A 54,246-nucleotide genomic window follows, 5' to 3' on the forward strand; every position below is an offset into this window, starting at 1 on the left:
CCCGTACGGGGCCCAGGGGGGCGGGGGCGGGTTCCCGGGTGTGCTCGGGCGGCACGGCGGCGGTGGAGGCCGGGTCCGGTGGGGCGGTCGCCGGGTGGGGGGTCGGGTGGTCCCGTACGGGAGGTCGGGGCGCCCCGTCCCGTACCGGGTGCGGTCCTTCGTCCCGTACGGCCTCGGGGGCGTCCCGTACGGGAGTGCCGTACGCGCCCGTCTTCCGGTGGGCGCGGACCGCGCGCCAGCGGACCACGGTGCCCAGGGCGAAGACCGCGAGGACCGCGAGGACCATCGCCTCGCCGATCAGGAGGCCCCAGAAGAGGCCGTACCCCGACAGCTGGTCCGGCGGGGTGGCCGGCCAGGCCGCCGGGAGGTCGGTCGGGGCCGTCGCCAGGGAGCGCAGGGCCGACGGCGTACCCGTGAGGGCGACGCCGTCCGGCCAGGCTCCGCGGGCGAACAGGCCCGCGAGGCCGGTCGCCGTCCACACCAGGGCCGTGAGACAGAGGAGGAGGGCGAACAGGCCGAGCAGCAGCCCGTCCGAGACCCCTCCCCCTCCCTTCCGTGCCGTGTCCATCTGCCCCACCTGTCCTGCCTGCCTGCCTGCCTGTCCTGTCCCGCCTACGCCACCGTCGACTGCGAGGAGCCGTTCAGCTGCTGCTCGACGAGGATCGCCCGCTGCTCCGTCTCCCACTCCAGCTCCGGGTCGGTGACCGAGGCCTCGGTCATGGCGCGGTCGGTGTAGACGAGCGGGCGTTCCTTCTCGGTGATGAGGTGCTTGACCACCTGCACGTTGCCGTTGACGTCCCAGACCGCGATGCCGGGGGTGAGGGTCGGGATGATCTCGACCGCCCAGCGGGGCAGGCCGAGGACCCGGCCGGTGTTGCGCGCCTCGTCGGCCTTCTGGGCGTAGATGGTCCTGGTCGAGGCCATCTTGAGGATCGCCGCGGCCTCCTTGGCCGCCGCTCCGTCGACGACGTCGGAGAGGTGGTGGACGACGGCGACGAAGGACAGGCCGAGGCGTCGGCCGAACTTCAGCAGGCGCTGGAACAGCTGGGCCACGAACGGGCTGTTGATGATGTGCCAGGCCTCCTCGACCAGGAAGATGCGCTTCTTCCGGTCGGGGCGGATCCAGGTGTGCTCCAGCCAGACGCCGACGATCGCCATGAGGATCGGCATGGCGATGGAGTTGCGGTCGATGTGGGAGAGGTCGAAGACGATCAGGGGCGCGTCGAGGTCGATGCCGACGGTCGTCGGGCCGTCGAACATGCCGCGCAGGTCGCCGTCGACCAGGCGGTCCAGGACGAGGGCGACGTCCAGGCCCCAGGCCCGTACGTCCTCTATGGCGACGTTCATCGCCTCGGCGGACTCGGCCTTGGGGTGGCGCAGTTGCTCGACGATGTCGGTGAGGATCGGCTGGCGGTCGGTGACGTGGTGGGTCACGTACGCGTGGGCGACCTTGAGGGCGAAGCCGGAGCGCTCGTCGAGGCCGTGGCCCATCGCCACCTCGATGATGGTGCGGAGCAGCGCGAGCTGGCCCGTGGTGGTGATCGACGGGTCGAGCGGGTTGAGGCGGATCCCGGCGTCGTTGGCGACCATCGGGTCCAGGCGGATGGGGGTTATCCCCAGCTCCTGGGCGATGAGGTTCCACTCGCCGACGCCGTCCTCGCCCTGGGCGTCGAGGACGACGACCTGCCGGTCGCGGAAGCGGAGCTGGCGGAGCACGTACGTCTTCTCCAGGGCCGACTTGCCGTTGCCGGACTCGCCGAGGACCAGCCAGTGGGGGGCGGGGAGCTGCTGCCCGTACAGCTGGAAGGGGTCGTAGATGTAGCCCTTGCCGCTGTAGACCTCGCGGCCGATGATGACGCCGGAGTCGCCGAGGCCGGGGGCCGCGGTCGGCAGGTAGACGGCCTGGGCCTGTCCGGTGGAGGTGCGGACGGGCAGGCGGGTCGTCTCCACCTTCCCGAAGAGGAAGGAGGTGAAGGCGTCGGTGAGGACGGACAGCGGATCTCGCATGGGTCTGTGCCCCTTCGGCCCTAGCGGCGGATGCCGGTCGCGAACGGCAAGGTGTTCACAAAGGCCCGGTGGTGCTCGCGGTCGCACCACTCCAGCTTGAGGTACGACTTGCCGGCGGAGGCCCTGATCGTGCGCTTGTCCCGGGCGAGGGCCTCGGGGGAACGCGACGACACCGTGATGTACCCGACGAGGTTCACCCCGGCAGCGCCGCTGGCGAGATCTTCACCCCGCTGGTCGAGCCGGCCGTGGGCGGCGATGTCGCGCGGGTCGACCGTGCGGTTCATCTTGGCGGCGCGGCTGGCGTCGGCCTCGTCGTTGGTCTTCTCGGTGAGCATGCGCTCGATGGCGACCTCGGTGGGCTCCAGGTCCATGGTGACGGCGACCGTGCGGATGACGTCGGGGGTGTGGACGAGGAGGGGGGCGAGGAAGTTGACGCCGACGGGGGTCATCGGCCACTCCTTGACCCAGGCGGTGGCGTGGCACCAGGGGGCGCGGGTGGAGGACTCGCGGGTCTTGGCCTGGAGGTACGTCGGTTCCATCGCGTCGAGCTCGGCGGGCCAGGCGTTGCGCTTGGTCATGGCCTGGATGTGGTCGATGGGGTGGTCCGGGTCGTACATGGAGTGGACGAGGGACGCGAGCCGGGACTGGCCGAGGGGCTGGCGGACGCGGATGTCGGCCTCGGCGAGGCGGGCGCAGATGTCGGTGAGCTCGCGGGCCATGACGACGGCGAGGCCGGCGTCGCGGTCGAGGCGGCGGGCGCCGGAGGCGTGGCGGGCGGCGCGGGCCATGGCGTTGGCCTCGGCGGCGAGTTCGCGGGTGTAGTGCATGCAGGCGACGAGGTAGGCGCGGTGCTGCTCGCTGGAGGTGGAGACCATGGACTGGAGCTGGTCGTAGGACTCCATGAGCCATACGGGCGCGTGCGGGTCGCCGCGCTGGCCGACGTCCTTGGCGTGGGCGTCGGGGTCGGCGGGGAGGGTGCGGGCCAGCATCTGGAGGCGGGTGACGAAGCCGTCGCCGTTGGCGACGTGCTTGAGGAGGGTGCCGAAGCGGTCGACGAGGGCTTCCTGGTCCTCGCTGTCGCGCAGGCCGACGCCGGGGCCCTCGATCTCGATGGCGGCGGTGACGGTGCGGCGGTCGGCGTGGAGCAGGACGGCGATCTCGTCGGGGCCGAAGGGGGCGGCGAGCCAGCCGACGCGGCCGATGCCGGGGGGCGGGCCGACCTCGACCTCGCGGCCGTCGAGGCGGGTGCCGGCCTCGGTGGCGACGGAGCGGTAGGCGGTGCCGCGCTTGAGCATGCGCTTGTAGCTGCGGTTGATCTCGAACCACTTGTAGAACGTGCGGCCCTTGTACGGGAGGTACACGGCGGCGATCGCGAGCATGGGCAGGCCCGCGAGGAGGGCGATCCGCAGGGGGAGGAGGGGGACGAGGAGTCCGCTCATCATGCCGAGGAAGGCGCCGACGATGATCAGGGCGATCTCGCCGGTCTCGCGGTTCTTGCCGACGATCGCGTTCGGCCGGGCGCGGCCGACGAGATACGTGCGGCGGGGCGCGACCGGCTGGGACTGGGTCGTCAACGCCCTGCACCTCCAGAGTTCTTGCGGTTGCTGTGCGGGGTTCCGGCGGTGGGGCTGCTGCTGCGGGGGGCGGGCGGGGGCGTCGCGCCGCCGCCGGCGCCGCCGCGGCCGCTGTGGGCGGCCATGCCGCCGGAGAGCTGGTTGGCGGGGCGGGGGGCCGCGGAGGCCTGACCGCCGCCGCCGTCGCCGCGGGAGCTGTGGGTCTTGATGCCCTGGGAGACGAGGGAGGCGGGGGAGGAGATGACGGCGGCCGCGGTGTTCTCGCCCGCGCGGTGGAGGCGGTTGTTGCGGGAGGCGGCGATCTCGTCGCCGAAGCCGGGGACGAAGCGGTAGATCATCGCGGAGGCGAAGATGGCGAGCAGGATGATCGCGAGGCCGGAGACGACGGCGGAGAAGGAGTCCGGGCCGGTGCCGGAGGAGAGGGCGCCGGCGAGGCCGAGGACGATGACGATGACCGGCTTGACCATGATGATCGCGATCATGATGCCGGCCCAGCGGCGGACGTGGCCCCACATGTTCTTGTCGACGAGGCCGGAGTAGACGACGACGCCGAGGAGGGCGCCGACGTACAGCATGACGGCGCGGAGGAACAGCTCCAGGTAGAGGACGCCGGCGGCGATCACGGTCACCAGGGACACGATGATCAGCATGATGGGGCCGCCGCCGATGCTGTCGCCCTTCTGGAGGGCCTCCTTGAAGCTGCCGAAGAAGACGTCGGTCTGCTGTCCGGTGCCGGAGGCGATGACCTCGGTGACGGCGTCGGTGGCGTTGACGACGGTGTAGAGGATCAGGGGGGTGAAGGCGGAGGCGAGGACCGTCAGCCAGAGGAAGCCGATGGCTTCGGAGAGGGCGGTGGTGAGGGGGACGCCGCGGATGGCGCGCTTGGCGACGGCGAGGAGCCAGAGGAGGAGGGTGAGGACGGTGGAGGCGGCGAAGACGACTGCGTAGCGGCCGAGGAACTCCATGTTGGTGAAGTCCACGTCGGCGGTCTCTTTGACGGCCTTGGAGAGGTAGTCGACGGTGGTTACGGCGGCGTCGGCGAAGCCGCGGGAGAGGGAGGCCAGGGGGTCCAGGGCGGAGCCGGGATCGGTCACTGACGGTGTGGAACCACCGCCTCCGCCCCCGCTGTCGCCTCCGCCCTCGCAGTAGTCCCGTGCGGAGTCGCGGAGGAGTTCGCAGGGGTTGGCGCTCGCGCTCGGGGAGGGCGTGGGCGTGGCCGGCGGTGTGGGGTCCGCGAAGGCCCGGCCGGCGAACAGCACGGCGGCCGTCTGGACCGCGCCGAACGCGGTGATGATTCCGGCGCTGCGGGCGAGGGGCCTACCGGGCATAAGTGAAGCCTCCGAACTGACCGACGGCGTCCGCCATGTCCTGGGCGCCGGAGGCCCGCTGGTCGCGGGCGACGGGCACGGGTCCGTCCTTCTGCGTGGTCGTGGTGACCTTCCAGTCGCCGTCGGCCCACCGCAGTTCGAACGTGTCGGTGTACCAGGCCTCGGAGACGGGGTTCTCGGAGGCCTCGCCCGCGAGGCCGAACAGGGTCGAGTACCAGACCGACACCGTCGCCCGGTCGGTGCCGTAGCTCTCCACCTTGGAGCCCACGGGGATGACCCGGGAGATGAACGTCATGCCCTGCGGGGCCGTGCCGTCGGTCCGCAGGCCGATGCGGGTCAGGAGTTCTTTGGAGCCGTAGGCCTTGTCGAGGTCGGCCCTGCGGGCGGCCGCGGCGTCCGGGGTGTAGACCGTGGTGACGATCTCGTCGCGTCCGGCGGTGGTGAACATCGCGGCGGACCCCAGCGCCACCGCGTAGTTCGTCGCCGCGCTCTGGGCCCCCTGTTCGTCCCGGGCGTAGCCCGTGGGGATCGGGCCGTTCCTGCTCGTGACCGGGGGGACGCCCGTCGCCGTCGTGGGGGCCGTCTTGCCCGGGGTGCCGGCGCGGGGGGCGGACGGGTCCGCCGGGTCGCCGCCGCCGCGGTTGGCGAGGGCGATGGCGCCGACGAGGAGGACCACCACGCCCACGACCGTGACGAGGGAGCGGGAGCCGCGGGCGGGGCGGCGGCCGGCGCCGTACACGTCGCCGCTGTTGCCCTCGGGCAGGCGGGTCCGGGTCTGGCCCGAGCCGCCCACGCCGCCGAAGCTGTCGTGCTCGTCGCCGGGACTCATGCCGGGTACGCCCCCTCACTCGTTCGCGGGTACGGCAGTGCTTCAACAGGACTGGGCATCAGGTAGGGCAATCTCGGAGTGGTCGGGTCCGACGGGACGTCAGACGGCCATCCCGTACACGATGGTGAAGAGCGTCCCCAGCGAGCCGATGATGAAGACGCCGGTCAGGCCGGCCACGATCAGCCCCTTGCCCTGTTCCGCGCTGAACGTGTCGCGGAGGGCGGTCGCGCCGATGCGCTGCTTGGCCGCGCCCCAGATGGCGATGCCCAGGCAGAGCAGGATGGCCACGGCCATCACGACCTCGATCATCACCTTGGCCTCGTTGCCCAGGCTCCCGAAGGGCCCCCAGTTCGGGGCGATTCCACCGATAATGGTGGTGATGTCGCCCTTTTCGGCCGCCAGGTACATGTAACTCACCGCCCCTGTATGGGTTGTTGGCCGCCCCTCCCGGACGGCACGGGTCATCGCCCTATCTTCGCTGATGAAACCGCTCGCGTGTGACTGCTTGACGGCTCTCTTTACCCGATCCCCGCACACTTGACCGGTCTGACCGTCTTGACCTGCGGTGGTGTGGCCGGTTTCCGCGTGAAGAAGCGTATGGTCACTCTGTGTATCACGGAGGGTGACTCCGGGCAATGATCGTCGTTGTTCCACTCTTGGGGCGGCGCGCGGACGGCGCCCGGGCGGTCCGCGGGCGGCCCCCCCTGGGGACGGTCCGTGTGACGAGGTCGTCGCGCACCGTCCCCAGGGGGGCCCGCGCCGCCTAGACTGACTCCCGGGCGTACTGCCATGGGCCGAGGGGTGGTTGACGGTGCGTAGGGCGGGCAAGGCGTGGCTGGTGGCCGGCGGGGCCTTCGGGGTCTGTCTCGCCTTCGTGGCCATGCTCGTCGTCGGCACGTACTCTGCCGCCTCGGGTCTCGCCGCCGGCGCCGGCAGCGGCAAGAACGGCACCGTGGCGCTCGCCAAGGGCGCCGTCCCGGCCCTCTACCAGGGGCTCGTGCAGCGCTGGGGGAACCTCTGCCCCGCCATCAACCCGGCCCTGCTCGCCGCGCAGCTCTACCAGGAGAGCGGCTGGAACCCGCGGGCTGTCTCCCCGGCCGACGCCCGGGGCATCGCCCAGTTCATCCCCGGCACCTGGGCCGGTCACGGCATCGACGGGGACGGGGACGGGGACCGGGACATCTGGGACCCGAAGGACGCGATCCCGTCGGCCGCCTCGTACGACTGCGAACTCGCCAAGTACGTCCGGAACGTGCCCGGCGATCCGGCGAGCAACATGCTGGCCGCGTACAACGCGGGCGCGTACCGGGTGATCCGGCACAGGGGGGTGCCGCCCATCAGCGAGACCCAGAACTACGTCCGCATCATCAAGTCCCTGGAGAAGAGCTTCGCCCGGCCCCTCGGCCGCGTCGACCCGTCCCGGCAGGCCGCGGGGGCGATCCACTACGCGCAGCGGAAGCTCGGCACCCCCTACCTCTGGGGCGGTACGGGCACGGCCGCGCAGAACGGCCGGTTCGACTGCTCCGGGCTCACCCAGGCCGCGTACGACAGCGTCGGCGTCCGGCTGCCGCGCGTCGCCAACGACCAGTACAACGCCGGTCCGCACCCCTCGCGCGAGGAGCTGCTCCCCGGGGACCTGGTCTTCTTCTCGGACGACCTGACCGACTCGCGGGCCATCCGGCACGTCGGCGTCTACGTCGGCGGCGGCTACATGATCAACGCGCCGCGGACCGGGGCGGTGATCCGCTTCGACCGGATCGACACCCCGGACTACTTCGGCGCCACCCGGGTCACCCCGGAGGGAGCCGCCGCCCTGCCCACGCACCCGCCGCAGGCCTAGGGGGTGTTCGGGGCGTACGGGACATGGCCGGAACTCTCCGTCATGCACAGGCCCTGAGCTGCGGCGGGCCGTCACTCTTCGATAACGTCGGCATGATCCACCGGAGAGAGCGGAACGCACGCCTCAGGCGGTTCGTTCCCTGATCCGACCGCTCTGACCACGGGGGTTGGAAACACAGACACGAGAGCAAGGGGCCGCAGCAGATGGCTGTACTCGCATCGGACGGTTCGAACCCCGATGTCAGCCTGCTCTACGACATCAACGGGCTGGCCAGGTCGGCCCCGCCGTGGTTCGACCGCGGCATGGCGTACGTGGGCGAGTACGGGATCGTCCTCGCGATCGTCCTCACCGTGCTCGGGTGCTGGTGGACCGTCCGCCGGCGCGGCACCCCCGCCGACTCCGTCTCGGCCGTCGCCGGGCTCGTCTGGGCCCCGCTGGCCGCCGGGGCCGCCCTCCTGGTGAACATCCCCATCCGGGGCTTCGTCGAGCGCCCCCGCCCCTTCGTGGACCACCGGGGCCTGGAGGTCCTCGTCGGGGGGAAGACCGACTTCTCCTTCGTCAGCGACCACGCCACCCTGGCGATGGCCCTCGGCGTCGGCGTCTTCGTCGCCCACCGGGGCTTCGGCCTCGCCGCGATCGGCCTCGCCCTCGCCGAGGGCTTCGCGCGGGTCTACATGGGCGTCCACTACCCGACCGACGTCATCGGCGGCCTCGCCCTCGGCACGGCGGTGGCGCTGCTCCTCGCCCCGCTCGCGCTCGCCCTGCTGACCCCGGTCGTCTCCGCCGTCGCCCGCTCGGGCCGCGGCGCGCGCCTCGTCCGCTCCCGGCGGGCCGGGGGGACGCGGCGCCCGGAGACGGTCGACATCCACGGGTCCCGCGTCGGCGGCCCGTCCGCCGGGACCGGCAGCAAGGACCGCAAGGACCTGGCCGCCTGACGGCGGGTGAGGAAGAAGGACCCCAGGGTCCGAAGAGGCCCCAGGGTCCGAAGAGGCCTCAGGGCCTCTCCGGGCCCCAGGGCCTCTCCGACCCCTAGGGCCTCTCCGGGCCTCAGGGCCTCTCCGGGCCCCAAGGCCTCTCCGACCCCTAGGGCCTCTCCGGTTCCGTCGCCGTACGGGAGTGGTCCGCCGCGTCCGTGCGGGCCCGGTCCCTCGATCTGCGGGCCGGTCCCGACCAGCCGCAGCTGCAGCGGGCCAGCGCGAACGAGCCGCGCTCCGTCGTGGTGGTCGTGTGGGGGGAAGCCTGCGCGTACACGCGACCACCGTACTGCGCGTGACGGCTCGCCCGGGCCGTCGTTATGCGGAACGGACGTCCCCGGGCCGGGGGCGAGGCGGTCCCGGGCGGACAGCGGCGAGGCGTGGGGGGTTGGCAGGCGATGGTGGCGCAGGAGTACGGACGTCCGCACGGCCGGGGGAGCGGGGCGTTGGCCGTCACCGTCGTCCTGGTCGGCTCCCTCGTCGGGTCCGCCGCCTCCGGGTGCGCCGCGCCCCCGGACCCCAAGCCCGCGGCCGATCCCGCGCTCGCCGTGCGGGGCGCCGCCGACGCGCTGACCCGGGCCGGCACCGCCAAGGCCAGCACCGCCATGGAGATGGCCTCGGGCGGGACCCGGATCACCATCCGGGGCGAGGGCGGCTACGACTTCCGGCGCCGGACCGGCCACCTCCAGGTGGTGCTGCCCAAGGACCCGGCCGGCACCAGCGGCCACCGGCCGATCACCGAACTCCTCACTCCCGGCGCCCTCTACATGAAGAACCGGGGGGCGGGGGTGCCCGCCGACAAGTGGGTCCGCGTCGACACCACCGCCCTCGACGACGGGAACCTCGTCACGGGCGGCGCCACCGACCCGGCCGCCGCGGCCGAACTGCTGCGGGGCGTCCGGGAGGTCGCGTACCTCGGCGAGATCGACCTCGCGGGGGTGCGGGTCGGGCACTACCGGGGGGTCGCCGACATCGCGCACGCGGCCCGGCTGGCGTCGCCGCAGCTGCGCGGGCCGCTCGCCGCGGCGGCGAAAGGGTTCTCCGACGACGCGGTGCCGTTCGACGCGTACCTGGACGGGGAGGGGCGGCTGCGGAAGGTCCGCCACCGGTTCAGCTTCAGCAACCAGGGCCGCACGGTCGCCGTCGCGTCGACCACGCTGCTGTACGGCTTCGGGGTCCCCGTCCGGGTCGCGCTGCCGGACCGCCGGGACCTCTACGACGGGAAGGTCGAGACCTGACCCGCCCCGCCTCCCCGACCTCGGGCGACGGTGGCACGGGCCATCGGCAAATGGTCCGGACGTGTCATGCGCGGTGCGTGGCCCCGTCCCTACGCTGGGAGACCGCTGGGAGACCGACGCCGGCAGGAAGAGGTGGATGCGCGTGGCCCCGCCCGGTACCGCGACCGTGCCCGCAGACCAGGAGCGCGTCGCCCTCGCAGAGATAGAGCTGTGCGGCGAGCTCATCATCGCCGCCTCCGCCGCCGACGGGGAGCGGCTCAGCGCCGACCGGATAGACGAGGTGCTGAGGGTGGCGGCCGAGCGGGCCGTGCGCGGCCGCTGAGCGTGCGGGGCCCGGGGCCCGTGTGCGCGATCAGGTGCGCATCATGCGGGCGATGGCCTTCGTGGCCTCCTCGACCTTGGCGTCGATGCCGTCGCCGCCCCTGGCCGCCGCGTCCGCGACGCAGTGCCGCAGGTGCTCCTCCAGGAGCTGGAGCGCGAAGGACTGGAGCGCCTTCGTGGAGGCGGAGACCTGCGTGAGTATGTCGATGCAGTAGACGTCCTCGTCGACCATCCGCTGGAGGCCCCTGATCTGGCCCTCGATCCTGCGGAGGCGCTTGAGGTGCTCGTCCTTCTGCTTGTGGTAGCCGTGCACGCCGTGCTCGTGGCCGGCCGCCGCGGCGGTCTCGACGTCCTCGACGGGCTCGGGGGTGACCTGGTCCGTCTCGGTGGTCGTCATCGCGTCCTCCCGTTGTCCAGAAAGGGGGTGTATACCCCTCGTGGGTATATGGTACCGATCCCCGCCGAACCGGGCGGGGGCCCGTGCAGATCACTGTGCCTGATGGGCGACACTGAGAGGACGCCGGTTAGCCGTGGCCGGATGATGCGCCTAGCATCAGCCTGACCCAACCCAGCACCCCGAGGACCTCACGTGCGATTTCGTCTGACCCCCAGGGAGACGAGCTTCTACGACATGTTCGCCGCGTCCGCGGACAACATCGTCACGGGCTCGAAGCTCCTGATGGAACTGCTCGGAGCGGAGCCTTCCGCCCGGGCCGAGATCGCGGAGCGGATGCGGGCAGCGGAACACGCCGGTGACGACGCCACCCACGCGATCTTCCACCAGCTGAACTCCTCCTTCATCACGCCGTTCGACCGCGAGGACATCTACAACCTCGCGTCGTCCCTCGACGACATCATGGACTTCATGGAGGAGGCCGTCGACCTGGTCGTCCTCTACAACGTCGAGGAGCTCCCCAAGGGCGTCGAGCAGCAGATCGAGGTCCTGGCCCGGGCGGCCGAGCTGACCGCCGAGGCCATGCCGAACCTGCGGACGATGTCCAACCTCACCGAGTACTGGATCGAGGTCAACCGGCTGGAGAACCAGGCCGACCAGATCCACCGCAAGCTGCTCGCGACGCTCTTCAACGGCAAGTACGACGCCATCGAGGTGCTGAAGCTCAAGCAGATCGTCGACGTGCTGGAAGAGGCGGCCGACGCGTTCGAGCACGTGGCCAACACGGTGGAGACCATCGCGGTCAAGGAGTCCTGAGGCTTCGTGGACACCTTCGCTCTGATCGTGACCATCGGTGTCGCGCTCGGTTTCACTTACACGAACGGATTCCACGACTCCGCCAACGCCATCGCCACCTCGGTGTCGACCCGGGCGCTGACGCCCCGGGCGGCCCTGGCGATGGCGGCGGTGATGAACCTCGCGGGCGCCTTCATGGGCCAGGGGGTCGCCAAGACCGTCAGTGAGGGGCTCATCGAGACCCCCACCGGCGACAAGGGGATGGGCATCCTCTTCGCCGCGCTCGTGGGCGCGATCATCTGGAACCTGGTCACCTGGTACTTCGGCCTGCCGTCCTCCTCCTCGCACGCCCTGTTCGGCGGCATGGTGGGCGCGGCGCTCGCCGGCGGTACGGAGGTCATCTGGGGCGGCGTTCTCGACAAGGTCGTCATCCCGATGTTCATCTCGCCGGTGGTCGGCCTCGTGGCCGGTTACCTGGTGATGTGCGCGATCATGTGGATCTTCCGCAAGGCCAACCCGCACAAGGCGAAGCGCGGCTTCCGCATCGCGCAGACGGTGTCGGCGGCCGGCATGGCCCTCGGCCACGGCCTCCAGGACGCCCAGAAGACGATGGGCATCGTGGTGATGGCCCTGGTCATCGCCGACGTGCAGGAGGCGGGCGACGACATCCCGGTGTGGGTGAAGATCGCCTGTGCGGTGATGCTGTCGCTCGGTACGTACGCGGGCGGCTGGCGCATCATGCGGACCCTCGGCCGCAAGATCATCGAGCTGGACCCGCCGCAGGGCTTCGCGGCGGAGACCACGGGCGCGTCGATCATGTTCGGCTCGGCGTTCCTGTTCCACGCGCCGATCTCGACCACGCACGTCATCACCTCCGCGATCATGGGCGTGGGCGCGACGAAGCGCGTCAACGCGGTCCGGTGGGGCGTCGCCAAGAACATCATCCTGGGGTGGTTCATCACCATGCCGGCGGCGGCGCTGGTCGCCGCCACGAGCTTCTACGTGGTGCGGCTCTTCTTCGGCTGACGCCGATCGATGGCTTGAAATGGTCGGGCCCGGCTCCCCTGTGGGGGAGCCGGGCCCGTCGTCTTACGGTGGCACCGCCATGCAGCACCGTAGGACGAGTCTTTACCCGAAGCGGCCGGAGATGTAGTCCTCGGTCGCCTGGACGCTCGGGTTGGAGAAGATGCGCTCCGTGTCGTCCAGCTCGATCAGCTTGCCGGGCTGGCCGACGGCCGCCAGGTTGAAGAAGGCGGTGCGGTCGGAGACGCGGGCGGCCTGCTGCATGTTGTGCGTCACGATGACGATCGTGAAGCGCTCCTTCAGCTCGCCGATCAGGTCCTCGATGGCGAGGGTGGAGATCGGGTCGAGGGCCGAGCAGGGCTCGTCCATCAGCAGGACGTCGGGCTCGACCGCGATGGCGCGGGCGATGCACAGGCGCTGCTGCTGGCCGCCGGAGAGGCCGGAGCCCGGCTTGTTGAGGCGGTCCTTGACCTCGTTCCAGAGGTTCGCGCCCTTGAGGGACTTCTCGACGACGTCGCTGAGCTGGGCCTTCTTGTAGCTGCCGTTGAGCCGCAGGCCCGCCGCCACGTTGTCGAAGATCGACATGGTGGGGAAGGGGTTCGGGCGCTGGAAGACCATGCCGACCGTGCGGCGCACGGCGACCGGGTCGACGTTCGTGCCGTACAGGTTCTCGTCGTCCAGCATCACCTTGCCCTCGACGCGGCCGCCGGGGGTGACCTCGTGCATGCGGTTCAGGGTGCGCAGGAAGGTGGACTTGCCGCAGCCGGACGGGCCGATGAAGGCCGTCACGGAGCGGGGCTCGACGGTCATCGAGATGTCGTCGATCGCCTTGTGGGCGCCGTAGTAGGCGGAGAGGCCGCTGACGTCGATTCGCTTGGCCATGGGGATCACTTCCAATTGCCGCGGTCAGCGGCCGGTCTTCGGGGCCTTCCAGCGGGCGATGCCGCGGGCCACCAGGTTGAGGATCATGACGAAGGCGATCAGGACGAGCGCGGCGGCCCAGGCGCGGGCCACGGCGGAGTCGGTGCCGACCGCGTACTGCTCGTACACGTAGAGCGGCAGGGAGGACTGGGCGCCTTCGAAGGGGTTCGGGTTGATGAGCTTCGTACCGAACACGAGGAGCAGGACGGGGGCCGTCTCGCCGGTGATGCGGGCGACCGCGAGCATGACGCCCGTGGTGATGCCGCCGATCGCGGTGGGCAGGACCACCTTCAGGATGGTGCGCCACTTGGGGATGCCGAGGGCGAGGGAGGCCTCGCGGAGCTCGTTGGGGACGAGCTTGAGCATCTCCTCGGTGGAGCGGACCACGACCGGCATCATCAGGATGGCGAGGGCCATCGCGCCGGCGAAACCGGAGGGGCCGAAGTCGAAGATCTGGTTCCAGGTGGCGAGGACGAAGAGGCCGGCGACGATCGACGGGATGCCGGTCATGACGTCGACGAAGAAGGTGACGGCCTGGGCGAGCCTCCCGCCGCCGTACTCGACGAGGTAGACCGCGGTCAGCAGGCCGATCGGGGCGGCGATCAGGGTCGCGATGCCGACCTGCTCGATGGTGCCGAGCAGCGCGTGGTAGACGCCGCCGCCGGCCTCGGCGTCGAGGACGCCGTTCATCGAGTGGGTCAGGAAGTAGCCGTCGAGGACGGCCGCGCCCTTGCTGATCGTGACCCAGGCGAGGGAGACCAGCGGGACGACGGCGAGGACGAAGCAGACCCAGACGAGGCTGGTGGCGACGCGGTCCTTGGCCTGGCGGCTGCCCTCGACCTTGCTGGTCAGGGCGTACGTGACGAGGACGAAGAGCAGGGCCGAGACCAGGCCCCACTGGATCTTGCTGTGCCAGCCGGCGGCGAGGCCGGTGCCGACGCCCGCGAGGACCGAGCCGACGGCGACGGCCGCCGGGGTCCAGCGGGGGAGGCGGGCGTGGGAGAGGGACCCGCGGCGCGGGGCCACCGAGAGCGGACGGTCCTGAATGGCGTGGCTCATGCCGCTGCCCCCGAGTACTCCTTGCGGCGGCCGATGATCCAGCGGGCCGCGCCGTTGACGAGCAGGGTGATGGCGAAGAGGACGAGACCGGACGCGATGAGGGCGTCCCGGCCGAACTCGTTGGCCTCGTTGAACTTGGCGGCGATGTTCTGGGCGAAGGTGCCGCCGCCCGGGTCGAGCAGGTGGCCCGAGATGAGGAAGCTGGGGGAGAGGACCACGGCGACGGCCATGGTCTCGCCGAGCGCGCGGCCGAGGCCCAGCATGGAGGCGGAGATGATGCCGGAGCGGCCGAAGGGCAGCACCGACATGCGGATGACCTCCCAGCGCGTGGCGCCGAGGGCGAGGGCGGCCTCCTCGTGCATCTTCGGGACCTGGAGGAAGACCTCGCGGGTCACGTTGGTGATGATCGGGAGGATCATGATCGCCAGGAGGATGCCCACGGTGAAGAGGTTGCGGGCGACGCCGTCCTGCGACTTGTCGAAGACGTACGTCCAGCCGAGGTACTGGTCGAGCCACTCGTTGAGGCCGGCCAGGTACGGGACGAGGAAGATCGCGCCCCAGAGGCCGTAGATGATGCTGGGCACGGCGGCGAGCAGGTCGACGACGTACGCGAGGGGCTTGGCGAGCCGGCGCGGGGCGTAGTGCGAGATGAACAGCGCGATGCCGATCGCGACCGGTACGGCGATGACCATCGCGACGACCGACGAGACGACGGTGCCGAAGGCGAGGACGGCGATGCCGAAGACCGGCGGGTCGCCGGCCGGGTTCCACTCGAAGGTGGTGAAGAAGTTGGTGCTGTCCTTCGAGATGGCGAGGACGGCGCGGTAGCTGAGGAAGACCGCGATCGCGGCCATGATGACGAGGAGGGTGATGCCGGAGCCTCGGGAGAGCCCGCTGAAGACGCGGTCCCCGGGGCGGGAGGCGCTCTTGGCGCTCCGGCTCCTCTTGAGCTCTGGTGTGGTGGTGGCCATCTGCTTCTCCGGTCTGCGGGGCCGGTACGGGGTGTACGGGCTCCTGGCGGCGGTGCACCGGATGCCGGGCCGGCCCCTCCACGGGAGGCGGGGGGCCGGCCCGGCCGGGGGGTCAGGACAGGGTGGGGACGATCGTGCGGACCTTGGCGGCGATCTCGGCCGGGAGCGGGGCGTAGCCGGCGTCGGTGAGGACCTTCTGGCCCTCCTCACTCACGGTGTAGTTGAGGAAGGCCTTCAGGGTCGGCAGGGTCTCCGCCTTGTTGCCCTTGTCGCAGGCGATCTCGTACGTGACGAGGACGATCGGGTAGGCGCCCTCGGCCTTGGTGGCGTAGTCGAGGGAGAGGGCCAGGTCGCTGCCGGTGCCCTTGACCTTGGCGGCGGCGATGGCCTTGGAGGCGTTCTCCGAGGTGGCGGTGACCGGGGCGGCGGCGCCGGTGTTGATGCTGACCGTGGAGATCTTGTTCGCGGTGGCGTACGAGAGCTCGAAGTAGCCGATGGAGCCCTCGGCGTCCTTGACCGCGGTGGCGACGCCGGAGGAGCCGTTGGCGGCCTGGCCGCCCTGGGCGGGCCACGACTTCGACTTCGGGTCGTGCTTCCAGTCGGCCGCGGCGGCGGTCGAGAGGTACTTGCCCAGGTTCTGGGTGGTGCCCGACTCGTCGGAGCGGTGGAAGGCCTGGATGGTGGAGTCGGGGAGCTTGGCGCCCGGGTTCAGCTTGGCGATCGCCGGGTCGTTCCACTTGGTGATCTTGTTGTCGAAGATCTTGGCGATGGCGGAGGCGTCCAGGACCAGGTTGTCCACGCCCTCCAGCTTGTAGCCGATGGCGATGGGGCCGCCGACCATGGGCAGGTTGACGCCCTTGCCGGTCTTGCAGATCTTCTGGGACTCGGCGACCTCTTCGTCCTTCAGGGCGGAGTCGGAGCCCGCGAAGGCGACCTGGCCCTGGTTGAACTTGGTGATGCCGCCGCCGGAACCGATGGCCTGGTAGTTGATCTCGACGCCGGAGCAGGCGGCCTGGAAGTTCTTCACCCACAGGTCCATCGCGTTCTTCTGCGCGCTGGAGCCGGCGGCGAGAAGCTGACCCTTGGCGCCCTCGCAGGCGATGTTCGAAGCGGCGGCCGAGGTGCTGGCGCCGTCCTTCTTGTCCGGGGTCGCCGTGTTGTTGTCCGAGCCACACGCCGAGAGGACCAGGGCGCCGGAGACGACGAGGGCACCGATCGCGGAGGCGCGAAGCCCGTTCTTGCGCGAAAGCTTCACTTTCGGGTGTTCCTTCCAGAAGCCGCCTTGTCGCGGACCGAGTGTCCTGAACGTTCTACGGCGGCGTGTGTCGGTTTGGCGGGTGCTTCGCTGTGCTCCGAGCACCTCGTAAGGCCGAAATTAGGCAGAACAGGTGAAGCGGTCGACGGGGGAGGGTGAACGGGAAGTGAACCGTGCCGGAAGCCCGGGTGCGGGCCCCTCGGGGTGGGGGCGGTCGGGGGTGGGGGGTGCCGTGCGTGGCGGGGTGAGGGTTTTTCCGGCCTTCGGCCGGGGGCGTCTCAGTGGCGGGTCGTCTTCAGCGCCGTGTCCAGGAGTTCGCGGTCCCTCGCCCGGGTGAGGCGGGGGCGGGCCTCGGCCGGGGGGAGCCAGAGGAGGGCGTCGACCTCCCGGGACGGGGTGAAGGAGCCGCCGAGGGCGCGGGCCGACCAGTAGGCGACCTCCTTGGGGCGGCCCGCCACCGCGTAGTGGACCGTGGGCAGGCGGGGGCCGAGCGCGCAGTGGCGGCCCGTCTCCTCCAGGACCTCGCGCCGTGCGCACTCCTCCGCCGTCTCGCCGCGCTTCAGCTTCCCCTTCGGGTGCGACCAGTCGCCGTACTTGGGCCGGTGGACCAGCGCGATCTCGATCCCCCGCCCCGAGGGCGACGGGCGCCACAGGACGCAGCCCGCCGCCAGGATCGGGTCCCGGGCGGTGGTCATGGGACCGGGGCCGTCGTTCTGCGCCAGGCGCGCTGGAAGGCGAAGCGGGCGGCCTCGACCTCGTGGCGCTGGTCGGCGTGGAGGACGCCGAGGGCGTAGGCCGTCGCCGGGGCGATCCGGGGGGTGCGGGCGGCCGCGGCGGCCGCCGACGCGGCCTCGGCGGCGTCGCGGTGCCGGTCCAGGGCGCGGGCCGCCTCGTACAGGACGGGGTCCGGCTCGCCCCCGGTGTACAGGGCCTCGGTGGCGTACCGGTGCAGCCGCAGCAGGAGCCGGGTCTGGTGCCAGGGCGCGTCCTGGGTCTCGCCGGCGAGGGCGTCGGCGTTGTACGGGTGGGCCGCCCGGGTCAGCGGGAGGGCGGCGACCGCGTCCAGGAGGCGTCTTTCGGCCACCCCGGCGGAGGCGTCCAGGACCTCGGCGGCGGGCGCGGCGGAGGCGGGCCCGAGCGGCACCTCGGAGGCGAGGAGGGCGACGGCGTCCGCGACCGCGTGGAAGCGGGCGGAGCCGAGCGCCTGGAGGGCCGCCGAGTGGGCGCGCGTACGGGCCAGGGTCAGCTGGCGCTCCAGGAGGGCGCCGGCCCGGGCCGCGCCGACCGAGAGCCCGGCGGACTCGCTGCCGCGGGCGGCGGGGACGGGCCCGCCGCCGCTCGACAGGCGGGACAGCGCGTCCACCAGGCGGACCAGGCGCGAGGTGCAGGCCTGCTCCACGGCCAGGGTGCCCGAGAGCCAGGCCAGCTCGGTGCGCAGCTCGTCGGCCCAGGCGCCGTCGAGCAGCGGCCGGAAGGTGTGGAGGGTGGCGCCGATCCGGCGGGCGGCGGCCCGCAGGGTGCGGGCCGCCTCCTCCGCGCCGGCCGTGTCGGAGCCGCTCTCGCCGTGCAGGCGCAGGCCGCGGAGGAAGTCCGCGGCCCGGGCGTGCAGGTAGGGGGCCAGGGCCTCGCCCGCCGTGACGTCCTGCGACTGGTCAGGGTTGTGCACGCCTGCGCCTCCGCGCGTCGATGAGCATCTCCTGGACGTGCCGCAGGGGCCGTCCCTCGGGGTCGGTCGCGTGCCGCGTCCAGTTCCCGTCCGGGCCGAGGTGCCAGGAGGTGGTGGTGTCGGACATCCCGGTCTCCAGGAGCCGGGTGAGGGCCGCCCGGTGCCCCGGGTCGGAGACCCGTACGAGGGCCTCGATCCGGCGGTCCAGGTTGCGGTGCATCATGTCGGCGCTGCCGAACCACACCTCGGGCTCGCCGCCGTTGCAGAAGGCGAAGATCCGGGAGTGCTCCAGGAAGCGGCCGAGGACGGAGCGGACCCGGATGTTCTCGGAGAGGCCGGCGACCCCGGGCCGTACGGCGCAGATGCCGCGGACCCAGATGTCGACGGGGACTCCGGCCCGCGAGGCCTGGTAGCAGGCGTCGATGACGGCCTCGTCGACCATCGAGTTGACCTTGATCCGCACGTACGCGGGCCGGCCGGCGCGGTGGTGGGCGATCTCCTTGGTGATCCGGGAGACCAGGCCGTCCCGCAGCGACTTCGGGGCGGTCAGCAGGCGCCGGTAGGTCTCGCGCCGGGAGTAGCCGGAGAGCCGGTTGAACAGGTCGGAGAGGTCCGCGCCGACCTGCGGGTCGGCGGTGAGCAGGCCGAGGTCCTCGTAGAGCCGGGCCGTCTTGGGGTGGTAGTTGCCGGTGCCGACGTGCGAGTACCGGCGCAGCAGCTCGCCCTCCTGCCGTACGACGAGCGACAGCTTGCAGTGGGTCTTGAGGCCGACGAGGCCGTAGACGACGTGGCAGCCGGCCTCCTCCAGCTTGCGCGCCCACTTGATGTTGGCCTGTTCGTCGAAGCGGGCCTTGATCTCGACCAGGACGAGGACCTGCTTGCCGGACTCGGCGGCGTCGATGAGGGCGTCCACTATCGGGGAGTCGCCGGAGGTCCGGTACAGCGTCTGCTTGATCGCCAGGACGTCCGGGTCGGCCGCCGCCTGCTCCAGGAAGGCCTGGACGGAGGTGGAGAACGAGTCGTACGGGTGGTGCAGGAGCACGTCCCGCTCGCGCAGCGCGGCGAAGACGTCCGGCGCGGACGCGGACTCGACCTCGGCGAGGTCCCGGTGGGTGCCGGCGACGAACGTCGGGTACTTCAGCTCGGGCCGGTCCTGGCCGGAGATCCCGAAGAGGCCGGTCAGGTCGAGCGGGCCGGGCAGCGGGTAGACCTCGGCGTCGGAGACCTTCAGCTCGCGCACCAGCAGGTCGAGGACGTACGGGTCGATGGACTCCTCGACCTCCAGGCGGACCGGCGGGCCGAAGCGGCGCCGCATGAGCTCCTTCTCCAGGGCCTGGAGCAGGTTCTCGGCGTCGTCCTCCTCGACCTCCAGGTCCTCGTTCCTGGTCACCCGGAACATGTGGTGCGCCAGCACCTCCATGCCGGGGAACAGCTCCTCCAGGTGCGCGGCGATGACGTCCTCCAGGGGGACGTACCGCTGCGGGGAGGCCTCCAGGAAGCGGGAGAGCAGCGGGGGCACCTTCACGCGCGCGAAGTGGCGGTGGCCGCTGACCGGATTGCGCACGACCACGGCGAGGTTGAGCGAGAGCCCCGAGATGTACGGGAAGGGGTGGGCCGGGTCGACGGCGAGCGGGGTGAGGACGGGGAAGACCTGCTGGCGGAAGAGGGTGAAGAGGCGGGCCTGCTCCTTCTCCGTGAGCTCGGGCCAGCGGATCAGGTGGATGCCCTCGTCGGCCAGGGCCGGGGCCACGTCCTGCTGGTAGCAGGCGGCGTGCCGGGCCATGAGCTCGCGCGAGCGGGTCCAGATCAGGTCGAGGACCTCGCGGGGCTGGAGGCCGGAGGCGGAGCGGGTGGCGACGCCGGTGGCGATGCGGCGCTTGAGGCCGGCGACCCGGACCATGAAGAACTCGTCCAGGTTCGAGGCGAAGATCGCGAGGAAGTTCGCCCGTTCGAGGAGGGGGGTCGTGGGGTCCTCGGCGAGTTCGAGGACGCGCTCGTTGAACGCGAGCCAGCTGCGCTCCCGGTCGAGGAACCGTCCCTGCGGCAGCTCGTCGCCGAGCGCGCCGTCGCTCTCGTACGTGTCCGGATCGGTGTCCAGACCGGAGTCGAGGTCGGTGGCCGCCCGGGTTCGGTGCGCGGCTATGGAACCGAGGGGGGAGGAGGGCGGCGTGGCGGACGACGGCGTGGCGGAGGACTGGACCGGGACCTCGGCGGGCTGCTGGCTCATGACCCCATTCTTCCGCGCGAGGGGCTGCTCGGGCGCGTCGGAGCGGGCCGTGGGGGAGGGAAGCCTCCCTTTGGGAAGGCCGGACACGGAGCGCTTCATTGCGTGAGCGTCGCAAGCGCTTCTGAATGGCCGGTAACGACGACATGTCGTACGGGAATCGGGGGCGGGGCCGTGTGCGGGCCCCGCCCCCGATTCTTCTCCCGTTTCTTCTTGCGGAGGGTTACGGGTGCCGGGCGCGCAGGACGCGGAAGGCGACGTAGGCCGCGAGGGCGGCGAGGGCGAGGAGGATGCCGGTCTCGACGAGCTGGAGCGGCCAGTAGTGCGAGGCGGGGTGGATGTCGGCGAACTCGACGACCCCGCCGCGGTCGGTCATGCACTGTCGGACGTTTTCCGGCCGTGCCACCTGGCAGTCTTCCCAGAGGAGACGTTCGCCGGACGAGGTGAGCATCCCGCTGTCCAGACGCCACACCTCCCCGTCGAGGGAGAGTCCGGAGCCGGTCAGGGTCCTGAGGGGCCAGAGGCCGTCGCGTAGGCGGGAGAGGAGGGCCACGGCCGCGCCGGTGAACAGGACGGTGACGCCCATGGCGATGACGGTGCGCCGGACGAGGACCCCGACGGCCGTTCCCAGACCGAGGCCCAACAGGGCGTGTGCCGTCGGCACGATGCCGAACGAGACGAACATGGTCGGTTCGTGCCAGTGGGTGGGGAAGGTGTGGCTGGGGCCGGTCGACCACGACCAGTAGAAGACCAGGCTCAGCAGTGGGACCACCGTGAGGACGAGGGCGGCGGGCACCGCGATCTTCGCCGCGAGCCAGCGCGCCGGACTGACGGATTGCGTCCACGCCAGCCTGTACGTCCCGGTCTCCAGTTCACGAGCGAGCACCGGGCCCGCGACGAACGCCCCGAGGAGCACGGGCAGGACGAGCATCCCCAGGGCGGCGTACTCGACGAGGTGCCGGGCCAGCCATTGGCTGTCGGCGTAGTCGCGGGCGGGCTGGAAGCAGGACCGCTCCAAGCTGCCGTAGGTGCAGCCCGTCGCGCGCAGTGCCTCCGTCGCGCTGTCGGACCACAGCCGTGAAGTGATCAGGACCGCCACTGCCGTCCCGGCCAGAGCGAGGGCGGTCCACAACGCCCATCGGTGTTGCCGGCACGTCACCCAGTAGGGGCCCTTGAGGGCGAGGGCGGTCATGTAGGGACTCCCTCGGGGGTGCGGAGGTGGGCGAGGAGGAGTTCTTCCAGGGAGGGTTCGGAGGCCTCCCAGGGGCCCTCGACCGGGCCCTCGCGGCGGATCAGGGCGGTGAGCTGGCGGCCGGTGGTGCGGGCGTCGACCACCGTGTGCGGGGCGAGGTCGGCGACCGGGCCGGTGAGCAGGGTGTGTGCGGCGACCAGTTCGTCGATCGCGCCGTCGAGGCGGATCCGGCCGTCCTGTACGAGCAACAGGTGGTCGCAGGCGTCCTCCAACTCGGTGAGGATGTGGGACGACATGACGACAGTGGTGCCGCGCTCGGCGGCGTCGGCCATGAGGGCACCCATGAGTTCGTGACGGGCGAGCGGGTCGAGGTCGGCCATCGGCTCGTCGAGGAGGAGGACTTCGGGACGCTTGCCGAGTGCGAGGGCGAGCGCGAGACGGGTGCGCTGGCCGCCGGAGAGGGAGCGGACCCGCGCCTTCGACGGCAAGGAGCCCGTGGCGACGATGTTCTCGGCGATGGTCGCGTCCCAGCGGCCCGGATTGAGCTCACGGCCCATTCGCAGTGTTTCCGCGACGGTGAACTGGTCGTACAGGGGCTTGCCCTGGGCCACGTACGCGAGGCGGTCCCGCGAAGGCGCCTCGATCCGTCCCTCCGAGGGGCGCAGCAGGCCGGCGGCCAGCGCGAGGAGGGACGACTTGCCCGCTCCGTTGGGCCCGACGACGGCGGCGATCCGGCCGGCGGGTAGGGCGAAGGTGCAGTCCCTCAACGCCCAGGTCCTGCCGCGCCGGCGGTAGTGCAGGCCGAGTCCTTCGGCCTCGATGACCGGATCGGTCATTCCTCCCCCTTGGATGGTGCGTCCGTGAAGTGCTGGTCCAGTACGGATGTGAAGAGCGCGGCCACGTCGTCCCGTTCGAGTCCCGCGGCCCGGGCCCGGCGTGTCCAGTCGGCGAGTTCGCCGCGCAGGGGCGAGTCGGCGGGGCCGGTGCCGAGGGTGGCGCGGACGAAGGTGCCGAGGCCGCGGCGGGCCTCGACGAGGCCTTCGCGTTCGAGTTCGCGGTAGGCCTTGAGGACCGTGTTGGGGTTGATGGCCGTCGCCTCGACGACCTCGCGTGCGGTGGGCAGTCGGTCGCCGGGCTCCAGGAGGCCCATCCGGAGGGCCTGTTTCGTCTGCTGGACGATCTGGAGGTAGGTGGCGACGCCACTGCGCCGGTCGATGCGGTACTCGACCACGATCCCTTTCACCACCCTTTCACTAATCAAGTAGTGAAAGGGTGGTGGAAAGAAGGGGGCGGTGTCAACCGCCCCCGGAAAGAGGGTGCTCACGACTCCGTGCGTACGGGTCTACGACTCCGTGCGTACGGGTCTACGACTCCGTGCGGTACATCAGGTCCACCTCGTGCGTGGTGAAGCCGAGCCCCTCGTACACCCGCACCGCCGTCGAGTTGTCCCCGTCCACGTACAGCATCGCCGTCGGCAGCCCCTGCGCCGCCAGGTGCCGCAGGCCGGTCGCGGTGAGCGCCTTGCCGAGGCCGCCGCCCTGGGCCTCGGGCAGGATCCCGACCACGTACACCTCGCCGAGCTGCTCCTCGGCGTGCGTCTTCGTCCAGTGGAAGCCGACGAGCCGTCCGTCCTCCTCCGCGAGGAAGAAGCCCTTCGGGTCGAACCACGGCTCGGCGGTCCGGTCGTCCAGGTCCCGCTGGGTGAGGGAGCCCTGCTCGGGGTGGTGGGCGAAGGCGGCGGCGTTGACGGCGAGCCAGGCCGCGTCGTCCTGCCCGGGGACGAAGGTGCGGACGGTGACGCCCTCGGGCAGCACCGGCTCCGGGAGGTCGAGCGGCACCAGGGACCGCCGCAGCTGGCGCAGTTCGCGGAAGAGGGTCAGGCCGAGGACCTGGGCCAGGTGCCGGGCGGCCGGCTTGCCGCCGTGCGCCCAGACGCGCAGCCGCTTGCCGGAGGCGTCGAGCAGGGCGGTGCCGAGGGCCCGGCCGTGTCCGCGTCCGCGCCGGTCGGGGTGGACGACCAGCTCGGCGGCCGGGGCCTCGATCGGGTCGGTCTCCTCCAGCTGGGCGTAGCCGTAGAGCCGGGGGCCGACGGTCAGCAGGAAGTGCCGCACGCCCTCGCGCCGGCCGTTGCGCAGGTAGAGCCGCCCCTGTTCGGACACGGCGTGCATGCCGTCGGCCCGGTCGGCGGCCTCCAGGAGCTCCGATACGTCCCGGACCTGCTCGGGCGTGAGCTCGTCGTACGTGTGGATCTGCCGTCCGGGTTCGAGGGCCGGTGCCGCGTCGGAAGTCATGGCACGAGCCTACGGCGGCCCGCCGCCGCCCGGCGGAAAGCGGGCGGCAACCGTCTTGTAATCCACACCCCCCTGTTGCGCTACGCGCGTTGACCCTAGGCTGCACCGGCATACGGGAAGTGCGTCCCGTAGAGGCGCAAGGGGAACAGAGGACAGATGGCAGCGACACCGAGGAAGAACAGGACGGCGCGGCGGATCCTCGCCGCGGGGGCCGGGCTCGTGACGGTCGGGGCGCTCGTCGCCGCGATGCCGTCGGCCGGTGCGGCCGGTGACCGGTTCGGCGGCGGACACGGCCACGGGCACGGCAAGGGGCAGGGCCGTCTGGTCGACGTCCAGCTGCTCTCCTTCAACGACCTGCACGGCAACCTGGAGCCGCCGACCGGTTCGGCGGGCCGGCTCACCCGCCTGAAGCCGGACGGCACCTCCGAGACCGTCGAGGGCGTCGGCGGCGTCGAGTACCTCGCCACGCACCTGCGGCAGGCCCGCAAGGGCAACCGGTACTCCGTCACCGCCGCCGCGGGTGACATGATCGGCGCCTCGCCGCTGGTCTCCGGGCTCTTCCACGACGAGCCGACCATCGAGGCGCTCAACAAGCTGGAGCTCGACGTGACCTCGGTGGGCAACCACGAGTTCGACGAGGGCGCGCGCGAGCTGGCCCGCATCCAGAACGGCGGCTGTCACCCGGTCGAGGGCTGCTTCGTCAAGGGCAAGAAGTTCAAGGGCGCCGACTTCCCCTACCTCGCGGCCAACGTGACGAACGAGAAGAGCGGCAGGCCGCTGCTCGACCCGTACTTCGTCTGGGAGCGCGACGGCGTCAGGATCGGCTTCATCGGCGTCACCCTCGAAGGCACGGCGAACATCGTGTCCGCCGAGGGCATCAAGGGCCTGAAGTTCGGCGACGAGGTCGAGACGATCAACAAGTACGCCAAGGTGCTGGAGCGCAAGGGCGTGAAGTCGATCGTCGCCCTGCTCCACGAGGGCGGCCTGCCCGCCTCGGGCGCGTACAACTACGACTGCGACAGCCCGGGTCCCGGCAACGGCGTCTCCGGCCCGATCGTCGACATCGCCAAGAACGTCAGCCCGCAGGTCGACGCCCTGGTCACCGGCCACACCCACCAGGCGTACGCGTGCACGATCCCGGACCCGGCGGGCAAGCCGCGCACGGTCACCTCGGCGGCCTCCTTCGGCCGGCTGTACACCGACACGACGCTCACCTACGACCGCCGCACGGACGACATCGTCCGCACCGCCGTCGCCTCCGCGAACCACGTCGTCACCCGTGACGTGAAGCCGGCCAAGGACATGAGCAAGCTGATCGACCGGTGGAAGACCCTGGCCGCGCCGATCGCCAACCGCCCCGTCGGCCACATCTCCGCCGACATCGAGAACCCCCTCGACGCCCAGGTGTACGAGAAGCCGCTGGGCGACCTGATCGCGGACGCGCAGCTGGAGGGCATGGCCCCGGCCGACAAGGGCGGCGCCCAGCTCGCCCTGATGAACCCGGGCGGCATCCGCGCGCCCCTGACCCGCAAGGCGTCCGGGTCCGAGGGCGACGGGGTGGTGACCTACGGCGAGGCGTACACCGTCCAGCCGTTCACCAACATGATGACGGCGGTCGACCTGACCGGCGCCCAGCTCGTCACCACGCTCCAGCAGCAGGTCAGCGGCGCCAACCTGGCGTCCCCGAAGATCCTCCAGGTGTCGAGGGGCTTCACCTACACCCTGGACATGACGAAGACCGGCGCCGACCGGATCGTGGTCGGCTCGGTGCGGCTGAACGGTGAGCCGATCGACCCGGCGAAGACCTACCGGGTCGCGATGAACGAGTTCCTGTCCGGCGGCGGCGACGGCTTCGCGGTCCTGAAGGAGCACAGGAACAAGCTGGTCGGCGCGTCCGACCTGGACATGTTCACCGCCTACCTGACGGCCCACTCCTCGGCCTCCGCACCGCTCCCGGTGCCGGCCGCGGACCGCATCACCGTCATCAAGTAACCCCCGAGGGAGGGGCGGCGGACCGTTTCGGCGGGCCGCCGCCCCTTTTTCGTCCCTTGCCGCGCCTCGGCGATTTCCTCCGTGCCGCACCCTGGCAAGGGTTGAAGTGGACCTGTCATAGTGCGGTGCCATGGACCGACGACGATTCCTCGTGGGAGCCCTGGCCGCCGGAGCCGGAGTGATGCTCGGGGCGCCCCCCGCCTCGGCCGTGGACGTACGGGCGTGGATGGCCGCGCACGGGGACGGGACCGCGCTGGCCCGGCTCACCATCCCCGGCACGCACGACTCCGGCGCCCGTTTCGGCGGGCCCTGGAGCGAGTGCCAGAACACCACGATCGCCCAGCAGCTGGACAGCGGCATCCGCTTCCTGGACGTGCGGTGCCGGGTGACCGGCGGGTCGTTCGCGATCCACCACGGCGCCTCGTACCAGAACGCGATGTTCGGCGACGTGCTGATCGCCTGCCGGGACTTCCTCGCCGCCCACCCCTCCGAGACCGTCCTCATGCGGGTCAAGCAGGAGTACTCCGAGGAGTCCGACGCCACCTTCCGGGCCGTCTTCGACGACTACCTCGACCGGCGCGGCTGGCGCTCCCTCTTCCGGATCGGCGACCGGCTGCCGCTCCTCGGCGAGGCCCGCGGGAAGGTCGTCCTCGTCGCCGACAACGGCGGCCTGCCCGGACTGAAGTGGTGGGACGGCTCGCAGATCGCCCTCCAGGACGACTGGAACGCGCTGCCCGACGCCAAGTACCCGAAGGTCCAGGCCCACTTCCGCGCCGCCGTCGCCCAGCCGGGCCGCCTCTACGTCAACTTCGTCAGCACCTCCGCGTACCTCCCGCCCCGCTGGAACTCCGACCGGCTCAACCCCCGCGTCCACGGCTTCCTCGACGGCGCCGAACTGGCCGGCCGGACCGGGCTCGGGATCGTCCCCCTGGACTTCCCCCACACCCGGTCAGGGCTTGTCGAGGCCCTCCTCCGGCACAACTGAGGCCCCGCCCGGCGGCGGTGTCGGCGCCCCCGGCAGCCGCACCGTCGCCACCGTCCCGCCGCCCTCCGCCGGGGCCAGCGCGACCGTGCCGCCCGCCTGCCGCACCGTCCGCGCCACGATCGACAGGCCCAGGCCCGAGCCCGGCAGGCTGCGGGCCGAGGGCGAGCGCCAGAAGCGGTCGAAGACGTGCGGCAGCTCGTCCGCCGGAATGCCCGGACCGTGGTCCCGGACCGTCAGCTCGCCCCGCATCAGGGTCACCTCGACCGTCCCCCGGGGCGGCGAGAACTTCACCGCGTTGTCCAGGACGTTCACCAGGGCCCGTTCGAGCGCCGCCGTCTCCGCCCGTACGTACCAGGGCGCCAGGTCCGTCACGAAGGCCAGCTCCGGGCCGCGCAGCCGCGCCCGGTCCAGGGCCGCCCGCAGGACCGTGTGCAGCGGCACCACCCCCAGGGGCCCCGACCGCCCCGCGTCCGGCCTGGCCAGCTCCTGGAGGTCCCCGATCAGCGACGCCAGCTCCGTCATCTGCGCCTTCACCGAGGCCATCAGGGCCCGCCGGTCCTCCGGCGGGATCGCCCGGCCGGTCTCCTCGCTCCGCGCGAGGAGCTCCACGTTCGTGCGGAGCGAGGTCAGCGGCGTCCGCAGCTCGTGCCCCGCGTCCGCGATCAGCCGCGCCTGGAGGTCCCGGGAGGTCGCGAGCGCCGCCGTCATCGCGTTGAACGAGCGCGACAGACGGGCGATCTCGTCCTCGCCCTCCACCGGGATGCGGACCGTCAGGTCCTCGGTCGCCGCCACGTGCTCGACGGCCCCGGTCAGCCGGTTCACCGGCTCCAGGCCCGTCCGCGCCACCCACAGCCCCGCCGCGCCCGCGCCGACGACCCCGATCCCGGAGACCAGGAGCAGCACCCAGCGCAGCGTGGACATCGAGTTGTCGATCTCGGCGAGCGGCCGGGCGAGGGAGACGGCGAGGCCGGGCGTCCGCTCCTGCGGATAGGTGTAGACGCGCATCTCGCGTCCGCCGGCGTCCTTCACCGTGTGCAGGACGTCCTCCAGGCGCCCCTGCGCCACCGCGAGGTCGGCGCTCCCGACGGGGATCGCGGCCTCCCCCGAGGTGCACACGCTCCCGTCGGCGAGGATCACCTGCACCGTGTACGAGCCCGCCACCGACGGCGGCGTGGTGCCCTGGCGGCAGAACGACAGGAGGTTCTGCGCCCCGCCCGGGTCGAGCCGGGTGGAGCGCAGCGCGGAGTCCAGCTCGGCCTCCAGCTGCTCCCGGGTCACGAACCAGCACGCGAGGGACACCCCCGCCACCGCGAGCGCCACCGCGACGGCGGTGAGCAGGGCGAGCCGGGAGCGCAGCGGCCGGGAGCGGAACCAGGCCAGGGGGCGGAAGCGGCGGCCGGGCCGGTCGGCGGACGGGTCGGCGGGCGCGGGCCGGTCGGCGGGCGCGGGCGGGAACGGGGGCGCCGTCACTCCCCGCCCCCTCCGCGCAGCGCGTACCCCACGCCCCGCACCGTGTGGACCAGGCGCGGCTCGCCGCCCGCCTCCGTCTTGCGCCGCAGGTACATCACGTACACGTCGAGCGAGTTCGAGCTCGGCTCGAAGTCGAAGCCCCACACCGCCTTGAGGATCTGCTCGCGGGTCAGCACCTGGCGCGGGTGCGCCAGGAACATCTCCAGGAGCGTGAACTCGGTCCGCGTCAGCTCCACGGGCCGTCCGCCCCGGGTCACCTCGCGGGTGGCGAGGTTCATCCGCAGGTCCTCGAAGGACAGCACGTCGTCCCCGGCCGGGGCGCCGGCCGTCGCCGCCGCGTACGAGCTGCGGCGCAGCAGGGCCCGGATGCGGGCGAACAGCTCGTCCAGCTCGAAGGGCTTCACCAGGTAGTCGTCCGCGCCCGCGTCGAGCCCGGTGACCCGGTCGCCGACGGTGTCGCGGGCGGTGAGCATCAGGATCGGCACGGTCGAGCCGGACGCCCGGATCCGCCGGGCCGCCGTCAGGCCGTCCATGCGGGGCATCTGCACGTCGAGGACGACGAGGTCGGGCGCGTACGACTCCATGGCGGCGAGCGCGTCCAGGCCGTCGACGGCGTCCCGCGTCCCGTACCCCTCGAAGGCGAGGCTGCGGCGCAGGGCCTCCCGGACGGCGGGCTCGTCGTCGACGATGAGGATGCGCTCGGCTTCGTTCTGCTGTCCCGTCATGGGGGCAGCGTCCCATGCGTTCAGTTGTCGCCGCCCGAGCGGAGTCCGTCCAGGTCGGCCTTCACCGTGTCGACCGGGATCGCGAATCCGAGGCCGACGCTCCCGGCGGTGGAACCGTTCGAAGAACTGGGCGAATACATGGCCGAATTGATTCCGATGATCTCACCGTTCATATTGATCAGCGCGCCGCCGGAATTCCCCGGATTGAGCGAGGCGTCGGTCTGGAGCGCCTTGTACGTGGTCTTCGACGAGCCCGTGTCGCCGTTGAACTGCTGTCCGCCGAACTCGAACGGCCACCCCTGCCGGGGGTCGTACTGCTGCTGGCCCTGCCCCTGGTCCTGCCCCTGGTCCTCGTCCTTGGCCACGGTCACGTCCCGGTCGAGGGCGGAGACGATGCCGCTGGTGACGGTCCCGGTCAGCCCCTCGGGGGAGCCGATCGCCACGACCTCGTCACCGACCTTCACGTCCTTCGAGTTCCCGAGCGCGGCGGCCTTCAGGCCGGAGGCGCCCTTCAGCTTGATCAGCGCCAGGTCCTTGTCGGGGTCCGTGCCGACGACCTCGGCCGGGTGGGTCCTGCCGTCGTTCAGCCGCACGGTGATCTCGGAGGCGCCGGAGACCACGTGGTTGTTGGTGACGATCTCGCCGTCGGAGGTGATGATCACGCCCGAGCCGGTCGACTTGCCGGAGCCCGAGGCGGCGGAGATCTCCACGATCGAGGGGGAGACGGCCTCGGCGACCCCGGCGACGGTGCCGGCGCCGCGCGCGGCCACGTTCGTGCCGGGCACGGGGGCGGCGGCGGAGACCGTCGCCGGGTCGGCGGTGAGCCGCTGGACCAGCGTTGCCGTGCCGCCGCCGATCGCGGCGGCCGCGATGGCCACGGCCGCCATGAGCCCGACCCCGCGCTTCGCGCGGCGGCGGGGGCCCGGGACGGCATCCGTGGCGGCGGGCGCCGGGTCCGCCGACGGGACGTGCCCGCCGTGCCCGCCGTGTCCGCCGGACGGCCAGATCGTGGTGCCGTGCTCGGTGGTGAACGGCCCGGCGGCGGAGGGCGGGGTGGCGATCGGCTCCGTGAACGGCCCGTACGGCGGCCGTGCCGGCTCGTACGGCGGCCTCGGCGGGTAGTACGGCTGCTGCGGCTGCTCCTGGTGATCCGTCATGGGAAGACTCTCGGAGCCGTACATGAGAGCCGCCTGAGGAGCGGCTGAGAAGCCCGACAGAAGCCTGTATGCCCGATATAAAACTCTGCGGGGCCGGGGCCGGGGGCGTCAGCGCAGGGTCGAGACCGGCGCCAGGGCCGGGCCGCCGCCGTCGCAGCCGCAGGAGCGGCGCACGATCAGGGCCGACGGGAAGAGCCGCACCCGCTCGCGGCGCGAGCCCGCGACCCGCAGCGAGTCGTCGAGGACCAGGTCCACCGCCGCCCGGGCCATCGCCGGGCGGTCCGAGAAGACCGTGGTCAGCGGCGGATCGGTGAGCGCCGCCTCCTTCACGTCGTCGAAGCCCGCGACCGCCAGCTCGGTCGGCACCTCGATCCGCAGCTCGCGCGCCGCCCGCAGCACGCCGAAGGCCTGGTCGTCGGTGGAGCAGAAGATGGCCGGCGGCCTGTCCGGGCCCGCGAGCAGCTTCAGGGCCACCTGGTAGGCGTCGTAGCGGTTGTACGGGGCCTCGAAGAGCCGGCCCTCGGTGGAGCGGCCCGCCTCGACCATGGCCCGCCGCCAGCCCTCGACGTGGTCCGCGACCGGGTCGCCGACGGCCGGGGTGTTCGGGACGCCGCCGAGGCACGCCACGTACGGGTGGCCGTGCTCCAGGAGGTGCCGGGTGACGAGCTGGGCGCCGCCGATGTCGTCGGTGACGACGGCCACGTCGTCGATCGCCTCGGGCCGCTCGTGCAGCAGCACCACGCGCGCGTCCCAGGCCTCGATCTCGCTCGCGGCCTGCTCGCTCATGCCCTGGCTGACCAGGATCAGACCGGAGACCCGCATCCCGAGGAAGGCGCGCAGGTAGTGGATCTCGCGCTCGGTCCGGTAGTCGGAGTTCCCGACGAGGACCATCTTGCCGCGCTCGGCGGCGGCCTGCTCGACCGCGTGCGCCATCTCCGCGAAGAACGGCTGGCGCGCGTCCGGGACGATCATGCCTATGAGGTCGGTGCGCCGGGACGCCATCGCCTGGGCCACCCGGTCGGGTCGGTAGCCCAGCTCCTTGATGGCGGCGAGGACACGCTCGCGCGTGGCCGGGGCGACCGGCCTGGGTCCGTTGTTGATGACGTAGCTCACGACCGCGGTCGAAGTACCCGCCAGTCGAGCTACGTCATCCCGCGTCACCTTGGCCACGCGCGGCAGTCTACGCGGGGGGACCTACCTGCCGGCAGGCCGCACTGTGGCGTCTGCCACGTTCCTGTCCTCCGAGGGGGTGACGTCGTCCGTGGCGCCCTTGACGCGGGCGGCGCCCTCCTTGGCGCGCGCGCCCTCCTTGGCCCGGGCCTCCTCGGCCGCCCGCTCCACCTTCTCGGGGGTCACGAAGCGGTAGCCGACGTTGCGGACGGTGCCGATGAGCGACTCGTGCTCGGGTCCGAGCTTCGCCCGCAGCCGCCGTACGTGGACGTCGACCGTGCGGGTGCCGCCGAAGTAGTCGTACCCCCACACCTCCTGGAGGAGCTGTGCGCGCGTGAAGACCCGGCCCGGGTGCTGGGCGAGGTACTTGAGCAGCTCGAACTCCTTGAAGGTCAGGTCCAGGACCCGGCCCTTGAGCTTCGCGCTGTACGTCGCCTCGTCGACCGACAGGTCGCCGTTGCGGATCTCCATCGGGGAGTCGTCGGAGACGATCTGCTGGCGGCCCATGGCGAGCCGCAGCCGCGCCTCGACCTCGGCCGGTCCGGCCGTGTCGAGGAGGACGTCGTCGATGCCCCAGTCGGCGGTGACGGCCGCGAGGCCGCCCTCGGTGACGACGAGGATCAGCGGACAGCCGGGCCCGGTGGACCGCAGCAGTTGGCAGAGCGAGCGGACCTGCGGGAGGTCGCGCCGGCCGTCGACGAGGATCACGTCCGCGCCGGGGGTGTCCACGAGGGCCGGGCCCTCGGCCGGGGCCACCCGGACGTTGTGCAGCAGCAGGCCGAGTGCGGGCAGCACCTCGGTCGACGGCTGGAGAGCGTTGGTCAGCAGGAGCAGTGAACTCATCGCCCACCACCTGCTCCGGTCGTGGTCATGCGATCGTGCTCGGTTCGCTCGCCCATAAGGTCGGTTCCTCCTCGGTCCCTGCGAGGACGTGCACTGCTTCGTACGGATCACTGCCTGCTCTCGCGCCCTGAGAGCTTTTGTTCATCCGTCCGTAACAACGGTCGGAAAACGCAAAAGGACCCGGTGGCTGCGTCGCCCGGATCCTCTGCTCAGCAGAATAGCCCACATGCGTTCCTGGCGAGAGGGCGGATTTCACATCGTGGATGTCTCTTCGCTCACTTCCCGCACCCGGAACGCAATGTTGCGCACGGGTGAGGTGTCCGTATCGCGGCGGTTCACGAACCCTCTCCCGTACGGATCACCGGGGCGGCGGTCACCGGTCCGGCCCGCGCGCGCATGGCCCATCATGGGGAGCGGCGCGCACACGAACGAAGGGAGCGCCGCTATGGCAGCGGGAACCATCCGCTACTGGGCCGCGGCCAAGGCGGCCGCCGGTGTCGCCGAGGAGCCGTACGCCGCCGAGCACCTGGCCGAGGCCCTGGACACCGTCCGCGCGAAGCACCCGGGCGAGCTCGCCCAGGTGCTCCGGCGGTGCTCGTTCCTGGTCGACGGCGACCCCGTCGGCACCCGGAGCCATGAGACCGTACGGCTTGCCGAGGGCGGCACGGTCGAGGTGCTCCCCCCGTTCGCAGGAGGGTGAACCCCAGAGCAATGAGCAACGACCAGCACTACGGCGGGCAGCCGTACGACCCGTACGCGGGCGGGCAGCAGGACCCCGACGTCACGCAGACGTGGGAGGGCCAGACCTGGGACACCCAGTACCAGCCGGCCGTCCGGCCCCGGCCGCAGGCTCCCGGCCCGTACGAGCAGTCCCACGGAGAGCAGTCCTACGGGGAGCAGTCCCACGGAGAGCAGTCCTACGGGGAGCAGTCCTACGGAGAGCAGCCCCACGGAGAGCAGTCCTACGGGGGTCAGCCATACGGGGGTCAGCCATACGGGGAGCGGCAGCCGTACCCGCCGCAGTCGTACGGGGGACAGGACCGGGCCCACGAGTCGCAGGCGTACGGGCAGCCGCAGCCGCAGACGTACGAGCAGCAGCCGCAGCAGCAGCCGTACGCGGGGGCGTACCCGGCGCAGTCCCAGCAGGCCGCCGCTCCCCGGGCCGAGGCCCCGGTCCCGGCGCCCGCCCCGGTCCACACCCCGGCCCCGGCGCCCGCGCCCGTGGCCGACGGCGGGCCCGCCTACTCCTCGCCGACCACCTCGGGGAACACCCGGATCACCGACGCCCAGCGCGCCCGCGCCGAGGGCCGCTCGCCGGTCATCGAGCCCGGGACGCAGCCCGCCGCCCTGACGGCGGCCCTCGGGCTGCTGCTCGCCGGCGGCGCCGCCCTCGGCCCGTACGGGCTGCTGCTCCCGCTCGTCCTGCTCCAGGGGCTCACCGCGGCCGGCTGGTTCCGGCTCAACGGCATGTGGCCCGCCCGGCAGGGCATCGCCCTCGCCTTCGCCGGCGGCCTCGTCGCCGACGGCGCCCTGCTCGCCGTCGGCCGGGAGAACGCCGCCCCCGCGATCCTGGGCACGCTCGGCGCCTGGGTGCTGCTCTGCCTCGTCCTCCAGCTGCGCAGCCACGCGGACCCGGACGAGCGGATGTACGGCCTGATGGCCACCGTCGCCTCGGCGGCCCTGACCGTGATCGCCACCGGGCACCTCGGCGCGGCCCCCGACGCGGTGGTCGTCGGCGGGATCGCGGTCGCCGCCGCCGTCCTCGCCAAGGCGCTCCCGCTGCCCGGCCCGGTCTCCGTCGTCGCCGCGCTGCTCGCGTCGGCGGGCGCCGGGATCGCGGCCGGCGGCCTCACGGACCTGGGCGCGTCCGGTGCGCTGCTCGGCCTCGGCGCCGGGGTCTGCGCCCTGGTCGGCCTGCGGGCGGCGAGCTACGACTACCCGTCGCGGTTCGTCCACATGACCGCGGGCGTCGCGCTGCCGCTGACCGCCGCCGCGCCCGCCGTGTACCTGCTGGGCCGCGCCCTGGCCTGACGGGTCACCCCTCCGGGGCGACCCCGACCCGTCCCGGAGACCGTCCGGGCGCGGGAACCAACCGGACCCCCGGCACGTCGATCTTCGTGTCGGGGGTCGAAAACTTTCACGGGGGGACGCACATCCCATGCGAGCACTGCGGATTCTGCTCATCCTGGCCGTCGTCCTCGGCGGGATCTTCGTCGGGATCGACCGGCTCGCCGTGGCGTACGCGGAGTCGGAGGCGGCGGGCCGGATGAAGCTCTCCGGCGCGCAGAGCGACTCGATCGAGGTCGACGTCAAGGGCTTCCCCTTCCTCACCCAGGTGGCGGCCAAGCGGCTCGACCGGGTCGACGTGCGGGCGACCGGCATCCAGGCGCGGGCGGGCGACCGGAAGATCCGGGTCGGCGAGCTGGACGTCGTCCTGCGGGACGTGACCGTGACCGGCGACTGGTCGGGCGCGACGGCGGGCTCCGCGACCGGCACGGCCCTCCTCTCGTACGCGGACCTCACCGCCGCCTCCGAGCGCGAGGCCACCGTCGCCTACGGCGGCGACGGCAAGGTGAAGGTCACCGGCACGGCCGAGGTCCTGGGTCGCACCCTGACCCGGACGGTCCTCTCGACGGTGTCCGTGGTGAACGGCGACACGATCCGGTTCCGCGCCGACGAGGTGCCCGGCGAGGGCATCCCGGGCGTGGAGGAGCTGGTCCGCGCCCGCACCGACTTCGAGCGCCCGCTCCACGTGCTCGCCGGCATGAAGGTGGAGAAGGTCGAGCCGCGCCCGGAGGGCCTGGCGGTCACGGTCTCGGGCAAGGACATAGCCCTGGCGGGCTGAGCCCCGGGGGCCACGCGGCTCTCCGGGGGCCGTCCGGCCCCTTTTCCCTACTCGCTGGTCACATGCTGAGACGGCACTGTCCGATCCGCAGAAACAGAACCGGACACCCCGGTGCGGAGGCGCCCGGAGCGGTCCCGTGGCGCGGTTGCGTCTCGCATCTCGGACGATCGCGTCTCAAAATACGACACGCCGGTGACACGGCCGCCTGTCCGTCCCTACGATCGTGGCCATGAAGCGACAGGCGGATCTCACGAAGCGGCGGGCAGTAGACCTGTGCCGCGTCGCCGCCATGCTCTGTCGCCCCGTCTGAGCGGGACGTCCGACCCCGCCTTCCCCACGGCCCGCCGACCGACGTCGGGGCCGCATCCCGCGCAGCCGTACGCCGTCGCCGCACGCTTCCGACGCGTACCCGCACCACCCCGCACCACCCCGCCGCACACTGCCCCGGAGGAGAACAGCATGGCTCGCAGCGACGTCTTGGTCGACGCGGACTGGGTCGAGGCCAACCTCGACAACCCGCAGGTCGCCCTCGTCGAGGTCGACGAGGACACCTCGGCCTACGAGAAGAACCACATCCGCAACGCCATCCGCATCGACTGGACCCAGGACCTCCAGGACCCGGTCCGCCGCGACTTCATCGACCAGGAGGGCTTCGAGAAGCTCCTCTCGGCCAAGGGCATCGCGAACGACACCACGGTCGTGCTCTACGGCGGCAACAACAACTGGTTCGCCTCCTACGCCTACTGGTACTTCAAGCTCTACGGCCACCAGGACGTGAAGCTCCTCGACGGCGGCCGCAAGAAGTGGGAGCTCGACTCCCGCGACCTGGTCGACGGCTCCCAGGTCCCGAACCGCCCGGCCACCGCGTACAAGGCCAAGGCCCAGGACGCCTCGATCCGCGCCTTCCGCGACGACGTCGTCTCCGCGATCGGCGCGCAGAACCTGGTCGACGTGCGCTCGCCCGACGAGTTCTCCGGCAAGCTCCTCGCCCCGGCGCACCTCCCGCAGGAGCAGTCGCAGCGCCCCGGCCACGTGCCGAGCGCCCGCAACATCCCGTGGTCGAAGAACGCCAACGACGACGGCACGTTCAAGTCGGACGACGAGCTCAAGGCCCTCTACGAGGACGAGCAGGTCGACCTGGCGAAGGACACCATCGCCTACTGCCGCATCGGTGAGCGCTCCGCGCTCACGTGGTTCGTCCTGCACGAGCTGCTCCAGGTCCCGAACGTCAAGAACTACGACGGCTCGTGGACCGAGTACGGCTCCCTCGTCGGCGTGCCGATCGAGCTCGGCGCCGCCAAGTAACCCCTCCGGACCTCCCCTTCTTCCGGAACCCCCGACCGTAAGGACAGAACAGCATGTGTGGAGCGCAGCCCGGCGGCCCCGACGCCTCGACGATCAAGCCCGGTGAGACCACCATCCAGGGCTTCGTGACCAAGGACGGCGAGCCGGTCACCGGCTACGTCCGTCTCCTGGACTCGACCGGCGAGTTCACGGCCGAGGTCCCGACCTCCGCCACCGGACAGTTCCGCTTCTACGCGGCCGAGGGCACCTGGACCGTCCGCGCCCTGGTGCCGGGCGGCACCGCCGACCGCAAGGTCGTGGCGCAGAAGGGCGGCCTCGCGGAGGTCGCCATCGCGGTCTGACCCGCGACGACCGATCGGCCGAAGGGCCGTGCCTCCTGGGGGTTGGACGCCATTCCGGGACTTGGGGCACGGCCCTTCGGTCTGCCCGGACGTAGGCTGAAGGGGTGTACGCACGCCGTCGCCACGTCTACTTCTGGATGATGGGCACCTGCCTGGCGCTCTTCGTGGGCGCCTGGGCCGTCGTGCGCCTCTTCTCGATGCCGGCCGCCGTCGCCATGTGCGTCGTCGCCATGCTCATCCCCCCGGTCGCCGCGATGACCGCGAACCGCCGCGGCCCCGACGACCGCTGGTGGGACGACCCCTCGGGCGACCCGCAGTCGGACGAGTGGTGGGACGAACTGGACGGCAGGAAGCGCCGGGAGCGGTAGGGGCCGGTAGGGGGGCGTCCGGCGGTCGGTCCTCAGGAGGCCCCCTGGGGCGCCGGACGGGATTCGCCGGGCGGAGTCCGGCGCAGCGGCCCGAAGCCGGGGAGGCCCCTCGGGCCGAGCCGTGCGAGGGGTGCGTCGGGAACGGGTCCGCTGGTGGGACGACCCCTCGGGCGACCCGCAGTCGGACGAGTGGTGGGACGAACTGGACGGCAGGAAGCGCCGGGAGCGGTAGGGGCCGTCAGTAGACCAGGGCCTGGGTCTCGTCCGACGTCGCCTCCTGGACGAAGACCTGGGCGCCGGCGATGCGGACGCCGTTCAGGACGTCCTTCTCCGTGATGTCGCGGCGGGCCGCGCACTGCGTGCAGAGCGTCACGCGCCCGCCCGCCAGGATCGAGTCGAGCAGGTCCGGCAGCGGCGCGGCGTGCGGGAGCTCGAACTCGGCGGCCCGGCCCGGGAGGGCGAACCAGGCGGATTCGCCGGTCAGCCAGAGCGACACCTCGACCCCGCTGGCGACGGCCACGGCGGCCACCGTGAAGGCCTGCGAGCAGCGTTCGGGGGAATCGGCCCCCGCGGTCACCTTGATCACGAGCTTCTTCGCCATACACCGAACTGTAATGCGAGACGCCGCAACCTCATGCACACCTCACGTGTCAGGTGGGTGCGCGGGTTGTGGAATCCGCGCTTCAGGTCTCGTGGGGGGACTCTTGAACGACGAAGAAATCATCCCTGAACAGGGAAGAACACCACCGGCCGCGGCTCCGGACGCCTCGGAGACGCCGGCCGGAGCCACGCCCGCCGCGCGGCCCCGCCGCAGGGTCCTCCGTACGGTCGGGCTGATCGCCGTCGCCGCCGTCCTCGGCCTCGTCGGCGGGACCGCCGTCGGCTACGGCGTCCAGGCCGAGCGCGAGCCGACCCCGCTCCCGCCGCTGAACCAGCCGGCCCTCGCGCACCCGAAGCCGCTCCCGAGGGGAGAGGGGCCCGAGCCGTTCTCCGCCGCGGAGGACCGGCAGGTGAAGGCGGAGGGCGATCTGCGGAAGCTGCTCCTGCCGCGCCCGGCGGGTGCGCGGCCGGACGGAGCGGACGGCTGGTGGTCGCTCGCGGACTACGCCGGCGACTTCACCCGGCCCGGCAACGCCCTGGAGCACCAGCTCCAGCTGCGCATGCGGCGCGTCGCGGTCCGCTCCTGGCTGTCGGGTGAGCACCGGTCCGTCTCGGTCAGGCTCGTCCAGTACCGGCCCTCGTCGATGATCGGCGCCCTGGAGTTCGTGGAGGACCAGCAGCGCATCGCGATGCAGGAGGACGAGTCCGACTCCATCGGGACGGAGGTGAAGGGCTCCGGCAACGGCCGCTACTTCCTCTATCCGGTGGAGCGGAAGGCGGGGTTCCTGGACTTCTACCAGGCCCGGGCGTTCGTCCAGAAGGACGACATCGCGATCGAGATCCTCGTCTTCGACACGCGGAAGATCGCCGAGAAGGACATCCGTTCGCTGGCCGAGCGGCAGCTGGAGCGCCTGTGAACGAGAAGACCGTGACCGACGAGACCGTGACCGTGACCGTGACCGAAGAGCCTGTGACCGACGAGACCGTGACCGAGAAGCCCGTGGCCCGGAGGACCGCCGGCCGCGGCCGCGGGCGCCGGCTCGTGGCGAACGTGCTGACCGGCGTGCTGGTGCTCGGAGCCGTCGGCGGCGGTGTCGCGTACACCGCCGTCACCGTCGACGGCGCCGACCGGACGGCCCCCACCGTCGGATGGGTGGAGCCCACCGCGACCGCGACCCCCGCCGACCCGGCCGCCGGTTTCGACAGGGGCCGGGCCTCCACCCCGCTGAGCGGGCTGCTCCTGCCGGTGCCGGACGGCTACGCGCTCGGCGCGGACGTCGAGGGGTACGGCAACGACCACGAGGTGGCCGCCAAGGACGCCGTGGCCCTCTTCAAGCGGATGAACAAGAGCCTCTACGGCAAGAAGCGCCGGGCGTACGAGAAGGGCATCGACGAGCTCGGGATCCAGGGCATGGCGATGCGCTCGTACGCGTCGCAGGACGAGGACCTCCAGGTGGAGGTGCTCGTCCTGCGCATGAAGGACAAGAAGAAGGTCCGCGAGTTCTTCGAGCTGCGCCAGGAGCTGGCCGACCTCGTGGGGCTGGACGAGGGGCCGAAGATCAAGGGCCACGCCGAGAACGCCGCCTGCTTCGCGATGCCGGACCCCGAGCGGCCGGAGGACCCCGAGGACAGGGAGCGGTGGCGGGACCGGCTGCGGGGCACGGCCTGTTCGGCGTACGACGGCGAGGTCCTGGTCTCCGTCACGTCGGCCGGAGCCGGCGAACCGCACACGAAGGCCGTGGCGGACCTCGTGGAGAAGCAGCTCCGCCACATCGAGTCCCCGGGGGAGTACGTATGACCGAGCAGCTGACCACGACCACGGGACCCGCTCCCGTCCAGGAGCCCCCGGCCCCCGCCCCGGCGCGGGAGCCCGCCGCCCCCGGCCGGGCCCGCCGCGTCCTGTGGGCCGTCGCCCGCTGGACGGCCGCCGTCGTCGTGTGCGGCGGCGTCGGAGCCGGTACGGCGACGGGCATCACCGCACTCGACCGGACCGACGTGCCCGGTCTCGCGACCGAGAACGACGGCCGCTGGGAGTACCCGCGGCTCCGGCTGCCCGCCCTCCCGGCGGACCGGCCGCGGCCCTTCACCGAGGGCAACGAGGCCGAGATCCACTACGCCGACGTGCGGCAGCTGCTGCTGCCCGCCCCGGCGGGCGCCACCGTCGACCCGGAGCTGAACGGCGGCTGGGTGCCCGAGGACACCTACCTCGCGGGCTACGGGAAGGAGGACCGCGCCCGGGTGGAGCGGGTCCTCGACGACGTCGCCCTGCGCCACATCACGGGCCGCGCCTGGACGATGCCGGACGGCACGAGGACCCGTGTCCTCCTGCTGAGGTTCTCCTCCGTCGCCCACGCCGACCACCTGGACAGCAGCCTCACCGGCGACGGCGACGAGGCCCTCCCCGCGGGGGTCGGCGGGGCGGAGATCCTCGACCGCGTGGCGGGCGACGTCCGGGTGCCGGACGTGACGGCGTACGCGTACAAGGAGAAGGCGCCGTACGGTCCGGAGGAGACCCTGTGGGCCCACGTCAGGGCGGGCGACACGCTCGCGGTGGTCACCCAGACCCGCAAGGGCGGGGCGCTCACGGTGCCGTTCCAGCAGACCCTCGTCCTCCAGGCGCAGCTGCTCGGCTGACCGCTCCGCCCGAGACCCACCTCACCGAGTGGGCCGGACCCCGGGACACTAAGCTGGGGTCCGGCCCGTTCCGCCTTCACACCTCAGCCGAGGAGCACCCCGTGATCATTTTCTTCGAAGCTCTGCTGGTCCTCGTCTGCGTCGGCGTGCTCGCCTTCACCGGCCTGACCGTGAAGAAGCTGTACCAGGGCCAGCGCTAATCCACCTCTAGAGAACGCCAGAGCTGCTCATGATCGAGATTCCGTCCGACCTCAACCCGGACCTCGTCCCCCTCGCGTTCCTGCTCGGCACGTGGGAGGGCGCGGGCGTCTCCGACTTCCCCGGCGCGGAGAAGTGCAACTTCGGCCAGTCCGTCACCTTCAGCCACGACGGCCGGGACTTCCTGGAGTACCAGTCGCACTCCTGGGTCCTGGACGAAGGGGGCAACAAGGTCCGTCCGCTGGAGAGCGAGAGCGGCTACTGGCGGATCGACAAGGACCGCAAGGTCGAGGTCGTCATGGTCCGTGACCAGGGCATCGTCGAGATCTGGTACGGCGAGCTCGCCGACCAGAAGCCGCAGATCGACCTGGCGACGGACGCCGTCGCCCGCACGGCGGCCTCGGGCCCGTACAGCGGTGGCAAGCGTCTGTACGGCTACGTCAAGAGCGACCTGATGTGGGTGGGCGAGAAGGCGACCCCGGAGGTCCCGCTGCGCCCGTACATGTCGGCGCACCTGAAGAAGGTCGTCACGCCGGAGGAGGTCGCGGAGATGGCCCGCAACCTGCCCGACATGCCGGACGACGGCATCGCCTTCTTCCGTTAGACGAAGGCCTGGGGTCGCGCGCCGCGCCCTCCTACACTGGGGGGCGTGGTGAGCACCGACTGGAAGAGCGATCTGCGGCAGCGCGGCTACCGGCTGACGCCGCAGCGCCAGCTTGTCCTGGAGGCCGTCGACGCGCTGGAGCACGCGACGCCCGACGACATCCTCTGCGAGGTCCGCAGGACGGCCTCCGGGGTGAACATCTCCACCGTGTACCGGACCCTGGAGCTCCTGGAGGAGCTCGGGCTCGTCAGCCACGCGCACCTGGGGCACGGCGCCCCGACGTACCACCTCGCCGACCGGCACCACCACCTCCACCTGGTCTGCCGGGACTGCTCCGGGGTGATCGAGGCGGACGTCGAGGTGGCCGCCGACTTCACCGGGAAGCTCCGCGAGACCTTCGGCTTCGAGACGGACATGAAGCACTTCGCGATCTTCGGGCGGTGCGGGGACTGCGCCGCGAGGAAGCGCGAGGAGGCCCCGGAGACGGGGGAGGCCCCGGCGGGCGAATAGCCCCCGGCCCGTGCGCCAGGCTGCTTCCCGTCCGGGCCCCGCCCCGGACGGCGGGCCGCTTCCCGTCCGGCCCCGGCCCGTGCGCCGGGTGGGCCCTGGACACGGAGTCGTAGGCTTTCCCCATGCAGCGACATTCCACGACCAGCCCCCTGCTGTCCCTGCCCGGCGCCGTCGCCGCCGAAGGGCGTGACGAGGGCGTCGCCGCGCACTACGGCGACCTGTTCCGCGAGCAGCGCGTCCTCTCCGACGGCGAGGGCTTCGTCGACCTCTCGCACCGCGGCGTCGTCGCCGTCTCCGGCGACGACCGGCTGAGCTGGCTGCACCTGCTGCTCACCCAGTACATGACCGACCTGTCGCCCGGGCGGGCCACCGAGGCGCTGGTCCTCTCCGCGAACGGGCACATCGAGCACGCCCTCTACCTCGTCGACGACGGCGAGACGGTGTGGGCGCACGTCGAGCCGGGCACGCAGGGCGAGCTGATCGCCTACCTGGAGTCGATGAAGTTCTTCTACCGGGTGGAGGTCGCCGACCGCACGGAGGACACCGCGGTCGTCCACCTCCCGGCCGGCTCCATCGCCGAGGTGCCCGAAGGGGCCGTCGTACGGGAGACCCCGCACGGCCGCGACCTGTTCCTGCCCCGCGCCGGACTGGAGTCCTTCGCGGCCTCGCACGGTCCGGCCGCCGGGATCCTCGCGTACGAGGCGCTGCGGGTCGAGGCGTACCGGCCGCGGCTCGGCTTCGAGACCGACCACCGGACCATCCCGCACGAGATCGGCCTCATCGGCAGCGCCGTCCACCTCCAGAAGGGCTGCTACCGGGGGCAGGAGACCGTCGCCCGGGTGCAGAACCTGGGCAAGCCGCCGCGCCGCCTGGTCTTCCTGCACCTGGACGGCAGCGAGGTGTTCCTGCCGGGCCACGGCACCCCGGTCCGGCTCGCGTCCGACGGCGAGGAGGGGCGCCAGCTCGGCTTCGTGACCACCGCCGTCCGCCACCACGAGCTGGGCCCGATCGCCCTCGCCCTGGTGAAGCGAAACGTTCCGGTGGACGCCCCGCTGATCGCCGGGACGACCGCGGCGGCGCAGGAGACCGTCGTCGAGCCGTAGGGGCCCTCAGACCTCGACGATCACCGTGAACGGGCCGTGGTTCGTGAGCGAGACGCGCATGTCCGCTCCGAAGCGGCCCGTCTCCACGCGCGCGCCCAGCTCGCGCAGCCGGCGCACGACCTCGTCCACGAGGGGCTCGGCGACCGGGCCGGGCGCCGCCGCGTTCCAGGTGGGGCGGCGGCCCTTGCGGGCGTCTCCGTAGAGGGTGAACTGGGAGATCACGAGCAGCGGCGCGTTCACGTCGGAGCACGACTTCTCGTCGTCCAGCACCCGGACGGACCAGAGCTTTCCGGCCAATCGGGCGGCCTTCTCCGGGGTGTCGTCATGGGTCACCCCGACCAGGACGCACAGCCCCTCGCCCTCGATCTCACCGACGGTCTCCCCTGCGACGACGACGCGCGCGCCGTCGACCCTCTGCACCACTGCTCGCATGCGCACCAACCTACCCACCCGAACCCGGGAGGGGCCGAACGGGTGCAGAGCGCCTGCACGTGCACGGGTGGGAGTGGCACCATGCCTGTCAGGCGGTGCGGCTCCGCACCGGTCGAGGGGACGAAACTCATGAGTGCACCTGGCACCGGGCCCACGCCGCCCGGTTCCGTACCGCTGACGAGGGCCGGCGGTCCCTCCGTGACGCGGCCGCCCGCGCAGCGGACCTCCGAGCCCGCCCTGCCGGACCGGGCGCAGCCGGACCTCGGCACGCTGAGACTGCCCGAGCTGCGCGCGCTGCGCCGGGACGCCCAGAGCGACGAGGCCGACCTGAGCTACGTGCGGCGGATGCTCCAGGGCCGGATCGACATCCTGCGGGCGGAGCTGGCGCGCCGGACCGACCCGGAGGCGCCGGTCCTCGACCGGCTCTCGGAGATCCTCGCCGACGTGCCCTCGCGGCACCGCAGTTCGGCCCGGCACGTGACGCTGTCGACGCCGCGCGGGGAGGAGTACCGGCGGCTCGCGGCCGAGATGCTGTCCGAGGTCGAGCTGTCGGACCTGACGGCCCGTACGGACGACGAACTGCACGCGGGGATGGGGCGGCTCGCGGGGTACGAGCAGCAGATCTCCCGGCGCCGGCAGCAGCTCCAGCGGACGGCCGACGACTGCGGCGCGGAGATCGCCCGCCGGTACCGGGAGGGCGAGGCGCAGGTCGACGACCTGCTGGCCTGAGGCCTTCCGGGGCGCCGCCGGACCGCCTTCCGGACCGTCTTCCGGACCGTCTTCCGGACCGTCTTCCGGGCCGTCTCCGGGGCGCCTTCCGAACCGCCTTCCGGGCCGTCTTCCGGGCCGTCTCCGAGGCGCCCGAAAACCCGGTGCGGGCCCGCCGGGGGCCTGCGTAGGGTCGGGGGATGACTGTCGACGTACGCGCGGTGACGGAGTCCGAGTTCCCCGACTGGCTGCGGGGCCTGCGCACCGGTTTCCTCCGTCCGCCCGTGGTGCCGGACGGGGACGTGGCCGACCGGCTGCCGCACGTGGACCTGGCGCGGACCCTCGGGGCGTTCGACCGGGACCGGATCGTCGCCACCTTCCGCTCGTTCCGGCAGGAGGTCAGCACGGTCGGCGGGGGGAGTCTCCCCGCCGACGCGATCACCCAGGTGACGGTCTCGCCGACGCACCGGCGCCAGGGCCTGCTGAGCCGCATGATGGCCGCCGACCTGGCCGCCGCGAAGGAGCGGGGCGACGCGCTCGCGACCCTGATCGCCGCCGAGTACCCGATCTACGGCCGCTTCGGCTTCGGCCCGGCGAGCTGGACCACCGACTGGAGCGTGGACCTGCGGCGGACCGGGCTCGACCCGCGCCGCTCGGGCCGCCCCGAGGACGGCGGCCGCGTCGACCTGTCCGACGGCGACGAGATCCGCAAGATCGGACCCGGCCTGCACCGCCGGCTCGCCGGGGTCCGGGCCGGGGTCACCGACCGGACCGAGCGCACCTGGGCGCAGGGCACCGGCCTCGGCTTCCAGATCGACCCGTGGACGGAGCCGTACTACGCGGTGTACCGGTCGGAGTCCGGCGAGCCCGAGGGGTTCGTGTCGTACCGCACCGACGACAAGTGGGACGACGCCAAGCAGCCGGTGAACACCGCGACCGTGCGGGACATGGTCGCCGTCACCCCGGCCGCCGAGCGCGCCCTGTGGCTCTACCTCTGCTCGCTCGACTGGGTGACCACCGTCCGCTCCGGCTACCGCGCGCCCGACGACCCGCTGCCGGACCTCCTGCCGGACCCGCGCGCGGCCAGGACGGTGACCCACGCGGACATGCTGTGGGTCCGGGCCCTGGACGTGCCCCGGCTCCTGGAGGGCCGCGCGTATCCGGTGGCGGACGGCCTCGTCCTGGACGTGCGGGACGCGGACGGCCTCGCGGGCGGGCGCTACCGCCTCGACGCCTCGCCGCAGGGCGCCGCCTGCGTCCGTACGGACGCGTCCGCCGACCTCGTCCTCGACGTCGCGGAGCTGGGGACGCTGCCGTTCGGCGACCGGTCGGCGGTACGGCTGGCCCGGCTCGGGCGCGTCGAGGAGGCGACGCCCGGTGCGGCGGCCCGTGCCGACCTGCTGTTCCGCACCCCGCTGCGCCCGTTCTCGCCCGACATCTTCTGAACCGCTCCCGGGGGCGTCGGCGGGTACGGAGACGTCAGCGGGTACGGAGGCGGAAGAGGAAGCCGGAGGCGGCGAGCGCCAGGACCAGCAGGGCCGCGCACCAGCCCAGCGCGATCCACGGCGCGTCGCCGGCCGGCCGGTCGAGCAGCAGGCCGCGCATCGACTCGACGAGCGGGGTCACCGGCTGGTGCTCGGCGAAGCCGTGCAGCCAGCTCGGCATGGTCTCGATCGGGACGAACGCGCTGCTCGGGTACGGCAGGAACATCATGAGGAAGGTGACGGCCCCGGCCGCCTCCGCCGTCCTGGTGACGAGTCCGAGCGCCGCCGACAGCCAGGAGACGGCGGTGATCCAGGCGAGCAGCAGCCCGATCGCCGCGAACCAGCCGGCCGCGGTCCCGGCCGGGCGGAAGCCGATGGCGAAGGCCACGCCGAAGACGAGGGTGGTGGAGAGCGCGTTGCGGGCGACCGTGGCGGCGACGTGCCCGGCGAGGAACGGCGTGCCGCCGATGTCGAGGGTGCGGAAGCGGTCGACGACCCCGAGCCGCATGTCCTCGCTGACGCCGACGGCGGTGCTCGCCGAGCCGAACCCGGCGCACAGGACGAGGACGCCGGGGACGACGTAGGTCACGTACCGGGTGCCGGTGTCGATGGCTCCGCCGAAGAAGTAGACGAAGACCAGCATCAGCATGACCGGCAGCATCATCGAGGTGATGACGGCGTCGAGGTTGCGGCGGCTGATCCGGATGCCTCGGCCGGCGAGGACGCTCGCGGCGGAGAGGGCGTCAGACACGGCTGGTCTCCTTGTCGTTCGCGGGAAGGGGGGCGGTGTCGGTGAGGGCGAGGAAGACGTCGTCGAGCGTGGCCGTGTGGAGGGCGAAGCGGGCGATGTCCCGGCGCTCCGGGTCGAGCAGGTCGAGCAGGTCGCAGACGTGGGCGGCGCTGCCGTCGGTGGGGACGCCGAGGGTGAGGGTCTCGGGGGCGGTGGTGACGGGGGCGGCGGCGGACGTGAGCCGCAGGTAGCCCTCCCGGTCCCGGGCGACGAGGTCGAGCCGGTGTCCGGCGTAGCGCGACTTGAGTTCGGCGGGGGTGCCCGTGGCGAGGGTGCGGCCCTTGCCGAGGACGGTGATCCGGTCGGCGAGCCGGTCGGCCTCCTCCAGGTACTGGGTGGTGAGGAAGACCGTCGCGCCGGCTGCGGAGAGTTCGCGGACCGCGTCCCACAGCTCCTGGCGGCTGCGCGGGTCGAGGCCGGTGGTGGGCTCGTCGAGGAACATCACCCGGGTGGTGCCGGGGTCGCGGACGAGCCCCGCGGCGAGGTCGAGGCGGCGGCGCATGCCGCCCGAGTACGTCCTGGTGAGGCGGTCGCCGGCGTCCACGAGGCGGAAGCGTTCGAGGAGTTCGGCGGCGCGGCGGGCGGCGGCGGGCCGGGAGAGCCCGGAGAGCCGGGCGACGGTCCGCAGGTTCTCGGCGCCGGTCTGGGTCTCGTCGACGGCGGCGAACTGGCCGGTGAGACTGATCGCGCGGCGGACCGGGGAGCGCTCGGCGACGACGTCGTGCCCCGCCACGCGCGCGTGGCCGGCGTCGGGTGCGGTGAGGGTGGCGAGGATCCGGACGGTGGTGGTCTTCCCGGCGCCGTTGGGGCCGAGCAGGGCGAAGACGGACCCCTCGGCGACCCGCAGGTCGAGGGCGTCGAGGACGCGGACGGAGCCGTGGCTCTTGGACAGGCCGGTGGCTTCGACGGCCGTGGGCATGGGCGTGCTCCCTGGGCTCGTGGAGGGCACGGCGGAACACCGCGCCGGTACTGCGTATGCCTTACGCGTTACTGTGTAAGGGTTACGCATTACTAGGATGGCCGTCAAGCGTGCGGGACCCTGCGGGCGGCGGGCGCGGTACGGGCCGTGCATGCCGTACGGGCCGTGCGCGCCATGCGAGTGGCGCGGGCCGTGCATGCCGTACGGCTCGTGCGGGCCGTGCGGGCCGTACGACTGGTGCGGGCCGTGCGCGTCCTGCGGGACGGGGCGTACGAGGTGCGGAGGCGGAGGGTCATGGCGGACGGCGCGAGCGGTCGGGGCGACGGGCGGGCGGGAGCCGGGGCGGGCGGCCCGGCGGGCGGCGGTCCGGTGGGCGGCGGGTCCTTCCTGCCGCCCGCGATCGAGGCGGCCTGGGGAGTGCGGGAGCGGCCCTCCAAGGGGCCCAGGCCCGGTCTGACCCTGGACCGGATCGTCGGCGCGGCCGTCTCCCTCGCCTCGGCCGAGGGGCTCGACGCCGTCTCCATGGGCCGGGTCGCCAAGGAGCTGGGCGTCTCCACCATGTCGCTCTACCGGTACGTCTCCGCCAAGAGCGAGCTGTACGTCCTCATGCAGGAGGCCGCGACCGGCGCCCCGCCCGAACTCCCCCCGCCCGGCACCGACTGGCGCGAGGCGCTGGCGGCCTGGGCCTGGGCGATGCGCGAGGTCTACCACCGCAACCTCTGGCTGCTGCGGGTCCCCGTCGCCGGGCCGCCCGCGACCCCGAACATGGTCGCCTGGTGGGAGAAGGCCCTCGCCGCCCTGGAGGGGACGGGCCTGGACGAGGGCGCCGTGCTCTCGGTGACCCTGCTCGTGGCCGGCTACGTGAAGAACGAGGCCGTCCTGACGGCCGACCTCGCCGCCGTGGTCGCCGCGAGCGACGACCCGCCGCAGGAGGTCATGGCCCGGTACGCCCGCACCCTGCGACGGCTCGCGGACCCGGAGGAGTACCCCCGGGTGACGCACATGCTCCGCTCGGGCGTCCTCGACGTCGCCGACGAACCGGAGGACGAGTTCCGCTTCGGCCTGGACCGGATCCTGGACGGGGTCGCGGTCCTGGTGGCGGGCAGGGGGGCCGCGTCGTGACGGGGCGGCCCGGCGGGGGCGCGGCCCCGGCCCCCGGCCTTCGCGAGCGCAAGAAGGCCCGCACCCGGCGGCTCCTGTCGGACACGGCGGTCGCGCTCTTCCTGGAGCGCGGGTTCGACGGGGTCTCCGTCGCGGAGGTGGCCGCCGCCGCCGAGGTCTCGAAGCCGACGCTCTTCCGGTACTTCCCCGCCAAGGAGGACCTGGTCCTCCACCGGTTCGCGGACCACCGGGACGAGCCGGCCCGTGCGGTGGAGGCGGGGCGCGCCACCGGTGCGGCCCCGCTCGACGCCCTGTACGCGCACCTGCTCGACGGCCTGGAGCGGCGCGATCCGGTCACCGGGCTCTGTGACGCGCCCGAGGTGCTGGCGTACCACCGCCTCCTCTACGGCACCCCGGCGCTGCTCGCCCGCCTCCACGCGTACCAGGCCGGCGCGGAGGCGGCCCTCGCGGGCGCGCTCGGCGGCGACCCCCTGGTGGCGCGGCTCGCCGCAGGACAGGTCGTGGCCGTGCTCCGGATCCTCGCGGACCGGAACGTCGGCCGGATCGCGGGTGGCGAGACGGCGGACGCGGTGGCGGCGGACGCGGTGGCGGAGGCGGGGAGGGCGTTCGGGACGCTGCGGGAGGGGCTTCCGTACGGAGCGCCCGCATGACCAGGTAAAAAATGTAACTCGGTAACGTTTTCCGTTAGGCTCGTCGGAATGACGTCACAGGACACCTCCGCGCACCCGGAATCCGAGCTCGCCCGCGAGCGCTCCCACCACGACGCCTGCCGCGCCGCCCTGGCCCGCATGACCGAGGACGCGGCCGGACAGGTCGTCACCGGCGAGGACACGGCCGCGTCCGGCGCCGACGCCGAGGCCCTCGGCCGCCATCTGCGCAGCCGGGCCAGGGAGATGGGCGAACAGCCGCCGGGGCCGCTGTTCTTCGGCCGCCTCGACCGCGAGGACGGCCAGACCCACCACATCGGCCGCCGCCGGATCGCGGAGGACCCCGCCGCCCCGCCGCTCGTCGTCGACTGGCGCGCCCCCGTCTCCCGCGCCTACTACCAGGCCGGCGCCCACGACCCGCAGGGCGTCCTGCGCCGCCGCCGCTTCGGCTGGGCCCCGAACGGCCCCGGTGCCTCGGAGGACCTGACGGCCCTGGAGGACGAACACCTGACGGACGGTGGGGGAGGGGCGGCCGGGACCCTGCTCGCCCGGGAGATCGAGCGGCCCCGGACCGGCCCCATGCGGGACATCGCCGCCACCATCCAGCCCGAGCAGGACGACCTCGTGCGCTCCGACCCGGCCGCCTCCCTGTGCGTGCAGGGCGCGCCCGGCACCGGCAAGACCGCCGTGGGCCTGCACCGGGCCGCGTACCTGCTCTACACCCATCCGCAGCGGATCCGCCGTTCCGGCCTCCTCGTCCTCGGCCCGCACCGGACCTTCCTCTCGTACATCGCGCAGGTGCTGCCCGCGCTCGGCGAGACCGGGATCCGCCAGACCACCCTGGACGAGGAGATCGCCCGCCATCCGGTGCGCGCCGAGGACGGCGACGCGGCGGCCCGGGTCAAGCACGACGCCCGGATGGCGGAGGTGCTGCGCCGCGCGCTGTACGCCCGCGTCGATCCGGCCCCGGCGGACGACCTGACCGTCCCCGACGGCGCGTACCGCCTGCGCCTCCCGGCCGGCGAACTCGCGGAGATCGTCACGGCGGTACGGGACGAGGCGCCGCCCTACGCCACGGGCCGCGAGCGGGTCCGCGCCCGGGTCGTCCGGGCCCTGCGGGCCCGTGCCGAACACCGGTCGGGGCCGAAGGGCACCGCCTGGACGCGCCGGATCGAGCGGTCGCGCCCGATGACGGCGTTCCTGGACGCGTGCTGGCCGAAGGCGGTCCCGGAGGAGGTCCTCGCGGAGCTGCTCACCGATCCGGGCGGCGCGACGGAGCTGACCGCCGCCGAACGGGACGCGATCCGCCGGGAGCGGCCCCCGCGCTCGTACCGCACGGTCCGCTGGACCGCCGCCGACCTCGTCCTCCTCGACGAGCTCGCGGGCCTCGTCGAGCACCCCGGGGGCTACGGCCACGTCGTCGTGGACGAGGCCCAGGACCTCTCGCCCATGCAGTGCCGGGCCGTCGCCCGCCGCACCGCGTTCGGCTCGCTCACCGTCCTCGGGGACCTGGCCCAGGGCACCACGCCCTGGGCCGCCCGCGACTGGGGCGAGCAGCTGGCCCACCTGGGGAAGCCGGAGGCGCGGGTGGTGCCGCTGACGCTCGGCCACCGGGTCCCGGCGGCGATCGTGGACCTCGCCAACCGGCTCCTGCCGCACCTGGACGCGGACGTCCCGGCGGGCCGGTCGGCGCGCACGGACGGGGAGGTGACCGTCCACCGGGCGGCGGACCTCCTGGCCGGGACCCGCGCGGCCGTGCGGGCCGCGCTCGCGGCGGAGGGTTCGGTGGGGGTGATCACGGCCGACGGCCTCGTGGGGGCGGTGGCCGATGCGGTCTCCGGCGCGGTGGCGGAGGCGGCGTCGGAGCGGGTGACCGTGCTGACCGCCGCGCTCGCCAAGGGCCTGGAGTTCGACCACGTCGTGGTGGTCGAACCGGCCGCCGTCGCGGCCTCCGGACCGCGCGGCGCGAATCTGCTGTACGTGGCCCTCACCCGGGCCGTGTCGCGCCTGGCGCTCGTGCACGCGGAGGGGCTTCCGGAGTGCTTGCGGGAGCCGGTTCCCCCTACGGCGCGGTGAGTTCGGCTCCGGTCCGGGGCTCAGTGCGCGGCCGAGGCCTCCGTGCCGCCGGGTTCCGTAGGACGAGGGCCGCGACGGCCAGGGCCGCGAGCAGGAGGCCGGTGCCGGTGCCGAAGGCCAGGCGGTAGCCGCCGGTCAGGGCCTCGGCGGCGGGCCGGCCGGCCGTGGCGAGGGACTCGGTGCGGGCGGCGGCCAGGGTGGAGAGGACGGCGACGCCGAGGGCCATGCCGATCTGCTGGGTGGTGTTGAAGAGCCCGGAGGCCAGGCCGGCGTCCGACTCCTCGGCGCCCGACATGGCGAGCGAGGTGAGGGCGGGCAGCGCGAGGCCGAACCCGGCGGCGAGCAGCATCACGGGGAGCAGGTCGGTGGCGTACGAGGCGCGGACGGGGACGCGGGTCAGCAGGCCGAGGACGCCGACGAGCAGCACGATCCCGGTGAGCAGGACGTTCCGCTCGCCGAAGCGGGCGATGAGCCGGGCGGACGCGCCGAGCGAGACGGCTCCGATGACCAGCGCGGCGGGCAGCATCGCGAAGCCGGTTCCGGCGGCCCCGTACCCGAGGACCTTCTGCAGGTAGAGGGCGACGAGGATCTGGAAGGAGAAGAGCGCGGCGACCATCAGCATCTGGACGGCGTTCGCGCCGGCGACGCTGCGGGAGCGGAGGATCCGCAGGGGCATGAGCGGGTGCGCGGCCTTCGCCTGGCGGAGGAGGAACCCGGCCAGGAGGGCGGCGGAGAGGGCCCCGAAGCCGAGCGTGTGCGCCGAACCGGCCCCGTGCTCCCCGATCGTGACGACGGCGTAGATCCCGGCCGTGAGCCCGGAGGTCACGAGCAGCGCGCCGCTGACGTCCGCACCGGCGCGGAGGCCGGGGCCCCGGTCGGCGGGGAGGGCGCGGAGCGCGGTGAGGAGGGTGGCGACGCCGATGGGCAGGTTGATCAGGAAGATCCAGTTCCAGGCGAGGGCGTCGGTGAGGACGCCGCCCAGGACCTGCCCGAGGGAGGCGCCGGCGGCGCCGGTGAAGCTGAACACGGCGATGGCGCGGGCCCGTTCGCGCTCCTCGGTGAAGAGGGTCACGAGGATGCCGAGTCCGACGGCCGAGGACGTCGCGCTGCCGGCGCCCTGGAGGAAGCGGGCGGCGACGAGGACGCCGGGGGAGTCGGCGGCCCCCGCGAGGAGCGAGGCGGCGGTGAAGAGCGCGGTGCCCGCGAGGAACATCTTCCGGCGGCCGATCAGGTCGCCGAGGCGTCCGGCGAGCAGGAGGAGCGCGCCGAAGGCGATGAGGTAGGCGTTGACGACCCAGCTGAGGCCGGCGGGGGTGAAGCCGAGGTCGCTCTGGATGGCGGGCATCGCGACCGTGACGATGCTGCCGTCGAGGATCGTCATCAGCAGGCCGGTGGCGAGGACGCCGAGGGCGAGCCGCCGGGAGGGGGCGGGGGCGGGCGTGGACGTGCGCATGGGAGCTCTCCTGTCGTGGGGAGGCGACAGGAAAGACGCTAGCAGAAGGTTTTGTTGCAGACTATTTTTTACGGAACTAAAGCCGGGTCCCGTCGTGGTCGCTCACCCGCGCTGACGGGCCCGGCGGGCCGGCCTCGGGCTCTCGACGGGGGTCTCCAGATGACCGGTGGCCAGGCGTTCCAGGGCGCGCAGCAGCACCGCGCGCTCGTCGTCGGGGAGCGAGGAGAGGGCCTCCTCGTGCACCCGGTCGACGATCCTCTGGCTCTCCGCCGCGACCTCCGCCCCCGCCCCGGTCACGGCGATGATCCGCGCCCGCCGGTCGGTGCTCGAAGGCCGCCGCTCGGCGAGACCGGCCTTCTCCAGGGCGTCGACGGTCACCACCATCGTCGTCTTGTCCATGTCCCCGATCTCCGCGAGCCGCGCCTGCGTGCGCTCCTCCTCCAGGGCGTGGACCAGGACGCAGTGCATGCGGGCGGTGAGCCCGATCTCCCCCAGCGCGGCCGACATCCGCGTCCGCAGGACGTGGCTGGTGTGGTCGAGGAGGTAGGAGAGGTCGGGCTCGGTGCGGGCGGGGGCCATGGAGGTCATGCCGCCAGGGTAGCGAGGGTCGATCCGTCGCGGATTGTCGGAAAGGGGAGGAACGAGGGGCTCGCGGCCGCGACCGCCGTCTGTGCGCGGTTCTCGGCCGGTTCGGCGTCTCCGCCGCGACCGCCGTCTACGCCCGCCGGCCCCCCAGCCGGTTCAGCGTCTCCACCGCCACCCGGGCGCGCGCGTCGGCGTGCGGGGGCGCGGCGAGGGTGACGCCCGCGCCGGTGAGGATGCCGAGGTCCAGCTCCCAGTCGTGCCGGGAGCGGTGGTCCCAGACCTCGAAGGCGACCTCCACGTGCTCGCGCGCCCCCGCCTCGCTCATCCCGGTGACCTTCCGCAGGTGGGCGAGGGCCCGGTCCTGGAGCCCGCGCACCTGGGCGAGGCCGAAGTGCGTGACGGTGTGGCAGTCGGTGCACAGGCAGATGAGCCGCCCGAGGGTCTGGACGCGGGCGGCCTCGTCGAAGGTCCAGCGCTCGTGGGCCTCCAGCCACCGCCGGGCCGCACGGTCCTCGCCCGCCCCGCAGGCCTCGCAGCGCTGCCCGGCCCGGCGGGTGATCATCCGGCGCAGCCGTTCCCAGTCGGCCGGGGCGACACAGGACCGTACGTTGGTGAACCAGCAGGTGCGGGGCACGAGGTCGACGAACAGACCGCTGCCGAGGCTCCGGTCCTCCCCGGGCAGCAGCTCGGGCACGTCGGCGGCGGCGGTCCACCGGGCGAGCCCGGCCATCCCCGGCCGGGGCGCGTACCACCTCCTGGCCGCCGCGTCCCAGCGGGCGCCGCCGCGCTTCGCCTCGTCCTTCTCGGCGTACGGAACGTCCAGCCAGACCCGCTCGACCGCCATGCCCGTCCTCCCCGTCGGCCCCGCACCATGCTGCCACGCGCGGCTCAGCCGGTACGCCGCCGGGCGAAGCGGATCATGTTCCCGGCCGGGTCGCGGAAGGCGCAGTCGCGGACGCCGTACGGCTGGTCGAACGGCTCCTGGAGGACCTCGGCGCCGGACTCCCGGATCCGTTCGAAGGTGGCGTCGACGTCGTCGGTGGAGAAGATCACGCCGCGCAGCAGGCCCTTGGCGAGCAGCTCCGCCACGGCCTGCCGGTCGGCGGGGGAGGCGCCCGGGTCGGCGAGCGGCGGTTCGAGGACGATCTCCACGCCGGGCTGCGCGGGCGATCCGAGGGTCACCCAGCGCATGCCCTCGAAACCGATGTCGTTGCGCACGTCGAGGCCGAGGGCGTCGCGGTAGAAGGCGAGCGCCTTGTCGTGGTCGTCGACGGCGAT

At 72.7% G+C, this 54,246-nt stretch carries 57 protein-coding genes and 2 pseudogenes (1 of these 59 only partly in view); 27 read left to right on the forward strand and 32 right to left on the reverse strand.

Annotated elements, in window-relative coordinates:
• The 6 genes and pseudogenes from ADL08_RS15975 to ADL08_RS16000 all read right to left on the reverse strand — a co-directional run.
• Positions 1-568: pseudogene (locus tag ADL08_RS15975) on the reverse strand (type VI secretion protein); the annotation flags it as partial.
• 44 nt (positions 569-612) lie between these two features.
• Entirely contained in the window at positions 613-2,007 is a 1,395-nt protein-coding gene (locus ADL08_RS15980; protein ID WP_053643382.1) for an ATP-binding protein, read from the reverse strand.
• 20 nt (positions 2,008-2,027) lie between these two features.
• On the reverse strand, positions 2,028-3,581 hold the full coding sequence (locus ADL08_RS15985) for an SCO6880 family protein (protein WP_053643384.1): 1,554 nt from the start codon (positions 3,579-3,581) through the stop codon (positions 2,028-2,030).
• On the reverse strand, positions 3,578-4,909 hold the full coding sequence (locus ADL08_RS15990; protein ID WP_053643387.1) for a hypothetical protein: 1,332 nt from the start codon (positions 4,907-4,909) through the stop codon (positions 3,578-3,580). Before ADL08_RS15990 ends, ADL08_RS15985 begins: the two co-directional genes overlap by 4 nt.
• Positions 4,899-5,738, reverse strand: coding sequence for a hypothetical protein (locus ADL08_RS15995; RefSeq protein WP_053643389.1), 840 nt, complete (start codon positions 5,736-5,738; stop codon positions 4,899-4,901). Before ADL08_RS15995 ends, ADL08_RS15990 begins: the two co-directional genes overlap by 11 nt.
• 99 nt (positions 5,739-5,837) lie before the next feature.
• Positions 5,838-6,146 (reverse strand): hypothetical protein, encoded by a 309-nt coding sequence (locus ADL08_RS16000; protein WP_024757447.1) that lies wholly within the window; start codon positions 6,144-6,146, stop codon positions 5,838-5,840.
• A gap of 397 nt (positions 6,147-6,543) precedes the next feature.
• Here ADL08_RS16000 and ADL08_RS16005 point away from each other — a divergent pair, with 397 nt between their 5' ends.
• Both ADL08_RS16005 and ADL08_RS16010 read left to right on the forward strand, forming a co-directional pair.
• Positions 6,544-7,578 carry an NlpC/P60 family protein gene (locus tag ADL08_RS16005; protein ID WP_078967959.1) on the forward strand — a complete coding sequence of 345 codons (1,035 nt, stop codon included), beginning with the start codon at positions 6,544-6,546 and terminating at the stop codon, positions 7,576-7,578.
• A gap of 203 nt (positions 7,579-7,781) precedes the next feature.
• The gene (locus tag ADL08_RS16010; RefSeq protein WP_053643391.1) at positions 7,782-8,513 is read left to right on the forward strand and encodes a phosphatase PAP2 family protein; all 732 of its coding nucleotides are present in this window, start codon (positions 7,782-7,784) and stop codon (positions 8,511-8,513) included.
• Between the two features lie 148 nt (positions 8,514-8,661).
• Here ADL08_RS16010 and ADL08_RS37635 read toward each other — a convergent pair whose 3' ends face one another.
• Positions 8,662-8,829: a hypothetical protein gene (locus ADL08_RS37635; protein ID WP_199837020.1), complete on the reverse strand. Its 168-nt coding sequence runs from the start codon at positions 8,827-8,829 to the stop codon at positions 8,662-8,664.
• 121 nt (positions 8,830-8,950) lie between these two features.
• On the opposite strand from ADL08_RS37635, the gene ADL08_RS16015 reads away from it, so the two are divergent.
• Together ADL08_RS16015 and ADL08_RS16020 are read left to right on the forward strand one after the other, a co-directional pair.
• A complete protein-coding gene (locus ADL08_RS16015) occupies positions 8,951-9,790 on the forward strand; it encodes a hypothetical protein (RefSeq protein ID WP_053643393.1) in 840 nt (279 codons plus the stop codon).
• A 136-nt stretch (positions 9,791-9,926) separates the two neighbouring features.
• Positions 9,927-10,112, forward strand: coding sequence for a hypothetical protein (locus ADL08_RS16020; RefSeq protein ID WP_183953212.1), 186 nt, complete (start codon positions 9,927-9,929; stop codon positions 10,110-10,112).
• A gap of 30 nt (positions 10,113-10,142) precedes the next feature.
• Here ADL08_RS16020 and ADL08_RS16025 read toward each other — a convergent pair whose 3' ends face one another.
• A complete protein-coding gene (locus tag ADL08_RS16025) occupies positions 10,143-10,508 on the reverse strand; it encodes a metal-sensitive transcriptional regulator (protein WP_053643395.1) in 366 nt (121 codons plus the stop codon).
• Between the two features lie 192 nt (positions 10,509-10,700).
• Here ADL08_RS16025 and ADL08_RS16030 point away from each other — a divergent pair, with 192 nt between their 5' ends.
• Together ADL08_RS16030 and ADL08_RS16035 are read left to right on the forward strand one after the other, a co-directional pair.
• Positions 10,701-11,321, forward strand: a complete 621-nt coding sequence (locus tag ADL08_RS16030; RefSeq protein WP_053643397.1) for a DUF47 domain-containing protein — start codon at positions 10,701-10,703, stop codon at positions 11,319-11,321.
• A 6-nt stretch (positions 11,322-11,327) separates the two neighbouring features.
• Positions 11,328-12,326, forward strand: a complete 999-nt coding sequence (locus ADL08_RS16035; protein WP_053643399.1) for an inorganic phosphate transporter — start codon at positions 11,328-11,330, stop codon at positions 12,324-12,326.
• 102 nt (positions 12,327-12,428) lie between these two features.
• Here ADL08_RS16035 and pstB read toward each other — a convergent pair whose 3' ends face one another.
• The 11 genes from pstB to mshD all read right to left on the reverse strand — a co-directional run bounded on the left by pstB (position 12,429) and on the right by mshD (position 23,902).
• The gene (pstB, locus tag ADL08_RS16040) at positions 12,429-13,205 is read right to left on the reverse strand and encodes a phosphate ABC transporter ATP-binding protein PstB (protein ID WP_053643402.1); all 777 of its coding nucleotides are present in this window, start codon (positions 13,203-13,205) and stop codon (positions 12,429-12,431) included.
• 24 nt (positions 13,206-13,229) lie between these two features.
• Positions 13,230-14,303 carry a phosphate ABC transporter permease PstA gene (gene pstA / locus ADL08_RS16045; RefSeq protein WP_053643404.1) on the reverse strand — a complete coding sequence of 358 codons (1,074 nt, stop codon included), beginning with the start codon at positions 14,301-14,303 and terminating at the stop codon, positions 13,230-13,232.
• On the reverse strand, positions 14,300-15,274 hold the full coding sequence (pstC, locus tag ADL08_RS16050) for a phosphate ABC transporter permease subunit PstC (protein WP_053643406.1): 975 nt from the start codon (positions 15,272-15,274) through the stop codon (positions 14,300-14,302). Before pstC ends, pstA begins: the two co-directional genes overlap by 4 nt.
• 112 nt (positions 15,275-15,386) lie before the next feature.
• The gene (pstS, locus tag ADL08_RS16055; RefSeq protein WP_053643408.1) at positions 15,387-16,529 is read right to left on the reverse strand and encodes a phosphate ABC transporter substrate-binding protein PstS; all 1,143 of its coding nucleotides are present in this window, start codon (positions 16,527-16,529) and stop codon (positions 15,387-15,389) included.
• A 278-nt stretch (positions 16,530-16,807) separates the two neighbouring features.
• A complete protein-coding gene (locus ADL08_RS16060) occupies positions 16,808-17,224 on the reverse strand; it encodes an NUDIX hydrolase (RefSeq protein ID WP_053643410.1) in 417 nt (138 codons plus the stop codon).
• Positions 17,221-18,195: a CHAD domain-containing protein gene (locus tag ADL08_RS16065; RefSeq protein WP_053643411.1), complete on the reverse strand. Its 975-nt coding sequence runs from the start codon at positions 18,193-18,195 to the stop codon at positions 17,221-17,223. The genes ADL08_RS16060 and ADL08_RS16065 overlap by 4 nt, the downstream gene beginning before the upstream one ends.
• Positions 18,182-20,422 (reverse strand): RNA degradosome polyphosphate kinase, encoded by a 2,241-nt coding sequence (locus ADL08_RS16070; protein WP_053643414.1) that lies wholly within the window; start codon positions 20,420-20,422, stop codon positions 18,182-18,184. Before ADL08_RS16070 ends, ADL08_RS16065 begins: the two co-directional genes overlap by 14 nt.
• Before the next feature lie 220 nt (positions 20,423-20,642).
• A complete protein-coding gene (locus ADL08_RS36655) occupies positions 20,643-21,611 on the reverse strand; it encodes an ABC transporter permease (RefSeq protein WP_063885300.1) in 969 nt (322 codons plus the stop codon).
• Positions 21,608-22,447, reverse strand: a complete 840-nt coding sequence (locus ADL08_RS16080) for an ABC transporter ATP-binding protein (protein ID WP_053643416.1) — start codon at positions 22,445-22,447, stop codon at positions 21,608-21,610. The genes ADL08_RS36655 and ADL08_RS16080 overlap by 4 nt, the downstream gene beginning before the upstream one ends.
• Positions 22,444-22,842: a GntR family transcriptional regulator gene (locus ADL08_RS16085; RefSeq protein ID WP_053643418.1), complete on the reverse strand. Its 399-nt coding sequence runs from the start codon at positions 22,840-22,842 to the stop codon at positions 22,444-22,446. The genes ADL08_RS16080 and ADL08_RS16085 overlap by 4 nt, the downstream gene beginning before the upstream one ends.
• 133 nt (positions 22,843-22,975) lie before the next feature.
• On the reverse strand, positions 22,976-23,902 hold the full coding sequence (gene mshD / locus ADL08_RS16090) for a mycothiol synthase (RefSeq protein ID WP_053643420.1): 927 nt from the start codon (positions 23,900-23,902) through the stop codon (positions 22,976-22,978).
• A 156-nt stretch (positions 23,903-24,058) separates the two neighbouring features.
• Between mshD and ADL08_RS16095 the strand changes: the two genes are divergently transcribed.
• Positions 24,059-25,894, forward strand: a complete 1,836-nt coding sequence (locus ADL08_RS16095; RefSeq protein WP_053643422.1) for a bifunctional metallophosphatase/5'-nucleotidase — start codon at positions 24,059-24,061, stop codon at positions 25,892-25,894.
• Between the two features lie 130 nt (positions 25,895-26,024).
• Positions 26,025-26,879, forward strand: a complete 855-nt coding sequence (locus tag ADL08_RS16100) for a phosphatidylinositol-specific phospholipase C (protein WP_053643424.1) — start codon at positions 26,025-26,027, stop codon at positions 26,877-26,879.
• On the opposite strand, the gene ADL08_RS16105 is transcribed toward ADL08_RS16100, so the two are convergent.
• The 5 genes from ADL08_RS16105 to ADL08_RS16125 all read right to left on the reverse strand — a co-directional run bounded on the left by ADL08_RS16105 (position 26,844) and on the right by ADL08_RS16125 (position 32,244).
• Positions 26,844-28,259: a HAMP domain-containing sensor histidine kinase gene (locus ADL08_RS16105; RefSeq protein WP_053643671.1), complete on the reverse strand. Its 1,416-nt coding sequence runs from the start codon at positions 28,257-28,259 to the stop codon at positions 26,844-26,846. The two genes, ADL08_RS16100 and ADL08_RS16105, sit on opposite strands and share 36 nt — an antisense overlap.
• Positions 28,260-28,345: 86 nt before the next feature.
• The gene (locus ADL08_RS16110; RefSeq protein ID WP_053643426.1) at positions 28,346-29,074 is read right to left on the reverse strand and encodes a response regulator transcription factor; all 729 of its coding nucleotides are present in this window, start codon (positions 29,072-29,074) and stop codon (positions 28,346-28,348) included.
• 20 nt (positions 29,075-29,094) lie between these two features.
• Positions 29,095-30,231 (reverse strand): S1C family serine protease, encoded by a 1,137-nt coding sequence (locus ADL08_RS16115; protein ID WP_053643428.1) that lies wholly within the window; start codon positions 30,229-30,231, stop codon positions 29,095-29,097.
• A 108-nt stretch (positions 30,232-30,339) separates the two neighbouring features.
• A complete protein-coding gene (locus ADL08_RS16120) occupies positions 30,340-31,401 on the reverse strand; it encodes a LacI family DNA-binding transcriptional regulator (RefSeq protein WP_053643430.1) in 1,062 nt (353 codons plus the stop codon).
• 24 nt (positions 31,402-31,425) lie between these two features.
• A complete protein-coding gene (locus ADL08_RS16125; protein WP_053643432.1) occupies positions 31,426-32,244 on the reverse strand; it encodes a response regulator transcription factor in 819 nt (272 codons plus the stop codon).
• Between the two features lie 445 nt (positions 32,245-32,689).
• On the opposite strand from ADL08_RS16125, the gene ADL08_RS16130 reads away from it, so the two are divergent.
• From ADL08_RS16130 to ADL08_RS34840, 8 genes and pseudogenes are all read left to right on the forward strand, one after another.
• Positions 32,690-32,944 (forward strand): MoaD/ThiS family protein, encoded by a 255-nt coding sequence (locus ADL08_RS16130; protein WP_053643434.1) that lies wholly within the window; start codon positions 32,690-32,692, stop codon positions 32,942-32,944.
• 11 nt (positions 32,945-32,955) lie between these two features.
• Complete coding sequence (locus ADL08_RS16135) at positions 32,956-34,275, forward strand: hypothetical protein (protein WP_053643436.1); 1,320 nt, start codon at positions 32,956-32,958, stop codon at positions 34,273-34,275.
• A gap of 127 nt (positions 34,276-34,402) precedes the next feature.
• Positions 34,403-35,089 (forward strand): DUF2993 domain-containing protein, encoded by a 687-nt coding sequence (locus tag ADL08_RS16140; protein ID WP_053643438.1) that lies wholly within the window; start codon positions 34,403-34,405, stop codon positions 35,087-35,089.
• A gap of 229 nt (positions 35,090-35,318) precedes the next feature.
• The gene (locus ADL08_RS39200; protein WP_351229977.1) at positions 35,319-35,399 is read left to right on the forward strand and encodes an Ms5788A family Cys-rich leader peptide; all 81 of its coding nucleotides are present in this window, start codon (positions 35,319-35,321) and stop codon (positions 35,397-35,399) included.
• A gap of 149 nt (positions 35,400-35,548) precedes the next feature.
• Positions 35,549-36,394 (forward strand): sulfurtransferase, encoded by an 846-nt coding sequence (locus tag ADL08_RS16145; RefSeq protein ID WP_053643440.1) that lies wholly within the window; start codon positions 35,549-35,551, stop codon positions 36,392-36,394.
• A gap of 53 nt (positions 36,395-36,447) precedes the next feature.
• The gene (locus ADL08_RS16150) at positions 36,448-36,735 is read left to right on the forward strand and encodes a DUF1416 domain-containing protein (RefSeq protein ID WP_030220952.1); all 288 of its coding nucleotides are present in this window, start codon (positions 36,448-36,450) and stop codon (positions 36,733-36,735) included.
• Positions 36,736-36,839: 104 nt separating this feature from the next.
• Complete coding sequence (locus ADL08_RS16155; protein ID WP_053643442.1) at positions 36,840-37,103, forward strand: DUF3099 domain-containing protein; 264 nt, start codon at positions 36,840-36,842, stop codon at positions 37,101-37,103.
• A gap of 148 nt (positions 37,104-37,251) precedes the next feature.
• Positions 37,252-37,335: pseudogene (locus ADL08_RS34840) on the forward strand (DUF3099 domain-containing protein); the annotation flags it as partial.
• Positions 37,336-37,341: 6 nt separating this feature from the next.
• Here the strand turns inward: ADL08_RS34840 and ADL08_RS16160 are convergent.
• Positions 37,342-37,704, reverse strand: a complete 363-nt coding sequence (locus ADL08_RS16160; RefSeq protein ID WP_053643444.1) for a DsrE family protein — start codon at positions 37,702-37,704, stop codon at positions 37,342-37,344.
• A gap of 103 nt (positions 37,705-37,807) precedes the next feature.
• Between ADL08_RS16160 and ADL08_RS16165 the strand changes: the two genes are divergently transcribed.
• The 6 genes from ADL08_RS16165 to ADL08_RS16190 all read left to right on the forward strand — a co-directional run bounded on the left by ADL08_RS16165 (position 37,808) and on the right by ADL08_RS16190 (position 42,752).
• Positions 37,808-38,620, forward strand: coding sequence for a hypothetical protein (locus tag ADL08_RS16165; protein WP_063885301.1), 813 nt, complete (start codon positions 37,808-37,810; stop codon positions 38,618-38,620).
• Positions 38,617-39,501, forward strand: a complete 885-nt coding sequence (locus tag ADL08_RS16170; RefSeq protein WP_234352153.1) for a hypothetical protein — start codon at positions 38,617-38,619, stop codon at positions 39,499-39,501. The genes ADL08_RS16165 and ADL08_RS16170 overlap by 4 nt, the downstream gene beginning before the upstream one ends.
• Positions 39,498-40,337, forward strand: coding sequence for a hypothetical protein (locus tag ADL08_RS16175; protein ID WP_053643446.1), 840 nt, complete (start codon positions 39,498-39,500; stop codon positions 40,335-40,337). The genes ADL08_RS16170 and ADL08_RS16175 overlap by 4 nt, the downstream gene beginning before the upstream one ends.
• Positions 40,338-40,566: 229 nt before the next feature.
• Positions 40,567-41,139 (forward strand): FABP family protein, encoded by a 573-nt coding sequence (locus tag ADL08_RS16180; RefSeq protein WP_053643448.1) that lies wholly within the window; start codon positions 40,567-40,569, stop codon positions 41,137-41,139.
• A gap of 45 nt (positions 41,140-41,184) precedes the next feature.
• Positions 41,185-41,649 carry a Fur family transcriptional regulator gene (locus tag ADL08_RS16185; protein WP_053643450.1) on the forward strand — a complete coding sequence of 155 codons (465 nt, stop codon included), beginning with the start codon at positions 41,185-41,187 and terminating at the stop codon, positions 41,647-41,649.
• Positions 41,650-41,771: 122 nt separating this feature from the next.
• Entirely contained in the window at positions 41,772-42,752 is a 981-nt protein-coding gene (locus tag ADL08_RS16190) for a YgfZ/GcvT domain-containing protein (protein ID WP_053643452.1), read from the forward strand.
• 6 nt (positions 42,753-42,758) lie between these two features.
• On the opposite strand, the gene dtd is transcribed toward ADL08_RS16190, so the two are convergent.
• Positions 42,759-43,184 (reverse strand): D-aminoacyl-tRNA deacylase, encoded by a 426-nt coding sequence (gene dtd / locus ADL08_RS16195; protein WP_053643677.1) that lies wholly within the window; start codon positions 43,182-43,184, stop codon positions 42,759-42,761.
• Between the two features lie 129 nt (positions 43,185-43,313).
• Between dtd and ADL08_RS16200 the strand changes: the two genes are divergently transcribed.
• Both ADL08_RS16200 and ADL08_RS16205 read left to right on the forward strand, forming a co-directional pair.
• On the forward strand, positions 43,314-43,913 hold the full coding sequence (locus tag ADL08_RS16200) for a hypothetical protein (RefSeq protein WP_053643454.1): 600 nt from the start codon (positions 43,314-43,316) through the stop codon (positions 43,911-43,913).
• Between the two features lie 179 nt (positions 43,914-44,092).
• Positions 44,093-45,337, forward strand: coding sequence for a GNAT family N-acetyltransferase (locus ADL08_RS16205; protein ID WP_053643456.1), 1,245 nt, complete (start codon positions 44,093-44,095; stop codon positions 45,335-45,337).
• 34 nt (positions 45,338-45,371) lie between these two features.
• Here ADL08_RS16205 and ADL08_RS16210 read toward each other — a convergent pair whose 3' ends face one another.
• On the reverse strand, positions 45,372-46,127 hold the full coding sequence (locus tag ADL08_RS16210) for an ABC transporter permease (protein ID WP_053643458.1): 756 nt from the start codon (positions 46,125-46,127) through the stop codon (positions 45,372-45,374).
• Positions 46,120-47,085 carry an ATP-binding cassette domain-containing protein gene (locus ADL08_RS16215; RefSeq protein WP_053643461.1) on the reverse strand — a complete coding sequence of 322 codons (966 nt, stop codon included), beginning with the start codon at positions 47,083-47,085 and terminating at the stop codon, positions 46,120-46,122. The genes ADL08_RS16210 and ADL08_RS16215 overlap by 8 nt, the downstream gene beginning before the upstream one ends.
• A gap of 174 nt (positions 47,086-47,259) precedes the next feature.
• On the opposite strand from ADL08_RS16215, the gene ADL08_RS37640 reads away from it, so the two are divergent.
• Genes ADL08_RS37640 through ADL08_RS16230 form a run of 3 tightly spaced genes read left to right on the forward strand, consistent with a single transcriptional unit; the run spans position 47,260 to position 50,930 of the window.
• The gene (locus ADL08_RS37640; RefSeq protein ID WP_420709646.1) at positions 47,260-48,207 is read left to right on the forward strand and encodes a TetR/AcrR family transcriptional regulator; all 948 of its coding nucleotides are present in this window, start codon (positions 47,260-47,262) and stop codon (positions 48,205-48,207) included.
• A complete protein-coding gene (locus ADL08_RS37645) occupies positions 48,204-48,857 on the forward strand; it encodes a TetR/AcrR family transcriptional regulator (RefSeq protein ID WP_053643463.1) in 654 nt (217 codons plus the stop codon). The genes ADL08_RS37640 and ADL08_RS37645 overlap by 4 nt, the downstream gene beginning before the upstream one ends.
• 48 nt (positions 48,858-48,905) lie before the next feature.
• On the forward strand, positions 48,906-50,930 hold the full coding sequence (locus tag ADL08_RS16230) for a HelD family protein (protein ID WP_053643465.1): 2,025 nt from the start codon (positions 48,906-48,908) through the stop codon (positions 50,928-50,930).
• Here ADL08_RS16230 and ADL08_RS16235 read toward each other — a convergent pair.
• From ADL08_RS16235 to ADL08_RS16250, 4 genes are all read right to left on the reverse strand, one after another.
• On the reverse strand, positions 50,917-52,383 hold the full coding sequence (locus tag ADL08_RS16235) for an MFS transporter (RefSeq protein WP_053643467.1): 1,467 nt from the start codon (positions 52,381-52,383) through the stop codon (positions 50,917-50,919). The genes ADL08_RS16230 and ADL08_RS16235 overlap by 14 nt on opposite strands.
• 102 nt (positions 52,384-52,485) lie before the next feature.
• Positions 52,486-52,971, reverse strand: a complete 486-nt coding sequence (locus tag ADL08_RS16240; RefSeq protein WP_053643469.1) for a MarR family winged helix-turn-helix transcriptional regulator — start codon at positions 52,969-52,971, stop codon at positions 52,486-52,488.
• Positions 52,972-53,098: 127 nt separating this feature from the next.
• Positions 53,099-53,812 (reverse strand): DUF5710 domain-containing protein, encoded by a 714-nt coding sequence (locus tag ADL08_RS16245; RefSeq protein ID WP_053643471.1) that lies wholly within the window; start codon positions 53,810-53,812, stop codon positions 53,099-53,101.
• Between the two features lie 44 nt (positions 53,813-53,856).
• Positions 53,857-54,246: the 3' portion of a VOC family protein gene (locus ADL08_RS16250; RefSeq protein ID WP_053643472.1), read on the reverse strand. The gene runs 27 nt beyond the window's last position; only the last 390 of its 417 coding nucleotides appear in the window; its start codon lies beyond the right edge, outside the window; its stop codon occupies positions 53,857-53,859.

This window comes from Streptomyces sp. NRRL F-6492 (assembly GCF_001280125.1).
Classification (GTDB): domain Bacteria; phylum Actinomycetota; class Actinomycetes; order Streptomycetales; family Streptomycetaceae; genus Streptomyces.

What these genes read in the sequence shown, in the direction of transcription:
- ADL08_RS37640 (WP_420709646.1), top strand. Translation starts at nt 47,260, where the DNA reads ATGCGAGTGGCGCGGGCCGTGCATGCCGTACGGCTCGTGCGGGCCGTG.
- ADL08_RS16135 (WP_053643436.1), top strand. Translation starts at nt 32,956, where the DNA reads ATGAGCAACGACCAGCACTACGGCGGGCAGCCGTACGACCCGTACGCG.
- pstA (WP_053643404.1), bottom strand. Translation starts at nt 14,303, where the DNA reads ATGAGCCACGCCATTCAGGACCGTCCGCTCTCGGTGGCCCCGCGCCGC.
- ADL08_RS16010 (WP_053643391.1), top strand. Translation starts at nt 7,782, where the DNA reads ATGGCTGTACTCGCATCGGACGGTTCGAACCCCGATGTCAGCCTGCTC.
- ADL08_RS16190 (WP_053643452.1), top strand. Translation starts at nt 41,772, where the DNA reads ATGCAGCGACATTCCACGACCAGCCCCCTGCTGTCCCTGCCCGGCGCC.
- ADL08_RS16140 (WP_053643438.1), top strand. Translation starts at nt 34,403, where the DNA reads ATGCGAGCACTGCGGATTCTGCTCATCCTGGCCGTCGTCCTCGGCGGG.
- ADL08_RS16110 (WP_053643426.1), bottom strand. Translation starts at nt 29,074, where the DNA reads ATGACGGGACAGCAGAACGAAGCCGAGCGCATCCTCATCGTCGACGAC.
- ADL08_RS16230 (WP_053643465.1), top strand. Translation starts at nt 48,906, where the DNA reads ATGACGTCACAGGACACCTCCGCGCACCCGGAATCCGAGCTCGCCCGC.
- ADL08_RS16095 (WP_053643422.1), top strand. Translation starts at nt 24,059, where the DNA reads ATGGCAGCGACACCGAGGAAGAACAGGACGGCGCGGCGGATCCTCGCC.
- ADL08_RS15980 (WP_053643382.1), bottom strand. Translation starts at nt 2,007, where the DNA reads ATGCGAGATCCGCTGTCCGTCCTCACCGACGCCTTCACCTCCTTCCTC.
- ADL08_RS16205 (WP_053643456.1), top strand. Translation starts at nt 44,093, where the DNA reads ATGACTGTCGACGTACGCGCGGTGACGGAGTCCGAGTTCCCCGACTGG.
- ADL08_RS16125 (WP_053643432.1), bottom strand. Translation starts at nt 32,244, where the DNA reads ATGAGTTCACTGCTCCTGCTGACCAACGCTCTCCAGCCGTCGACCGAG.
- mshD (WP_053643420.1), bottom strand. Translation starts at nt 23,902, where the DNA reads ATGACTTCCGACGCGGCACCGGCCCTCGAACCCGGACGGCAGATCCAC.
- ADL08_RS16200 (WP_053643454.1), top strand. Translation starts at nt 43,314, where the DNA reads ATGAGTGCACCTGGCACCGGGCCCACGCCGCCCGGTTCCGTACCGCTG.
- ADL08_RS16180 (WP_053643448.1), top strand. Translation starts at nt 40,567, where the DNA reads ATGATCGAGATTCCGTCCGACCTCAACCCGGACCTCGTCCCCCTCGCG.
- ADL08_RS16115 (WP_053643428.1), bottom strand. Translation starts at nt 30,231, where the DNA reads ATGACGGATCACCAGGAGCAGCCGCAGCAGCCGTACTACCCGCCGAGG.
- ADL08_RS16100 (WP_053643424.1), top strand. Translation starts at nt 26,025, where the DNA reads ATGGACCGACGACGATTCCTCGTGGGAGCCCTGGCCGCCGGAGCCGGA.
- ADL08_RS16025 (WP_053643395.1), bottom strand. Translation starts at nt 10,508, where the DNA reads ATGACGACCACCGAGACGGACCAGGTCACCCCCGAGCCCGTCGAGGAC.
- ADL08_RS16060 (WP_053643410.1), bottom strand. Translation starts at nt 17,224, where the DNA reads ATGACCACCGCCCGGGACCCGATCCTGGCGGCGGGCTGCGTCCTGTGG.
- ADL08_RS16160 (WP_053643444.1), bottom strand. Translation starts at nt 37,704, where the DNA reads ATGGCGAAGAAGCTCGTGATCAAGGTGACCGCGGGGGCCGATTCCCCC.
- ADL08_RS16020 (WP_183953212.1), top strand. Translation starts at nt 9,927, where the DNA reads ATGCGCGTGGCCCCGCCCGGTACCGCGACCGTGCCCGCAGACCAGGAG.
- ADL08_RS16215 (WP_053643461.1), bottom strand. Translation starts at nt 47,085, where the DNA reads ATGCCCACGGCCGTCGAAGCCACCGGCCTGTCCAAGAGCCACGGCTCC.
- ADL08_RS16175 (WP_053643446.1), top strand. Translation starts at nt 39,498, where the DNA reads ATGACCGAGCAGCTGACCACGACCACGGGACCCGCTCCCGTCCAGGAG.
- ADL08_RS16145 (WP_053643440.1), top strand. Translation starts at nt 35,549, where the DNA reads ATGGCTCGCAGCGACGTCTTGGTCGACGCGGACTGGGTCGAGGCCAAC.
- pstC (WP_053643406.1), bottom strand. Translation starts at nt 15,274, where the DNA reads ATGGCCACCACCACACCAGAGCTCAAGAGGAGCCGGAGCGCCAAGAGC.
- dtd (WP_053643677.1), bottom strand. Translation starts at nt 43,184, where the DNA reads ATGCGAGCAGTGGTGCAGAGGGTCGACGGCGCGCGCGTCGTCGTCGCA.
- ADL08_RS15995 (WP_053643389.1), bottom strand. Translation starts at nt 5,738, where the DNA reads ATGAGTCCCGGCGACGAGCACGACAGCTTCGGCGGCGTGGGCGGCTCG.
- ADL08_RS39200 (WP_351229977.1), top strand. Translation starts at nt 35,319, where the DNA reads ATGAAGCGACAGGCGGATCTCACGAAGCGGCGGGCAGTAGACCTGTGC.
- ADL08_RS16240 (WP_053643469.1), bottom strand. Translation starts at nt 52,971, where the DNA reads ATGACCTCCATGGCCCCCGCCCGCACCGAGCCCGACCTCTCCTACCTC.
- ADL08_RS16070 (WP_053643414.1), bottom strand. Translation starts at nt 20,422, where the DNA reads ATGAGCCAGCAGCCCGCCGAGGTCCCGGTCCAGTCCTCCGCCACGCCG.
- ADL08_RS16245 (WP_053643471.1), bottom strand. Translation starts at nt 53,812, where the DNA reads ATGGCGGTCGAGCGGGTCTGGCTGGACGTTCCGTACGCCGAGAAGGAC.
- ADL08_RS16080 (WP_053643416.1), bottom strand. Translation starts at nt 22,447, where the DNA reads ATGACCGATCCGGTCATCGAGGCCGAAGGACTCGGCCTGCACTACCGC.
- ADL08_RS36655 (WP_063885300.1), bottom strand. Translation starts at nt 21,611, where the DNA reads ATGACCGCCCTCGCCCTCAAGGGCCCCTACTGGGTGACGTGCCGGCAA.
- ADL08_RS16015 (WP_053643393.1), top strand. Translation starts at nt 8,951, where the DNA reads ATGGTGGCGCAGGAGTACGGACGTCCGCACGGCCGGGGGAGCGGGGCG.
- ADL08_RS16000 (WP_024757447.1), bottom strand. Translation starts at nt 6,146, where the DNA reads ATGTACCTGGCGGCCGAAAAGGGCGACATCACCACCATTATCGGTGGA.
- pstB (WP_053643402.1), bottom strand. Translation starts at nt 13,205, where the DNA reads ATGGCCAAGCGAATCGACGTCAGCGGCCTCTCCGCCTACTACGGCGCC.
- ADL08_RS16130 (WP_053643434.1), top strand. Translation starts at nt 32,690, where the DNA reads ATGGCAGCGGGAACCATCCGCTACTGGGCCGCGGCCAAGGCGGCCGCC.
- ADL08_RS16235 (WP_053643467.1), bottom strand. Translation starts at nt 52,383, where the DNA reads ATGCGCACGTCCACGCCCGCCCCCGCCCCCTCCCGGCGGCTCGCCCTC.
- ADL08_RS16150 (WP_030220952.1), top strand. Translation starts at nt 36,448, where the DNA reads ATGTGTGGAGCGCAGCCCGGCGGCCCCGACGCCTCGACGATCAAGCCC.
- ADL08_RS15990 (WP_053643387.1), bottom strand. Translation starts at nt 4,909, where the DNA reads ATGCCCGGTAGGCCCCTCGCCCGCAGCGCCGGAATCATCACCGCGTTC.